The sequence below is a fragment of the Psychromonas sp. L1A2 genome (assembly GCF_009828855.1).
Lineage (GTDB): Bacteria > Pseudomonadota > Gammaproteobacteria > Enterobacterales > Psychromonadaceae > Psychromonas.
In genome coordinates this window covers 634,387-692,057 of record NZ_WUAG01000001.1, presented here as the reverse complement: position 1 = coordinate 692,057, position 57,671 = coordinate 634,387, and the positions used below count along the sequence as shown (strand labels likewise).

The 57,671-nt window shown below is 36.9% G+C and carries 49 protein-coding genes, 2 tRNA genes and 3 rRNA genes (2 of these 54 only partly in view); 22 read left to right on the top strand and 32 right to left on the bottom strand.

The genetic code is table 11. The annotated features are described in order from the left end of the window. On the bottom strand, window positions 1-387 hold the 5' portion of the coding sequence (arfB, locus tag GQR59_RS03025) for an alternative ribosome rescue aminoacyl-tRNA hydrolase ArfB (protein WP_025562521.1). Its footprint begins 30 nt before the window's first position; only the first 387 of its 417 coding nucleotides appear in the window; the start codon lies at window positions 385-387; its stop codon lies beyond the left edge, outside the window. After that, complete coding sequence (locus GQR59_RS03020; RefSeq protein WP_160060654.1) at window positions 387-1,004, bottom strand: tRNA-uridine aminocarboxypropyltransferase; 618 nt, start codon at window positions 1,002-1,004, stop codon at window positions 387-389. Before GQR59_RS03020 ends, arfB begins: the two co-directional genes overlap by 1 nt. 31 nt (window positions 1,005-1,035) lie before the next feature. Between GQR59_RS03020 and rrtA the strand changes: the two genes are divergently transcribed. Continuing rightward, entirely contained in the window at window positions 1,036-1,614 is a 579-nt protein-coding gene (rrtA, locus tag GQR59_RS03015) for a rhombosortase (RefSeq protein ID WP_160060653.1), read from the top strand. 199 nt (window positions 1,615-1,813) lie between these two features. On the opposite strand, the gene GQR59_RS18890 is transcribed toward rrtA, so the two are convergent. From GQR59_RS18890 to flgJ, 4 genes are all read right to left on the bottom strand, one after another. Next, window positions 1,814-3,475, bottom strand: a complete 1,662-nt coding sequence (locus GQR59_RS18890; protein ID WP_160060652.1) for a flagellin N-terminal helical domain-containing protein — start codon at window positions 3,473-3,475, stop codon at window positions 1,814-1,816. Between the two features lie 301 nt (window positions 3,476-3,776). Next, on the bottom strand, window positions 3,777-5,264 hold the full coding sequence (flgL, locus tag GQR59_RS03005; RefSeq protein WP_160060651.1) for a flagellar hook-associated protein FlgL: 1,488 nt from the start codon (window positions 5,262-5,264) through the stop codon (window positions 3,777-3,779). A gap of 93 nt (window positions 5,265-5,357) precedes the next feature. After that, window positions 5,358-7,367 carry a flagellar hook-associated protein FlgK gene (flgK, locus tag GQR59_RS03000; RefSeq protein WP_160060650.1) on the bottom strand — a complete coding sequence of 670 codons (2,010 nt, stop codon included), beginning with the start codon at window positions 7,365-7,367 and terminating at the stop codon, window positions 5,358-5,360. Next, window positions 7,360-8,385: a flagellar assembly peptidoglycan hydrolase FlgJ gene (flgJ, locus tag GQR59_RS02995; RefSeq protein ID WP_160060649.1), complete on the bottom strand. Its 1,026-nt coding sequence runs from the start codon at window positions 8,383-8,385 to the stop codon at window positions 7,360-7,362. The genes flgK and flgJ overlap by 8 nt, the downstream gene beginning before the upstream one ends. A gap of 198 nt (window positions 8,386-8,583) precedes the next feature. Between flgJ and GQR59_RS02990 the strand changes: the two genes are divergently transcribed. Further along, a complete protein-coding gene (locus GQR59_RS02990) occupies window positions 8,584-9,909 on the top strand; it encodes a Na+/H+ antiporter family protein (protein ID WP_160060648.1) in 1,326 nt (441 codons plus the stop codon). Between the two features lie 183 nt (window positions 9,910-10,092). Here the strand turns inward: GQR59_RS02990 and GQR59_RS02985 are convergent, their stop codons facing one another. The 10 genes from GQR59_RS02985 to GQR59_RS02940 form a co-directional block, all read right to left on the bottom strand. Further along, entirely contained in the window at window positions 10,093-11,217 is a 1,125-nt protein-coding gene (locus GQR59_RS02985) for a flagellar basal body P-ring protein FlgI (protein WP_160060647.1), read from the bottom strand. A gap of 44 nt (window positions 11,218-11,261) precedes the next feature. Further along, window positions 11,262-11,939, bottom strand: coding sequence for a flagellar basal body L-ring protein FlgH (locus GQR59_RS02980; RefSeq protein WP_160060646.1), 678 nt, complete (start codon window positions 11,937-11,939; stop codon window positions 11,262-11,264). Window positions 11,940-11,952: 13 nt separating this feature from the next. Next, window positions 11,953-12,741, bottom strand: a complete 789-nt coding sequence (gene flgG / locus GQR59_RS02975) for a flagellar basal-body rod protein FlgG (RefSeq protein WP_160060645.1) — start codon at window positions 12,739-12,741, stop codon at window positions 11,953-11,955. A 40-nt stretch (window positions 12,742-12,781) separates the two neighbouring features. After that, window positions 12,782-13,528, bottom strand: coding sequence for a flagellar basal body rod protein FlgF (locus tag GQR59_RS02970; RefSeq protein WP_160060644.1), 747 nt, complete (start codon window positions 13,526-13,528; stop codon window positions 12,782-12,784). A 370-nt stretch (window positions 13,529-13,898) separates the two neighbouring features. Beyond that, on the bottom strand, window positions 13,899-15,269 hold the full coding sequence (gene flgE / locus GQR59_RS02965; protein WP_160060643.1) for a flagellar hook protein FlgE: 1,371 nt from the start codon (window positions 15,267-15,269) through the stop codon (window positions 13,899-13,901). Window positions 15,270-15,284: 15 nt separating this feature from the next. Then, window positions 15,285-15,980, bottom strand: a complete 696-nt coding sequence (locus GQR59_RS02960; protein WP_160060642.1) for a flagellar hook assembly protein FlgD — start codon at window positions 15,978-15,980, stop codon at window positions 15,285-15,287. Between the two features lie 10 nt (window positions 15,981-15,990). Then, window positions 15,991-16,410, bottom strand: a complete 420-nt coding sequence (gene flgC / locus GQR59_RS02955; protein WP_025562506.1) for a flagellar basal body rod protein FlgC — start codon at window positions 16,408-16,410, stop codon at window positions 15,991-15,993. 21 nt (window positions 16,411-16,431) lie between these two features. Further along, window positions 16,432-16,833, bottom strand: a complete 402-nt coding sequence (flgB, locus tag GQR59_RS02950) for a flagellar basal body rod protein FlgB (protein ID WP_160060641.1) — start codon at window positions 16,831-16,833, stop codon at window positions 16,432-16,434. A 304-nt stretch (window positions 16,834-17,137) separates the two neighbouring features. Next, the gene (locus GQR59_RS02945) at window positions 17,138-17,971 is read right to left on the bottom strand and encodes a CheR family methyltransferase (RefSeq protein WP_160060640.1); all 834 of its coding nucleotides are present in this window, start codon (window positions 17,969-17,971) and stop codon (window positions 17,138-17,140) included. A gap of 121 nt (window positions 17,972-18,092) precedes the next feature. Then, window positions 18,093-19,007: a chemotaxis protein gene (locus GQR59_RS02940; RefSeq protein ID WP_160060639.1), complete on the bottom strand. Its 915-nt coding sequence runs from the start codon at window positions 19,005-19,007 to the stop codon at window positions 18,093-18,095. Between the two features lie 110 nt (window positions 19,008-19,117). On the opposite strand from GQR59_RS02940, the gene flgA reads away from it, so the two are divergent. From flgA to flgN, 3 genes are all read left to right on the top strand, one after another. Next, window positions 19,118-19,807: a flagellar basal body P-ring formation chaperone FlgA gene (gene flgA, locus GQR59_RS02935; protein WP_236546632.1), complete on the top strand. Its 690-nt coding sequence runs from the start codon at window positions 19,118-19,120 to the stop codon at window positions 19,805-19,807. A 75-nt stretch (window positions 19,808-19,882) separates the two neighbouring features. Next, the gene (flgM, locus tag GQR59_RS02930; RefSeq protein ID WP_160060637.1) at window positions 19,883-20,203 is read left to right on the top strand and encodes a flagellar biosynthesis anti-sigma factor FlgM; all 321 of its coding nucleotides are present in this window, start codon (window positions 19,883-19,885) and stop codon (window positions 20,201-20,203) included. Between the two features lie 24 nt (window positions 20,204-20,227). Continuing rightward, entirely contained in the window at window positions 20,228-20,647 is a 420-nt protein-coding gene (flgN, locus tag GQR59_RS02925) for a flagellar protein FlgN (protein ID WP_160060636.1), read from the top strand. 165 nt (window positions 20,648-20,812) lie between these two features. Here the strand turns inward: flgN and GQR59_RS02920 are convergent, their stop codons facing one another. Together GQR59_RS02920 and GQR59_RS02915 are read right to left on the bottom strand one after the other, a co-directional pair. After that, window positions 20,813-21,292: an LPP20 family lipoprotein gene (locus GQR59_RS02920; RefSeq protein ID WP_160060635.1), complete on the bottom strand. Its 480-nt coding sequence runs from the start codon at window positions 21,290-21,292 to the stop codon at window positions 20,813-20,815. A 238-nt stretch (window positions 21,293-21,530) separates the two neighbouring features. Next, window positions 21,531-22,289: a FlgO family outer membrane protein gene (locus GQR59_RS02915; RefSeq protein ID WP_160060634.1), complete on the bottom strand. Its 759-nt coding sequence runs from the start codon at window positions 22,287-22,289 to the stop codon at window positions 21,531-21,533. Between the two features lie 121 nt (window positions 22,290-22,410). On the opposite strand from GQR59_RS02915, the gene GQR59_RS02910 reads away from it, so the two are divergent. From GQR59_RS02910 to GQR59_RS02865, 10 genes are all read left to right on the top strand, one after another. After that, window positions 22,411-23,658 (top strand): flagellar assembly protein T N-terminal domain-containing protein, encoded by a 1,248-nt coding sequence (locus tag GQR59_RS02910; protein WP_160060633.1) that lies wholly within the window; start codon window positions 22,411-22,413, stop codon window positions 23,656-23,658. Window positions 23,659-23,721: 63 nt separating this feature from the next. After that, a tRNA-Arg gene (locus GQR59_RS02905) sits at window positions 23,722-23,797 on the top strand. A 226-nt stretch (window positions 23,798-24,023) separates the two neighbouring features. Then, complete coding sequence (sbmA, locus tag GQR59_RS02900; protein WP_160060632.1) at window positions 24,024-25,259, top strand: peptide antibiotic transporter SbmA; 1,236 nt, start codon at window positions 24,024-24,026, stop codon at window positions 25,257-25,259. Between the two features lie 538 nt (window positions 25,260-25,797). Then, window positions 25,798-25,935 (top strand): hypothetical protein, encoded by a 138-nt coding sequence (locus GQR59_RS02895; protein WP_160060631.1) that lies wholly within the window; start codon window positions 25,798-25,800, stop codon window positions 25,933-25,935. An 11-nt stretch (window positions 25,936-25,946) separates the two neighbouring features. Next, window positions 25,947-26,768 carry a metal ABC transporter ATP-binding protein gene (locus GQR59_RS02890; protein WP_160060630.1) on the top strand — a complete coding sequence of 274 codons (822 nt, stop codon included), beginning with the start codon at window positions 25,947-25,949 and terminating at the stop codon, window positions 26,766-26,768. Further along, entirely contained in the window at window positions 26,765-27,619 is an 855-nt protein-coding gene (locus GQR59_RS02885; RefSeq protein ID WP_160060629.1) for a metal ABC transporter permease, read from the top strand. Before GQR59_RS02890 ends, GQR59_RS02885 begins: the two co-directional genes overlap by 4 nt. A gap of 62 nt (window positions 27,620-27,681) precedes the next feature. Further along, on the top strand, window positions 27,682-28,632 hold the full coding sequence (locus GQR59_RS02880) for a metal ABC transporter solute-binding protein, Zn/Mn family (protein ID WP_160060628.1): 951 nt from the start codon (window positions 27,682-27,684) through the stop codon (window positions 28,630-28,632). Between the two features lie 100 nt (window positions 28,633-28,732). Further along, entirely contained in the window at window positions 28,733-29,380 is a 648-nt protein-coding gene (locus tag GQR59_RS02875; RefSeq protein WP_236546631.1) for a DUF1007 family protein, read from the top strand. A 9-nt stretch (window positions 29,381-29,389) separates the two neighbouring features. After that, window positions 29,390-30,466 carry a nickel/cobalt transporter gene (locus GQR59_RS02870; protein WP_201288006.1) on the top strand — a complete coding sequence of 359 codons (1,077 nt, stop codon included), beginning with the start codon at window positions 29,390-29,392 and terminating at the stop codon, window positions 30,464-30,466. Between the two features lie 198 nt (window positions 30,467-30,664). Then, the gene (locus GQR59_RS02865; RefSeq protein WP_160060627.1) at window positions 30,665-31,702 is read left to right on the top strand and encodes an IS110 family transposase; all 1,038 of its coding nucleotides are present in this window, start codon (window positions 30,665-30,667) and stop codon (window positions 31,700-31,702) included. A 620-nt stretch (window positions 31,703-32,322) separates the two neighbouring features. On the opposite strand, the gene GQR59_RS02860 is transcribed toward GQR59_RS02865, so the two are convergent. The 5 genes from GQR59_RS02860 to GQR59_RS02840 form a co-directional block, all read right to left on the bottom strand. Further along, complete coding sequence (locus GQR59_RS02860) at window positions 32,323-32,802, bottom strand: GNAT family N-acetyltransferase (RefSeq protein ID WP_160062346.1); 480 nt, start codon at window positions 32,800-32,802, stop codon at window positions 32,323-32,325. 674 nt (window positions 32,803-33,476) lie between these two features. Further along, window positions 33,477-33,592 (bottom strand): 5S ribosomal RNA (gene rrf, locus GQR59_RS02855). A 158-nt stretch (window positions 33,593-33,750) separates the two neighbouring features. Beyond that, window positions 33,751-36,636 (bottom strand): 23S ribosomal RNA (locus GQR59_RS02850). A gap of 420 nt (window positions 36,637-37,056) precedes the next feature. Further along, window positions 37,057-37,132, bottom strand: a tRNA-Glu gene (locus GQR59_RS02845). Window positions 37,133-37,248: 116 nt separating this feature from the next. Beyond that, window positions 37,249-38,791 (bottom strand): 16S ribosomal RNA (locus tag GQR59_RS02840). Together the 16S, 23S and 5S rRNA genes with 1 tRNA gene alongside form the textbook arrangement of a ribosomal RNA operon. Window positions 38,792-39,400: 609 nt before the next feature. Between GQR59_RS02840 and rapA the strand changes: the two genes are divergently transcribed. From rapA to pntB, 4 genes are all read left to right on the top strand, one after another. After that, a complete protein-coding gene (gene rapA, locus GQR59_RS02835) occupies window positions 39,401-42,313 on the top strand; it encodes an RNA polymerase-associated protein RapA (RefSeq protein WP_160060626.1) in 2,913 nt (970 codons plus the stop codon). Between the two features lie 78 nt (window positions 42,314-42,391). Then, window positions 42,392-43,054, top strand: coding sequence for an RluA family pseudouridine synthase (locus tag GQR59_RS02830; RefSeq protein ID WP_160060625.1), 663 nt, complete (start codon window positions 42,392-42,394; stop codon window positions 43,052-43,054). A 392-nt stretch (window positions 43,055-43,446) separates the two neighbouring features. Then, a complete protein-coding gene (locus tag GQR59_RS02825; RefSeq protein ID WP_160060624.1) occupies window positions 43,447-44,988 on the top strand; it encodes a Re/Si-specific NAD(P)(+) transhydrogenase subunit alpha in 1,542 nt (513 codons plus the stop codon). 2 nt (window positions 44,989-44,990) lie between these two features. After that, window positions 44,991-46,361 carry a Re/Si-specific NAD(P)(+) transhydrogenase subunit beta gene (gene pntB, locus GQR59_RS02820; protein ID WP_160060623.1) on the top strand — a complete coding sequence of 457 codons (1,371 nt, stop codon included), beginning with the start codon at window positions 44,991-44,993 and terminating at the stop codon, window positions 46,359-46,361. Window positions 46,362-46,562: 201 nt separating this feature from the next. Here pntB and GQR59_RS02815 read toward each other — a convergent pair whose 3' ends face one another. Then, a complete protein-coding gene (locus GQR59_RS02815) occupies window positions 46,563-47,021 on the bottom strand; it encodes an Lrp/AsnC family transcriptional regulator (protein WP_160060622.1) in 459 nt (152 codons plus the stop codon). Window positions 47,022-47,239: 218 nt separating this feature from the next. Here GQR59_RS02815 and GQR59_RS02810 point away from each other — a divergent pair, with 218 nt between their 5' ends. Then, window positions 47,240-48,205 carry a hypothetical protein gene (locus tag GQR59_RS02810; RefSeq protein WP_160060621.1) on the top strand — a complete coding sequence of 322 codons (966 nt, stop codon included), beginning with the start codon at window positions 47,240-47,242 and terminating at the stop codon, window positions 48,203-48,205. Between the two features lie 128 nt (window positions 48,206-48,333). Here the strand turns inward: GQR59_RS02810 and GQR59_RS02805 are convergent, their stop codons facing one another. Beyond that, window positions 48,334-49,122 carry a M48 family metallopeptidase gene (locus GQR59_RS02805; protein WP_160060620.1) on the bottom strand — a complete coding sequence of 263 codons (789 nt, stop codon included), beginning with the start codon at window positions 49,120-49,122 and terminating at the stop codon, window positions 48,334-48,336. Between the two features lie 90 nt (window positions 49,123-49,212). Further along, window positions 49,213-50,418, bottom strand: coding sequence for a multidrug effflux MFS transporter (locus tag GQR59_RS02800; RefSeq protein ID WP_160060619.1), 1,206 nt, complete (start codon window positions 50,416-50,418; stop codon window positions 49,213-49,215). A gap of 204 nt (window positions 50,419-50,622) precedes the next feature. Between GQR59_RS02800 and GQR59_RS02795 the strand changes: the two genes are divergently transcribed. After that, a complete protein-coding gene (locus GQR59_RS02795) occupies window positions 50,623-51,582 on the top strand; it encodes a LysR family transcriptional regulator (protein ID WP_160060618.1) in 960 nt (319 codons plus the stop codon). Window positions 51,583-51,671: 89 nt separating this feature from the next. Here GQR59_RS02795 and GQR59_RS02790 read toward each other — a convergent pair whose 3' ends face one another. Further along, window positions 51,672-52,739: a branched-chain amino acid aminotransferase gene (locus GQR59_RS02790; protein WP_160060617.1), complete on the bottom strand. Its 1,068-nt coding sequence runs from the start codon at window positions 52,737-52,739 to the stop codon at window positions 51,672-51,674. Between the two features lie 206 nt (window positions 52,740-52,945). Then, a complete protein-coding gene (locus GQR59_RS02785) occupies window positions 52,946-53,575 on the bottom strand; it encodes an alpha/beta family hydrolase (protein WP_160060616.1) in 630 nt (209 codons plus the stop codon). 134 nt (window positions 53,576-53,709) lie between these two features. On the opposite strand from GQR59_RS02785, the gene GQR59_RS02780 reads away from it, so the two are divergent. Next, entirely contained in the window at window positions 53,710-54,285 is a 576-nt protein-coding gene (locus GQR59_RS02780; protein WP_160060615.1) for a GNAT family N-acetyltransferase, read from the top strand. Window positions 54,286-54,328: 43 nt separating this feature from the next. Here the strand turns inward: GQR59_RS02780 and GQR59_RS02775 are convergent, their stop codons facing one another. The 4 genes from GQR59_RS02775 to GQR59_RS02760 form a co-directional block, all read right to left on the bottom strand. After that, window positions 54,329-54,691, bottom strand: a complete 363-nt coding sequence (locus GQR59_RS02775) for a 4a-hydroxytetrahydrobiopterin dehydratase (RefSeq protein ID WP_160060614.1) — start codon at window positions 54,689-54,691, stop codon at window positions 54,329-54,331. 68 nt (window positions 54,692-54,759) lie between these two features. Beyond that, entirely contained in the window at window positions 54,760-56,493 is a 1,734-nt protein-coding gene (locus GQR59_RS02770) for a SagB/ThcOx family dehydrogenase (RefSeq protein WP_160060613.1), read from the bottom strand. A gap of 171 nt (window positions 56,494-56,664) precedes the next feature. Next, window positions 56,665-57,099 carry a tellurite resistance TerB family protein gene (locus GQR59_RS02765; RefSeq protein ID WP_160060612.1) on the bottom strand — a complete coding sequence of 145 codons (435 nt, stop codon included), beginning with the start codon at window positions 57,097-57,099 and terminating at the stop codon, window positions 56,665-56,667. A 123-nt stretch (window positions 57,100-57,222) separates the two neighbouring features. Then, on the bottom strand, window positions 57,223-57,671 hold the final stretch of the coding sequence (locus tag GQR59_RS02760; protein WP_160060611.1) for a GGDEF domain-containing protein. It continues 649 nt past the right edge of the window; 449 of the gene's 1,098 nt are visible here — the last part of the coding sequence; its start codon lies off the right edge, out of view; its stop codon occupies window positions 57,223-57,225.

Sequence of the window (57,671 nt, the reverse complement as noted above, 5' to 3'; positions counted from 1 at the left end):
GTTATTACCATTACGTTTTTTATCATCCACACGGCGCTTTTTGGCATTACGAGAAGGTTGTGTTGCTTTTCGAGATTTTTGAATTTTCACTGCACTTAAAATGAGTTCTTTTAATCGACTTAATGCTTCATCGCGATTTTTTTCTTGAGTACGATGTACCTGTGCTTTAAGTACGATCACACCATCTTCAGTAATACGATGATCGGATAAAGCTAACAAACGTTGTTTATAAAACTCAGGTAACGTAGAGCTTTTAACGTCGAAACGTAAATGTATCGCTGAATTAACTTTATTAACGTTCTGTCCACCAGCCCCTTGAGCACGAATAGCGGTTAATTGTAACTGCCAATCGGCAATAATTACCCCTGCAGATATTTGTAATGGCATTAAGACTTATTCTCCTTGATCGGATCTAGGTAATGTTTTTGATAGATATCTGCTGGCATATTTGAAATTTGAAAATCAACCATCTTATTGAACACGGCTAGTAATGGAATATATTTATCTGTGTCATTAGAGAGCTCAGATAATAAATAATACCCAGCTTCAACGGTCGATAAACCATCTTCTCTTGGTGATTTACGAAGTCGATAATTACTTTTATTTTCAATGTTAATCATGACTTTAGGTAAACGCTGTAAAAACGGATTGGTCATTAACAATTTGTACGCTTTTTTCCAGCTACCATCGAGTAAAATGAACTGTGAATCTTTATTAATTTTTTGAGTTTGTTGTAACTCACTAATTGTACTGGCTTGCTCATCAGGAAAAACTAAGAATGTATTATTTAAATCAAACATAGAAGCGTCAAAAGAATGTCCAATAGTTAACTTCACCTTAGATAATGATAAATCGAGGATACGTGCTGTACCAATCGCTTTGTTTTGTTCACTCGGATCTTGCAAAATATGTAAAAAGTGTTGATTATCAAGCGAACAAATCGATGTACAAATACACGCAGATAATGCTTTGTTACACTGATTACAAAATGCTCTTTTACTCATGACTTGTTTCAACTTCTTTTAAGGTTTTTAAATGCGCGCTGTATTAACCCATACTGTTATTATTTTGACGCTCAGTACACTGCTCTTTGTTTTCCAACCAGACAGCCATCAATGGCTTGCATATTATCACAGCGCAGTTGAAAAGGGCCAATTGTGGCGATTAGTCACAGCTCATTTTTGCCATACTAACGGCTACCACCTGCTACTTAACGGTATCGGCTTAGTCGTTGTTGTTTCGTTATTTTTTGACACCTTCAAAAAACAACGTTTATTACCACTTCTATTATTCAGTGCTGTATTTATTAGTTTATGCTTATTTTTTATTGAGCCAACAACACAGGGCTATGTTGGTCTCTCTGGTGTATTACATAGTTTGTTTGCATTCGGTGTGTGTGATGAACTGAGAAAGAAAGATAAATGGGGAATCATCTTAGGTGTTGGGTTTATCGCAAAAATAGCTTTTGAGCAATTTAATGGGCCATCAGCGAGTACTGAATCATTAATTGGTGCAACGGTATTAATTAATGCACATTTATACGGTGCGATTGCAGGTGTACTTTATTACTTATGTGCTCAAGTTTGGCGTTTTAGTAAAGCTAAGTACTTATGATCTGAATCCAATTCATATAAAGAATAATTAAATAAAAATAAGTTAATCAATCCCAATGGATTACCAACAAACGACTAAAAATAAAAAAGGTAGCCGAAGCTACCTTTAAATGGCTGAACAAGGAGATCATGAGAGTAAAACCAAGAATACTCAGCCACCTAACTTATTCAATAAAAACTTATAAATCGTTAATACTAAATTATTGTTGTAACAACGATAGTACGTTTTGAGTACTTGCGTTTGCTTGCGACAATATTGATGTTCCAGCCTGCTGTAATATCTGCGCTTTACTCATATTCGATGTTTCAGCTGCAAAATCAGCATCTTGAATACGAGAGTTTGAAGCAGATAAATTTTGCGATACATTTTCTAAATTAGAAATGGTTGAATCTAAACGGTTTTGAATGGCACCTAAATTAGCACGTGATGCCGAGATGGTATCTAAGGCTGCATCAACTTTATTAATAGTATTTGATGCACTCTCAAACGTTGAGACATTAGTACCTAGTGAATCAATCACTTTACCGCCCATTTCTAATCCAGCAGTGAACCCCATTGCAGTCATTGCAGTAGTACGCTCGGCTTGAGTGCCTGCATTAGACGATATTTCAACACCTCTTCCTGGCTCTGCTGAGTAAGTACTGCCTGTTAGTTTTACGCCTGTTTGATCAGAGTAAGAGTTGATATAATCTTTAAAAACTGCTGTTGAAGGAGGAGTTGGGATATCAACGCCATTAATCGTTATAGCAGCCCCTGCGACAAAAGCAGTAGGATTCGCATTTGCTACAACAGAATCAGCACCATTAGCAGCGACAAATCCCATCGTCGCAATGTCGGTCCCAGTAACTGCGATAGGGCTATTATCTTCACTATCTAAAGCAAGGTAACCACCATAAATACCTGTAGCTATACCTGACTCACCTGTCGTTCCGTCGATAGTAATTGTTTGACCAGTATCATTGGTCATGATGAGTTCACCATCATCTCCTTTAGACGCAATAACGCCTTCGACATCACGGTTAATCGTCTCAACAAGATTATCCATAGAAGAGGTCGCAGGTAATGTTACTGCACCACTATCACCTACTTGCACAGTCATTAGACCCGTTGTAATACCAGTCACACTAGTACTTTCGTGATCTCCTTGTATAACGTTATATGCACTTGCTGTTACACCGGTTTCGGCTGATGTTAAATTGATTGCCTTAGCAATTTCCGGAGCGGTATCATCCGCAGGTTTAGGAATCGCGACACCATTAATTGCAGCAAGAGTGTCATCATCACCAGTAAGCGAAACCCCCGTATTAACACGCCCACCGTTTAAATCCGTTTTATTTAAACCTCCGTTTAACCCCAGGTCATTTGCGGTTACAGAAGCAATTTCAAATGTTAGTGTTTGACCTGAATTAGCACCAATTTGCAGCGTTGTTGACCCTGATGACCCATCTAATAATTTTTTACCATTAAATTCTGTTGTTTCTGCGATACGATCGAGTTCGCTATGTAATTGGTCGACTTCTTCTTGAATCGCGATTCTATTTTCAGAAGAGTTTGTATCATTTGCTGATTGCACCGATAGTTCACGCATACGTTGTAAGATATTTGTCATTTCATCCATCGCGCCTTCAGCTGTTTGCGCCATTGAAATACCGTCATTTGAATTACGTACCGCTTGGGTTAAGCCAGTAATTTGTGATTGCATTGAAGTTGAAATTGCAAGGCCTGCTGCATCATCTTTCGCACTGTTAATACGAAGACCCGATGATAAACGTTCCATTGCCTCATTTTGCATTGATTGCGATTTATTAAGCTGACGCTGTGCATTCAACGACATTATATTTGTATTAATAACTTGAGCCATGATGTGTTCCTTTTATCTCTTGGTAATCCTAGTTAGGAAAATGTGGCAATTGAACTAAACAGTTATTTATTGCCGTCAAATTTTACTCTCAACAATAATAATGCGATTAATGTGCCAACTTTAAAATTAAATTTAACACTTAATAATCAAAAGCTTAAAATCAAAAAAAGAGTCATAAAAATGCCTTTCTTTATTTTTTAAGGTTAATTTTTTATAAGCACAAAAAAAGAGGCAATAAATTGCCTCTTTTTTTGAGTCGATTAAACCTATTGATAAGTTATGGTGATAAATACAAATAAGCTTAAATTAAATTAAATAAACTTAACTGCTGTAACTGAACGAAGGTTTGTTGTGACACTTCCAACATGCTGTATTCCTGTTGGTATTCACTGATTGCGGCAGCCATATCTAAATCTTCTAAATTAGACAGCGTTCTTTGAATAGTTAAATTAAAATCTAAGGTTGATTCATACTGGTTATCAATGGTTCTTAAACGTGCGCCTACCGAGCTTTGTGTGCCAGTAACGTTATCTAATGCACCATCAATTTGTAATAAAGACATGCTAAAGGCTGTATTTCTTTGTGCTTCTGCCGTTTGATCTGTTCCGGGAATGCGTAATGCATCAATAGCACTTTGAATAGTAGCAAAGATGTCTTTTTCTTCACTCTGGCGTAACGTAAAAGCATCTCCATCTTCAACTTCACCTTTCACTTGTGTTTTAATACCATTAAATGAGATTGCTTGATCTTCTTCATAAGTTGTTGGTGCTACAAATTGAGTGAATTCAAAACTATCACCGTCTTTTGGTAGGCCATCAACTTCAATAGCAATACCATTAATAGTTAGTGTTTGAGCTTCTGCATTGTCTCCATCGTAAATTGAAGATGATAGCTGTCCATTTACTTCGATATAAAATTGATTGGTATCTGCTCCAGTTTCTATAAAGTTAATAGCAACAGGTCCATTGATTGCAGGGTTAACACTATCTATACCTGCGCCATCTAAATCAACACCACTAATACTAATATTGGCACTCCCTGATACAGCCGTTTCTTTTAAACCGTAAACAGAATATTCAGGGCCATCGCCCGTATCATTAATGGCAATAGTATAATCCTGGTCAAGAAAATCACGCGCTGCATTCTCATCGACAATATTACCCGCACTAATAACGCCCGCACCGGTATTGTTTGCGCTAAGCTCCGAAACAAAAGTGCCATTACCTTCAGCAACTTCCATAAATATTTTAGAACCAGAGTCATTGGCTTGAACTAAAACACCAGCGCCAATTCGATAATCTTTCTCACCACTATCACCATGATACTCTACCTCTCCAAATTCATTTTTTTGAAACGGCTGTGTATCAACTTCATAACCAGCATAAATAAATTGATTATTACCATCTTTGGTATTCGCGACTCCCATCAATTCATCACGCAAACTTTCTAATTCAATAGCAACGGCATTACGGTTTGATTCATTCAGGGTTCCATTACTACCACTGACCATTAATTCTCGTACACGTTGCAAAATATAAGTACTTTGAGTTAATGCAGTGTCAGACAATTCATTTGCTGATTGGGCTGTTTCACCATTACTTATATATTGTTCGCCAATCGATAAGTCTTGTTTTAAACGTTGAATAGTAGCAATAGCAACAGGGTCATCACTACCATTCATTACACGTATAGTGCTTGATAGGTGTAGATTTTTTTCACTCAATGAGGCTTGTTGCTCCATCATTGAGCTAGTATTACGCATAAAAAACGTTTGTGATGAAATTCGCATACTGTCTCTCTTATTTCTTTTGAGCTTACGCCCCTCTATGCTTATAAAAGCAAGAATCACACCAATAAATAGTCGCCAATAAAAATTAAAGGGTTAACGTGAGGCTTGTAATAAGCTTTCAAAAATTTCATTCGCTACCGTAATAACTCGCGCTGCTGCACTATAATATTGTTGGTACATTAATAAATTAGCCGCTTCTTCATCCATATTCACACCACTTAAACTTTGAATTCGCTCAAAAGACTGATCTTTTAAAATGGATGCTGATTGCATAGCAACATCTGCATTAGCTGTTTTCGCACCAATTTCAGATAACATATTGTTATAAATATCCTGAAAGCTTGATTTATTTCCGTTCATTATTTTAGCGCTTTGTAAATCAGTAATAGCTAACATATTACGGTTATCACCGTCTCCTGTTTCATTAAAGCTTAAAATAATTTCGTCATTTACAGCGGGAAATCCAGACTTCATTTCTACTTCAACACCACCAGCAATAAATGTGGCTTTACCAGTGAGCGGATCAACAGGAGTGGTGAGTTCCGTTGTATTAACTTGAATACCGTCTTTATCAAATAGGTTATAAGCGATCTCACTATCTGTGGTATTCGCTGATATTCTAATAGTGAGTGGATTCTCTTCATCCATATAATTGTTATCAGATTTATTACTGATTGTGCTGACACGAAACTCAGCTGTACCAGTATTATCTGAATTTAAAGACGCTTTAATTTCAGCATCGGCCGCAGCTATTTTTTCTGCGTCATTTTCTAAAACGACTGCTTCCTTCGCACCATTACGAGTTGGGCGTAGCGTAAATTCTTTACCTTCTTCTAAAGGTTGGGTTATCGAATCAATGCCAATACTTATTCCAGCACCAGGAATAGCGACACGCGCCTCAGTTGATAGGTCATCAATAGAAACCTCTTGAGACAACCCAGTTGTATTATTAGTCACAGTAAATGAAAGCGTGCTACCTGCTGTATATTCACTTACTTTTAATGTAAATTCATCGGCAGACAATTCACTTAAGTCGTCAATACGAACACTCAATGTAGCTTTACCTAATCCATCATCGTGACTTAAAACACGATTTTGCATTGATTCAGTACTATTAATATCATTAAAAATATCAGCACCGATTTCTCCGTTTAATGTTTGACCTTCTTTTTGTTGCTCGTTAATCGCGTGAGTCAAACCAATGACACTCTGCCCTAATTGATTCATTGCTACTTCAATATCATTATCCCGACTATTAAATAAAGCACCGACTCCCCCACCTAATTTATTGCCATTAATCGCGGTAGATTGCCCATTAAAATTTAAAGCTAATTCTTTACGCGTAAGATCTGGATCACCATCGACAGCAATAACCGATTGGGAAACAGTTCCCATGACTAACCCTTGTCCACTACCAATATAAATATTTACCATGTTATTATCAGCGGCAACGACTGACGTGTTTACATATTCACTTAACTCGGTAATAGCGAGGTTTCGCTTATCCAATAAATCATTTGCATCACCACCACTTGCAGAACCTGTCACAATAGATATTTGAGAATTCAAGCTAGCAATACTTTGTGCTAACTCCGTAATCACATCAGCTGAATTATCAATTTCAGCATTAACGCTTTCGTATTGTGTTTCTAAATGGCTATAAAGCGTATTGTATTGATTGACCATACTAGAAGCATCTTGTAGAAATACGTTCCGAGCTTCCAGTAAGCTTGGATTATCCGCAATGCTACTTAAAGAAGAAAACATATTTAAAACTGATGTTGTTGCTGACGTGTTATCACTCGATAATAATAAATCCATTTGATTTGCTTGCGTATAAGTTTGTTCATAATAGGCATAGCTTGATGTATTGATTACATTTTCAGTAAAAGCAAACTGATCGTAAGCTCGGTCAATACTCGTCACTACAGAACCACTTCCAATAAAGTTTGTACTTAATCGTTGTGCGCCAGCGGCAGAAGTATCAACAGTTTGACGAGAGTAGCCTTCTGTACTTACATTACTAATATTGTGACTGGTTGTAGTGAGGCTTGCTTGTGAGCTATAAATCCCCGAAAGTCCAATTTGTAATAGATCAGCCATTATTATCTCCCGCAACAACTGATTGGAAGCTATTGCTATTCATAATTTGTTTAATTTTTTCTGCATATTTAGGATCTGTTGCATAGCCCGCCTGCTGTAATTCCTCAACATAACGCTCCGCGTTATCACCTTGCTGTAAAGCTTGCTCATAACGTTTATTATTACTAATGAAATCAGTGTAATCTTTAAAGCTTTCTTGTAGACCTTGATAAACACGAAAGTTTGAACGTCGCTGTACTCCGACTCCGTCTTCAACTTCTAAACTACTTTTATTAACGCTCTCACCTTCCCAACCACCATGTGATTTGATATTAAAAAGATTAAAGCTACTTTCTTGGCCTGGAGTTTGTAAGATTTTCTTCCCCCACCCTGTCTCTAATGCTGATTGAGCAACCAAAACCTCTGGCGATACACCCAATGCTTTAGCTGCTTTTTTAGCATAAGGTAATAAAGTTTGAATAAATGAAGAGGGAGAACTAAAGTCGATTTTTTGTCCTTCTGCTGCAACATTTACAGCAGGGCTTTCGACTCTACCTTTAACTGTACTTTGATTTAATTGATATTGAGTTTGCGGTGAGCTTTGTACTTGATCAGGCGCTTTAAAATTATTATTAATAACTTCAGGCTGTAAACTTAACATCTGTTTATCTTCATGATTAGGCATAGTTAATTGGTTTTGATCAATCGACTTAGGACGTACCATTGAAGTAGGGTCTAATTGCCTAACTAATGCATCAGCTAAACCTAAGGTTCCATGACGACTAATATCTACCGCTAACTGCTTATCTTGCATATCCGTATAAAATTTTGTTTGCTGGTTATTAAAAGGGCTTTCTGTTTCAAATGCTTCATTCGCTTGTCGCATTGATTTAATCAACATACTCGCAAACATTGACTCAAATTGATTCGCAACTTCTCGAATCGTTTCTTTGTCATTTGTTTTAGTTTTTTGACGCAACTGCTCCAACCCTTGTAGATCAAAGTAGTTACTTGCCTGCGTTACTGTTTGATTGCTCATTAACAACCCCTATTATTACCATTACATAGATAAAGCAAAATAAGTGCCAGAAGTTAACAAAAGGAAGATAAGTTGTTATTTCCTGATTAATAATAAAGGAGTGGTAGTTTTTGCAGTAAAATGTGGGCGCATCAAGTAGAATGCCTGCGATTTTTGCCCTACACCTCTCATCTATCTATAAATTTATAAGGAATAAATATGCTTAACCCAGTTTTACTGGCGGTATGTCTGATGCTAATACTGTCAATGATGCGAATAAACGTAGTGATTGCACTAACCCTGAGTGCACTAGTAGGCGGTTTAACAGCTGGTTTATCATTACCTGATACGATTTCAGCTTTTGAAAGTGGTTTAGGTGGTGGTGCAACGATTGCTTTAAGTTATGCAATGTTAGGTGCTTTTGCAGTAGCGATTTCTAAGTCTGGTATCACTGATTTATTATCTCAAGCCATCATTAAGCGTCTAAACGGTAAACAAACACAGCAAACCTCTACCGCTATAAAATATACTGTTTTCACGGTTATTTTATTAATGACCATTTCATCACAGAATATTATTCCTGTTCATATTGCTTTTATCCCTATTTTAATTCCACCTTTACTCGGTGTATTTAATAAATTACGTGTTGATAGACGCTTAACTGCTTGTATTTTAACTTTTGGTTTAGTTACTCCTTATATGGTTTTACCGATTGGGTTTGGTGGTATTTTCTTAAATAATATTTTATTAAAGAATTTACATGACAATGGTTTAGACGTAACAGCAAACCAAGTAACAAGCGCAATGATTTTGCCTGCGTTAGGTATGGTTGTTGGTTTATTAATCGCGGTGCTAATTAGTTACCGTAAACCGCGTGTTTACCAAGAAAAGACTGAGAACACTGCGGCAGCTGAATTTAAAGCATTAAATAAACGTCATATAATTGTCGCCTTGATTTCTATTGTTGCAACGTTAACAGTTCAATTAATGACGGGGTCAATGATAGTAGGCGCATTAGCAGGCTTTATTGTCTTTACACTAGGCGGTGTCATTGCATGGAAAGAAACACATGATGTATTCACTAAAGGTGTACACATGATGGCGATGATTGGTTTTATTATGATTGCAGCAGCAGGATTTGCAGCTGTGATGAAAGCGACAGGTAGCGTCGATACATTAGTTCAAGCATTATCTTCAGGTATCGGTGAGAATAAATCATTAGCAGCCCTATTAATGCTGGTCATTGGTTTATTGGTTACGATGGGTATTGGTTCATCTTTTTCAACAATTCCAATTATTGCGACGATTTATGTACCGCTTGCTATCGCCTTTGGTTTCTCACCTATGGCAATTATTGCCTTAGTGGGTACCGCTGCCGCATTAGGTGATGCCGGTTCACCAGCATCAGATTCAACACTGGGTCCAACATCTGGGCTTAATGCAGATGGGGAGCATGATCATATTAGAGATACAGTGATTCCAACTTTCTTACATTACAATCTGCCATTGATTGCATTTGGTTGGATAGCTGCCATGTCGTTATAAAGAGAATTAATAACCTCTCTATTTTATATCAGATATATTCCATATATAGATCTAAAACATGTACTTTTTAGAGACTCTGTCTCTTAGTATAAAAAATAACAAAAAGGGAAAACCATCGGCTTTCCCTTTGTTACACTTATTAATTCAGCGATGGCTAAGCGAGCAGTAAAATCAACGATCTTATTAGATAATGATTAATTCACCTTGTAATGCACCCGCTTGTTTTAACGCTTCTAAAATTGCCATTAAATCCCCAGGTGCTAATCCTACTTCGTTAACTGCTCTCACGAGATCATTTAGGTTAATACCAGGATCGAACCGGAACATACGACTGTCTTCTTGAGTGATGTTAATAGTAGTGTTATCAACCACTTCTGTATCACCATTAGCAAACGCATTAGGTTGAGATACTTCTTTATTTTCACTAATAGTGACACTAATTCCACCATGTGTAATCGCCGTCGGTAACAAACGAACATCTTGTCCTATTACTATGGTGCCAGTACGAGAATTAACAATAATTTTTGCACTTGCTCTTGCAGGCTGAAACTCTAAATTTTCTAGTGTTGATAAATACGATACTCGTTGCGATATATTACGGGGAGCGAGTACACTGACAGAAGTAGCATCCAATAAACTTGCTGTATTTGGCCCCACTAAATTATTAATCGTATCTGCCATTATTTTTGCAGTAGTAAAGTCAGATTCATGCAAATTAAAGGTAATAGTATCACCTTGTGAGAAGGGTGAAATAACTTCACGCTCAACAATCGCACCGTTAGATATGCGCCCTACCGTAGGTGTATTAATAACCACTTTAGAACCATCAGCACCTTCTGCACCTAAGCCTCCAACAACTAAACTACCTTGCGCTAATGCATAAACTTTACCGTCGACTCCCTTTAAGAAAGTTTGTAATAATTCACCACCACGTAAGCTTTTAGCTTCACCAATAGCTGACACAGTAATGTCAATTTTCTGACCTCGTTTTGTAAATGCTTTTAGTTCTGCAGTAATAGCAACAGGCGCTACATTTTTAATATTTAAGCTTTGCCCTTGTGGAATGTTAATACCAAAGTTTCTTAACATAGTTGCAAATGCTTGCTCAGTAAATTTACTGCTTTTTTCTCCAGTACCGGGTAACCCCACCACTAAGCCATAACCTACTAATTGGTTACTACGAACACCTTGTACACTTGCAATGTCTTTAATACGTGCCGCCTCAGCAGCATTAACAAATAAAACAAACGCTAAAACAAGGCATATGGTGAAAAAGGGTTGTACTATTTTACTTAATGATAATGGCATACTGTTCTCCTGCTTATACGCGAGTGACTAATTCAATAAAGCGTTTAGAATGGCCAATAAGGACCGCTAAAGAATGAAGTCAACCACCCTTGTCGTTGTGTGTTTGCAAAGTCACCGGTACCACCATACTGGATACGAGCATTTGCTACATGAGTTGATGAAACAGAATTATCTGAGCTCACATCTTCTGAACGAATAACGCCTTTAATACGAACAAATTCTTCGCCGTTATTTAACATTAACCATTTTTCGCCACGGATTTCTAAATTACCATTACTTAAAACACGTGTAACGTTAACGGTAATACTGCCTTGTAAACTATTACTTTGATCTGTATCTGAATCGCCAGAAAAAGCACTATCTTGAGTAATGCCCCCACCGAAACCAAATGCAGGAATTGACCTTCCGCCTGGTAAAGTGACCGTGTCGACATTGACATTATAACTGTTACTTTTATCTAAACTGGTGCCTGCTTGTTTCTTCGCTGATGTCGACTCTTCTAAGTAGACAGTAATAATGTCGCCTATACGGTGTGCTTTAATGTCTGAATATAAATTATTCGCATAACTATGCTGAAATAAAGAACCGGTCGGTATTACATTTAAATCTGCTTCCCCCGGTTCTACAGGTGAATATTCGGGATCATTTTTTACTTGCTCGTTAGGTAATGAAGTACAACCTACTATGCTCAACAATGAGAATAAAATAAGAATGTTTTTCATATTAATCACCTATTTATAATTGTTGACTAATGTAAGATAACATTTCATCAACAGCTGAAATAACTTTTGAATTCATCTCATAAACTCGCTGACTTTCAATCAAATTAACCAATTCTTCAGTCACATTTACGTTAGAGGTTTCAAGCATCCCCTGTCGTACAAAACCTAAACCGTCACCACCAGGAACCCCTTCGATTGGAGCACCTGACGCACCAGTTTCAGAATATAAGTTCTCACCTAAAGGTTGTAGACCAGATGCATTAATAAATGCACTGACATTTATTTGCCCTACCACTTGGTTCTCTGCTTGACCTGCAATATTGACCGATACTTCCCCTTCTGAACCAATACTGATTGATTGCGCATTATCTGGGATTTGTATTTGGGGAACTAAAGGATACCCTGAACCGGGAGTTACAAGTGTCCCTTCTTCATTAAGCATAAACTCACCATTTCGAGTATATGCAGAACTTCCATCAGGCATCTCAATTTCAAAGAAACCACGACCATCTATCATTAAATCTAATGAGTTATTTGTTGTTAATGCATTACCCTGTTCAAAGTTTTTCTGAACAGCGACCACTTTTGCACCAGAACCAGTCATTAAACCAGATGGTAATTTTGTATCTTGTGTTGCATTAGCACCGGGCTGATTAACATTTTGATAAAGTAAATCTTCAAAAATAGCTCTACTTTTTTTAAAACCAACAGTACTGGCATTTGCTAAATTATTTGAAATTGTTGCAACGTTAGTTTGTTGTGCATCTAATCCTGTTTTACTGATCCATAAAGCGGAATGCATAACCTTCTCCTTAAATTCTTATTAATCTAGCTAGATAAACTTAAACAACTTTTAATAAAGTGTCTGAGCTTTCGTCAATCTCTTCCGCTTTTTTCATCATCTTTATTTGCATTTCAAAATTACGCTGTAAGTTAATTAGACTTGTTAATTCACTGCTTAAATTTACATTTGATGCTTCTAATGTACCGTTACTAACAACTACATCATTGGAAAACTCAGTTTCTTGTCCATCAATACGTCGAAATAAACCATCAGAACTACGCATTAAGTCTTGAATGTTAGGGTTGACTAACTTTAATTGAGCAATGTTCTCTAATCCTTCTGGTGGCGCACCTTCAGGACGAACTTCAATCACACCATCTTTTCTAATATTAAATTTTTCAATTGGCATCTGAATAAAGATATTATTTCCGGTATTATCCAAAACCTCTCTACCACTGGCATCAATTAAAAAACCATCTGCAGTTATATTAAAATCGCCACTACGAGTTAAACCTTGATCACCAGTATCAGATTTAACAACGAACCAACCTTGACCTTCAATAGCAACATCCAATTCACGCCCAGTTTGAAGCACGACGCCACTGTCAAAATTTTGTCCAGGTGATTCTGCCAATGCAAAAACTCGAGTAGGTAACCCATCGCCATGCACTTGCATGCTACGTGCTTGTTCAAAACTAGCTTTAAAGCCGGTTTTACTGGCATTAGCCAAGTTGTTACTGTGGATAGCCAACGCATTCATGTTCTCTTTAGCGCCAGACATTGATACATAAAGAAAATTATCCATTCTACTTCCTTAACTATTGACTGTTGAACTCATAACAGCGGCAAAGATGGTTACACATTTATTTTATAAACAGATAAATGCAATGCTTGTGCCAACAAATAAAATCAGAGAAAAGTTATAATACCGATTACATTAAATAAGTGATCTAAATTTTGCGCAGGAAAAATGACTTAGTTCAAGGCGAAAATTGAGCTAAATGGTTGTTCCCTTTACGAAATTTACAACGAAGAAATAAGTTATTTTAACAAGTAAAATAGATAACTTAATTAGTGTGGTTGGTATAATTAAATGAAGATAAAGAAAGATTTGCTAGAAAGAAAAATGCACCTGAACAGGTGCATTTATAAAATGAGATATAAAAGTCAATAAATTAACGTATTTGTAAAATGGTTTCTTGTAATGAAGAACTAATCTCTAATGAACGAGAATTCGCCTGAAAATTACGTTGAGCGGTAATTAAATCAACTAATTCAGTCGTTAAATCAACATTAGATTGCTCTAAAGCACCTGAGCTAATACTACCAAATGAACCAGATCCAGCTTCACCAGCAAGTGGCTCACCTGAATTTTGTGACTCATTCCAATTTGAACCATTTTGCGCCAAGCCTTGTTCATTTCTAAAACGAACCATAGCAACTCGTGCAAGTGGATCAGATGTTCCATTACTGTAAGTCGCTTCAATCAGCCCGTCACTACCGATTTCAATGCCAGTTAAACGCCCTACTGTCAAACCATCTTGCTCTAATGCAGTCACCTCAAATGCCGCTGAGAATTGAGTTGGATCCTGATAATTAATAGTAATTGCTTGCGTTCCATCTGCGCCAGCTGAAAGCACATTAGCACCACCAACACCTAATTCTTCAAAATCTAACACTGCTGGGTTGCTCCCCTCATAAACACCATTCTCATCAAAGTTAAGCACAACACCATAATGCTCTTCTCCATCTGCAGTATAACTTGCAGAGACACCCGTTGTATCATCAAAAGTACCATCCGCATTTGCATCTACTAAATAATTTACAGGTGTAGTACTTTCAACTGGTTTACCATCTACTGTAACAAAAGAAACCCATTGATTCGTTCCCTCAGCTGATGAGCTTTCAGGCTTTATATAATAAGTATTTAAAATATGTGCTTCACCTAATGAATCATAAATAGTCACTGAGGTTGCATTGTTGTAAGTATCTGGATCTGCAGGATCAAAATTAGCCAATACTTTTGAATCGTCACCAGCTGGTAAATTAAGACTAATGTCAACCGATTCAGTTTTAACAGGTGTTCCAGCAGTTTCTGGAAGTTGAATGGGTTCGGTCGTTGCTAAACTTAACGATGAAGAACTACCATCTAAGTTAACAGGGAAGGCTTGTAAATAATTACCGCTATTATCAACGATATAGTTATCAGCATTTAGCTTAAAAGTACCTGCTCGTGTATAGCTGAGATTATTATCATCAACACCTGGTGACGTTGCAAAAAAACCGCTACCAGTGATTGCTAAATCCAATGGGTTATCAGTAAATTTTAGACTACCTTGGTGAAACTGTTGTGCAACTGCTGAAACCGAAGCACCATCACCTACTTTAGTTTTACTATTAGAAAATAAAGAATTAGCATAAACGCTATCAAACTCAGCTCGAGACTCTTTAAAACCTACTGTTGCTACGTTTGCAATATTATTTGACGTTGTATCTAAATCTGTCTGTGCAGCCGAAATTCCGCTTAGTGCAATATTAAATGACATAGTTATTTCCTCTGATTATATGTTTTCTGAAACTTCAATTGCATCAGCAAGTTCAATACCACCTAAACCTTTTAGATTTAAATACACGCTAGCTGAACCACCACCGAGACTGACACTTTCAACATGTGCATAACTTGCTGTTGTCAATTCTTCGCCATTACCGTTTACTGATCCATAAGCATTAAAAGTATACTTGCCTTCTGGAGCAGGCTGACCTTGTGAATCTAAACCATCCCAATCAAAACGTTGATTGCCGGCACCAACATCACCAATATCAATAGTTCGAATGACACTACCTGTACTATCTTCAACTGAAACTAGAGTACTATAGGCGCCTGTTGTGGTTGTTAGTGAACCAGAAGCTGTTCCACCTTCTGATAAATAAGTTTCATTACTTGGAATCAATACTTTTTTGCCCACTAATGACGATGCTTCTAAAGCTTGACTTGAATTTAATACTTCTTTAATACCTGCAAATTCAGTCCCTAACGTTGCAATTCCTTCCGCAGTAGTAAACGAAGACATTTGAGATATCATTTCTGCATTTTCTACTGGTGAAAATGGGTCTTGATAAGCAAGTTGTTGAGATAGTAAAGAGAAAAAATCTTCCTGGTCCAGTTGTTGTTCAGAATCGATCTCTGCATTAGCTTTAACTTGTGAATCCGTTAATGGCGCAGTTAAGCTTATTCCTGATGAAGTTATAGTAGCCATCTAATTATCCTTATCCTTTACCAAGCTGTAAGGTGCTGCTTAACATTTGTTTCGCGGCATCAGCAATTTGTACATTCGTTTGATATGAGCGAGAAGCACTGATCATATTTGCCATCTCTTCCATTACATTCACATTAGAATGATAAATAAAACCATTTTCATCAGCTTTAGGATGATTTGGTGAATATTCTTGATTTAGCTCTGCAGTGCTTTCAACAATACCTTGTACTTTTACGCCGACACTACTATCTAAACCACCCATTGCACGATTTAGCTCTGCAGCAAATACAGGGTGTCGAGCTTTATAGGTTTCATCAATATTGCTACTAACACTGTTTGCATTAGCCAAATTACTGGCAGTTGTATTTAAACGCACGGATTGTGCACTCATGCCACTTCCAGCCACATCTAATACTTTTAATAAACTCATAATAATTCTCCTGACACGCTATTATTGGCCTTTTATCGCTTTGCGAAGCCCTGATATACTACCGTTTAAAAAATCTAAAGTAGCTTGATACTCTAAGCTATTCTTCATAAATAAATTACGTTCAACTTCCAAGTCAACAGAATTACCATCACCAGTATCCGGTTGATTCGAAGCACGATATAACAAACCACTTTGTGCCATTGAACTTGAGAAACCTGCATTATGGGAACTGTTAGTACGGCTTAGAGAAATACCCGTACCTGACTTTGCTGCATTCAAGGCATCTTTAAAGTTAATGTCTTTAGCCTTGTAATTAGGTGTATCAGCATTTGAGATATTAGAGGCTAAAATTTCAGTACGTCGAGCTCTAACTCCTAATGAGTACTGGTAAATGCCTAATGCTTTATCAAAGTTAATTGCCATAATTTTCTCCTTTGTTTATGTAAATGCAAAGCATGTGCCAAAAACAAAAAAACAAGTATGAAAATCATAAAAATACAATAACGGGCTTTATGTCAGCTTAAAACAGGCTATTTATGGTAGTTAGCGTCAAATATAGAGTGGGGTACAAAATTAAAATGGATTTTAAAAGAGAAGAAAAAATAATTAGTGGCAAACATAAAGTAACTAAAAAGTTCAAACTATTGAATATCAATAATAATCACTAAAGAGGCAATTATTGCCTCTTTAGTGATTATTAATTAAAATAACCAAAAAACTAAGTAGATTATTTAGATTTTAGTTTATATATAATACCTGGATTACAACGTACCATCTCAAATCTATCAGTTAAGCCATTCAACGACTCAGAAGCACCAAGTATCAAGTAGCCATCAGGATTTAAAGCATTAGCAAACTGATTCAATATTTGAGATTTAACCTCATTTGAAAAATAAATCAGTACATTGCGGCAAAAAATCAAATCAAACTTACCAAGAGATGCATAACTATCTAATAAGTTAAGACGCTTAAATGAAGTCAATTTTTTGACCTCAGGTTTAACTTGCAATTTACTACCAAGCCCATCAACAGGAATAAAAAACTGACGCTTTCGAGCGTCTGATAAACCTCGAGATAAAGCTAATGAATCATATTGACCAAGGTTACATTGATTAAGCATTGAATCAGAAATATCTGTACCAGTAATTTTAATATTTAAATTAGTCATTGGTTTTGATTTTTCAAATTCGATTGCAGACATTGCAATTGAATAAGCTTCTTGTCCTGAAGAGCTCGCAGCTGACCATACTTTTATATTTCTTTTCGTTTTGATCAGTTCAGGAAAAAGCTTAGACGTCAATAATTCAAAAGGATAAATATCACGAAACCATAACGTTTCATTGGTTGTCATCGCATCAACAACTAGATTACGTAGTTGAAGGTTTTGACCAGTAATTACCTTCTCTATAAGATCCGATAAACTCGGAAAATCAAATTGAGCAATTAATGGTGTTAAACGACTCTTAACAAGATATTGTTTATTTTCACCCAGTACGATACCACACTGTTTTTCTAAAAAACCAGCAAACTTCTTGTAAAGATCATCAGAAAAAATTCTCACTAATTATTATCCATATTTCATTGTTACTTTAAACAAACAGACTTCATTTTATCAGTTTAAATACCAGATAAAACGGTAAAAGGGTAACAATGTCACCAATTATTCTATAGTATTTCAGCGTTTATTCAGCATCGACATTAACCACTTTTTGGACCGCTATTGCTAACTCGTCTGGGTTAAATTTTGCAATAAAATCGTTAGCTCCCACTTTTTCAACCATAGCTTGATTGAAAATCCCGCTTAAAGAGGTATGTAAAATGATATACAAATCTTTCATATCGGCATTTGATTTTATTGCAGATGTTAAGGTATAGCCATCCATTTCAGGCATTTCCACATCAGAGATCATCAGAGCATATTTTTCAAATACTGGTTGGGTTTTAGCAACCTCATTCAATAGATCTAATGCTTCTTTACCATTTTTAGCTAAATCACACTCAAGACCTAAGGCGGTGAGTGTACGTTGTATTTGCTTTCGAGCAACAGAAGAATCATCAGCAACTAAAATACGTTTATTTCTTATATTTTTGATAGTAATTTGTGTCGTTACTTCGGTATTAACCGGCGCAATTTCATCAAGTACTTTTTCAACATCTAATACTTCAACTAAACGATTATCAACTTCCGTTACTGCTGTTAAATAACTATATCGGCTGCTACCTGTTGGAGGCGGTAAGATATCTTCCCAGTTAATATTAATAATACGCTCAACCGATCCAACTAAGAAACCTTGAACAGAACGATTATACTCTGTGACGATAATAAATCGATTTTCAATATCATCTATTGCCCGTCCTCCGGTTGCTAAGTTCAAATCAATAATTGAAATTGCTTGCCCACGTACATAAGCAACGCCACGAATAGCGCCATTTAATTTAGGTAAAACAGTAAGAGGAGGACATTGTAAAACCTCTCTTACTTTGAATACGTTTATACCATAACGTTGGATTCCACCTAACTTGAAAAGTAATAGCTCAAGTCTGTTTTGCCCTACCAACTGAGTTCGTTGATTTACTGAGTCTAAAACTCCTGCCATATTCGATCCCTTTTTGTTATGGTTATTTTTTAAAAAATAGTTTTATAATCGTTTACTACATAAAATGTAAAATGTGCATAAAATAAGTTAACTTAAATAAGGTAACTAAATTGTTTCGATTTACTTTAATGATACTAAGTCTAGTCTGTTCTTACAGTTTAGCAGATAATAACTACTCTAAAGAGATAGAAAAGTTTGCTGAAAGCCTCGTTTTTGACAAATATCAAGAAACCTTCGAGATAACAGGTGAACAAAAGTTATATATAAAGGCAATGCCTATCACCGATCGCGTTACTTTCTCTAAATGTTTAGTGCCGTTACAAGGTCATATTGTAGGCGATAAAATAAAAAGCAAAACCGCTGTTAAAGTATCTTGTCTGGATGCGACACCTTGGGATCTTTATATTCGAGTAAAAGCACAAACCTTAATCCCACTAATTATTAGTAGCCGCCCAATTAGTAAAGGTGAAATATTAAGTAATAAAAACATAGAACTTATTTATAAAGATAAATCCCGCGTTAGAGGTAGCACCTTCACAAATGCTCAAGCATTAAGAGGCGTTCGCTTAAAAAGAAATATATCTTCTAAAAAAAGCATTCGTCATAAGGATATCTGTTACGTTTGCGAAGGAGATAAAGTCACTATTACAGCGAACAAATCTGGATTAATAATAAAAGCCTCGGGTATTGCCTTAAGCGATGGTAATATAGGAAGCACTGTCAGAGTTGAAAACTCTCGAACACAACGTATTGTCGTTGGTACGGTTTACGCTCTAAAAGAAGTACAAGTAACTTTTTAAAAATAATCATTTTCAGCTAAAGTTATTAACATTTCTGCCGATACATTAATTATGTAGACTAATTGGAATACGATTATGAGTATAAATATCAACCGCCAAGCACCACAAAGCAACCTTGCTATTGATCAAAATAAAACCCAAAAACAAGGCAATGCAAGTGCAACTGACAATACTAGTAACGCAAGTTCAAATAAAGACTCAGTGCAGTTAACATCACAAGCAGTGAGTTTAAATAATATGCAAAAACAAACCTCTAGTGAACCACAAGTCGACATGAAACGTGTTGAGACACTCAAAGCAGCAATATTAAATGGCGATTATAAAATTAATTCAGAGCAATTGGCGAAGAATATTGGTAACTTTGAAACTGACTTTAATAAGGCATATTCAAGTTAATGCCATAACTTAAAAGAATATAAGATGCTGACACAACAACTTTCTCAATTATTAGAATCGATTCAAGTATTACAGAAATTACTTGAAGAAGAAAAACAGTGCTTAAAAGAAAAATCATTCGAAAACCTAAATACACTTCTCTTTAATAAACAAAAATTATTACAAAAAATTAATAGTGATAATAAAACTATCAGTACAAAAGATAACTTAACAATTATCGAACAAGATCAGATTTTATCGACTTTAAAACAAAATATTGTAAATGATTTAACAGAGTGTCAAAAAAATAACGAAATTAATGGGCGCTTAATCGAAATGAGCATGAAAAGTAATAAGCATTTGGTGCAATTACTTACCCAAGCTAAAGGAAAAAACAGCATTACTTACGATCAAAAAGGACTGTTAAATAGTGGGAGTTTGTTAGGTAAGAACATCGAAGCTTAATCGCTATTAAACAGTAAGGTATTCGAACAGTTAGATATTCGAGACAGAAAAAATGCGAGCGACTTAGCTCGTATTTTGCATTTCATTTTGTTGTATTAAATAAACCTAAAACTCGTATCAAACAAATTTAATCTCAATTAAAATGAATAAGTTAATAATGAGACTTTAATAGTAAACTTGGCTTTGCACTTTTATTACATCATCTGGATTTGCAAACTCAGCATCTTTTAAGAACGGTAATGTTGTCATGTTTAAACCTAACTCAGTGATATACAAATCGCTTTCATGGTAAGTACGTATTACTTTCGCTCCTCTTACAAGACCTTTTACTTTTGATTTAAGCCTTCCACTTTGCAATTGATAATCCTGCACACTATTCTCTGAAGTAAGCATCACACCATAAACCTGTTCAGCCAACTCTTTATAAGCTTCTAACTTAGAAGCTTTAATTGCGTTCAACATTTTAATATCATCAGTTGCCCCATTTTGAGCAGACATAGTCGCATAACCTACCGAAACGAACTCATATTCATCAACCTCTTCAACAGGCTCCTTATGAAAAACACAGCCAGAAAGAATCAATAATACGCCAGACAATATGCTCAAAGTAAATGTTCTCTGACCATATTGATTTAATTTAAGCATGAATAACTCCTTAATAGTTTTTAACTGGCAATAATTGCCTATCGATGAATATTTTTACATTCAAAAATAAAGCAATAAACATACCTAAATTTAATCTAATAAAATAAAAACCTAAGAGTATCGATATAATAGGTTAAAACTGATTAATAAAGCACTCTGGTAAGAGGTAAAGAATAAAGATTAAAAAGCAAAAAACAGGCCTAAGCCTGTTTTATTAATAAAGTATTTATATTAAGTTTTATTCAACTAAACGAACAAGTGACTGGCTACTATCACGTTCACTATTACGTAATATATAACGTTTTGGAGTATAATCATAACGACCACCAACAAAAATTCGATGAGGAATAAAAGCACTACTTGTTGATTCAACTACATTATTAAGAGCATTGACGATACGAATATTAACAATAACACCTTCCTCGTTACGAGATAAAGTGCCTGTTAAGATTCGGCTTACATCGACATTTTTTTTAAGCTTTTTCCAATCCCTTGTCATACCAAACTCACCATCATTGGTGACTTGAATATTGCCCATTAATTTATAATCAATTACACGTAACTTTCTAATATGTAACTCATGAAAAAATTGCTCAGAAATAGTCTGTCCTAACCAACTTGTATTATCATGATCATTTAAATCCACCAATGATGTTAGTGCAATTGATTCACGGCTAAAAGGAGCCTCATAATTAAAAAGTAATTGGTCTGCCATTTTACTGACGACCTCTGACAATATAAGTGACTTTTTTCCATTAAATGTATAAAGATGACCGTAACCACTAGAATCAGTCTGAACATCTGCTTGGTCACTATCCTCATTATTAATATCACCTCCACTAAAAGAATGGGCTATATAATAATAAAGGTAATTCTCATTCGTCCTCGCTTCCTCTATAGCGAAAATAGCGGCAGACTCTTGATGCAATGAAGAATGAGATGATGTACAACCTTGTAATATCATAATCAATGTAGAAATAACCAATAATTTTTTCATTAAAGTCCGCCTTGGTAATAAATTTTTTATCCTAAAATATTATCGGCAATAACATTCAAAACTTTAGATAATTAATCATAAAGGGGTAAAAATATAGTTAGTGAAAAAGTTGGTTTAGATTTTGCTTCTTCTCATCACAGCAACAATTTTAAATAATAAGAAAACTTTAATTCACAGTATTAAAAAAGCGGTTAAGCAAATGAGAGTTCCGATGAAAAAAATCATATTTATTACATTACTTTTATTATCCAGTAATACTTTTGCCCAATGGTTTCAAGCTAGCGCAAATGCAGTCATTATAAATAAGAATATTGAGGAAGCTCGAGAACAAGCGATTAAAAAAGCAGTAAAAGATGCACTTCTTTTCTCAGGAGGGACGATATCTAGTTTGCAACAAGTGAACCAAGGAGTACTAGTTGAAAATCAATTAATACTCAATTCAGGTGGGGAGATTAAAGCCTTAAAAATAATTGAAGAAAGCCAAAAAAATAATTTATTAACAGTAAACTTAAAAGTTAATATTATTACACAATCAGATCTGTGTTTTGGCGGGCAATTCCCTAAATCCATGGTAATTAGTCGCTTTGCAATGAATGTTCCTCAGCAAACAGTTGACGGTCAAATTTATGACCTACACAGAAAAGTAAGTAATACATTCTTTAACCAATTATCACTTAGTCCAAATTTATTTAATATACGCCGTTATATCGATAAACCCTTACAGCTTGGTGAAAAGTATAATAATAAAAACTTAGCTGATACCTTAGCAAGCCTATCCTCTCAAACAGATAGTCAATTTATTGTATTTGGTGAGATTAATGATTTATCCGTTAAATTTGAAAGTAAAACATCACTAAATTATTGGATAACAAATCCAGACCGCCATTTTTATATGACCGTTTATTTATATGATGCACTTCAAGGTAAGCTTATTTTTAGCAAACAATACCGTCAAAAAACGACTTGGCAGTATGGAAAAGAACAGCAGGCAGATTTAAATAGTAAGCAATTTTGGGAGTACCAATATGGGCAAGCTATATTAAGCAGTTTAGCTCAGGCAAATATTGATATTTCACAAAGAATACAATGTATTATTCCTCGTGCACGCATAGTCACAGTGAATAGTAATAACATAAGAATCAATCTAGGAAAGAACAATGGGTTACAAAAAGATATGCTCGTTGAATTATCTTATTCAAGTAATTTTAAAGACCAATTTGGCATACAGAGACAATCTTCAACTATTGCTAAACAAGCAATGAAAATAATAGAAGTACATGGAGATAGCGCAGAGTTAACGACTATAGATGATTACCCTTTAAGTAATATTCAAATCAATGATATTGCGACTATTAAATCAATACAATAATTATGTATAATATCCTCGATATTAATGATGTAACGAACTAATTTAATATTATTTATTATAAGTCTCTCTATAGCTCAACAGGATAGAGCACCCGCCTCCTAAGCGGATGATCGGGGTTCGAGTCCCTGTGGAGAGACCAAATTAAAACACCATCAGCTTCTCTACCTTCAATAAACCCACTATATATAAGCCTCAGAGTAAATATTATTGTCTGATACATTCAATAACCACATAGAAATCCAATAAATAAACTAGTGCTACTTCTTTATGAAATGAATGGTGCTAGTTACAAGCCGATTAATTACAACTAGAAAATATTAAAAATAATGTACAATCATTGAAAAACTATAAGGGCTTACTCACCTATGTTTAAATCGTTCTTCCCCAATCCTAAGATTTTTTTCATCTCGGCACTGATCTTTACCGGACTTACTTGTGCTATTTGGTATGGATACAATACGCAAATAGCAACTTTACTTGGTCTTGATATTTCTGAGGCGGAGCCAGCCATCGGCTTGAAGCATTTTGTCACCGATTCATTTTTACTGTTTTACGGTTATTATTTTATCTGCACAGCGTTGTTTGCATTTGCTTGGTTCAAGATATCTCCGCATAAGTGGCAATGGTGGTCAATTATTGGCTCATCAACCATTTTGTTTTCGACTTACTTCTCAGTACAAGTGTCGGTTGCAATAAATAATTGGCGTCGTCCATTCTTTGATTTAATTCAATCGTTATTAAAACCGATTGGTAGTGATGTACCGACAGAAGCTATTGATGTGCAAGCTGCTAGCACGGCTACTGAACAATTATTTGATCTGTTAATTGTATTTGGTGAAATCGCTTTCTTAGCTATTTTCATCTATGTTGTGACACGTTTCTTGGTCAGCCATTTTATCTTTCGCTGGCGTACGGCCATGAATGATTATTACACTGAGCATTGGCTTAAGTTAAGACATGTTGAAGGTGCATCACAACGTATCCAAGAAGATACAATGCGCTTTGCCTCTATTATGGAAAACCTTGGAGTCGCATTAGTTGAAGCGATAATGACCTTATTTGCTTTCTTGCCTGTACTATGGAGTCTATCTGAATATGTCTCTGAGTTACCAATCGTTGGTAAAATTGCGCACCCTCTCTTCTATGCAGCGTTATTTTGGTCAATCTTTGGGACGGGGTTATTGGCATTAATTGGCATTAAATTACCAGGATTAGAGTTTAATAATCAAAAGGTTGAAGCGGCATTTCGTAAAGAGTTAGTGTATGGAGAGGATAATGTAGAGCGTGCGACACCCATTACATTAAACGAATTATTTTCAAATGTGCGCAAGAATTACTTCCGTTTATACTTCCATTACATGTACTTCAATGTGGCACGTATGCTGTATTTACAAGCGGATAATATTTTTGTGTTTATTTTATTAGTGCCTACGATTGTTGTCGGTGCAATCACCTTCGGTATTCTTCAGCAGATCCTAACGGCCTTTGGTCAAGTCAGTAATTCATTCCAATATTTAGTGAATTCTTGGACCACCATCGTTGAGTTATTGTCAGTACGAAAACGTCTTACAGCCTTTGAATCCACATTAGATCAGAACTAACAATCCTTATAGTCTCTTACGAAATTTTATTGATGTTATGACAACAATCTAAATTTTGTTTGGGGCTTTTCTTTGCGATACCTAGTCACTTAAAATCGCTATTTTCACTGTCTTCGTTACATTAACGCCACCTACAGAGTACTCACTCATATTCACTTTCATTATTGATAATCCTACCCTTTTTTGGATTTATCATTACTTTTAATGATACCGGTTACATTAAATAAGCGATCTAAATTTTGCCTAGAGGAAATGGCTTAATTTAAGGCATAACTTAAGGTATTTCGAAGATTAACTTCGTTAATTAGTGTGATTGTTATTAAACGTCTGCAAGCTTTATTGATCTTTAAGATTACTTCCTTGTATCTATGATTCATGACGATGACGATTACCTCCCTTCATCTTTTTCATAAGTAATTCTATCAATATATTAAATTAATATTTTGATTTAAATTGTCCTCTGTTTCTTTATTTGTTATGTTATAACATAACAAATAAAGAAACATTTAAATCTGTTAGACATAATAAGAATTATAAAATGAAAAAGAATTCTCATAATACCAACGAAACTGATACTTCTATCAAGTCTTTATTATTACTCAGCGTTAGCTTCCGTTTAATGATTGGCTCCGCAATCGTCCTGATCCTTTGGTCTGTATTATTCCAATTACTTTAGTGAGTTGAACCGTGATTAATATTGTTAATTTGAGTGTCAATTATAAAGACTCTCTGGCGTTAGATAATATATCTACAAAGATAAAACAAGGACAACTTGTAGCTATTGTTGGCGCTAACGGGTCAGGAAAATCAACCTTGCTTAAAGCGATCATGAGACAATTAACACCAAGTTCAGGTACTATTGAACTTGGCACCCTCTCGCCTAAAGATATAGCTTACCTGCCACAGAGCCACAAAATTGACAGAAAATTCCCTATTACAGTGAAAGACTTTATATCAGCCGGATCTTGGCAAAGAATTGGCTTCTGGCAGAAATTCAATCCATCAGAAAATCAATTACTCAAACAAGCATTAAATAAAGTTAATCTCCAAGGTTTTGAGAAAAGACAAATAAGCGCTTTGTCTGGTGGACAATTTCAACGCATGTTGTTTGCACGAATGTTAATGCAAGATGCCGATATTTTATTACTCGATGAACCTTTTGCAGCTATTGATACGCAAACAACGATGGATTTAATGCATGTAATTAATGATTGTCAGCAACAAGGTAAAACCATCATAACGGTGATCCATGACTTATCTCTCGTGACACAATTTTTTCCCAATGTAATTTTACTGGCTAAAACTCTAATTGCTTCTGGGAACGTAAGAGCAGTAATGACTGGCAATAATTTATCGAAAGCTGGATACCAACATATCGCCTATATGCAACATAACTTTAAAAGCTCAGCTTCATCAGCAACTGATGCTCTAGCAGATACATTAGACAAGGATGATTCAACACAAATTCATTGTGCTAACCCAGCTCATTATGAAGAAAAACTATCATGATCAGCGATATTTATAGTTTGTTTATTGAACCCTTTAATGATTTTTCATTTATGCAAAGAGCATTATGGGGGTGTGTTATTTTGAGCATTAGTGCAACGCCCATTGGAGTCTTTCTAACATTGAGAAGGATGAGCTTAACCGGAGATGCGATGGCGCATGCCATACTACCAGGTGCGGCGATTGGTTTTCTTATATCGGGCGTTTCTATTATAGCGATGACCATTGGTGGCATTGTTGCTGGTTGTATTGTCGCTATTTTGGCAGGTATTGTAGCTCGCTATTCAAACGCTGAAGAGGATTCAAGCTTAGCTGCATTTTATCTGTTATCACTTGCTACTGGTGTACTTATTATTTCAGCAAAAGGCAGTAATGTTGATCTCTTACATGTGCTATTCGGATCTGTTCTTGCGTTAAATAATGACGCTCTGATATTACTTACAGCTATTGCTACAATTTCAGTCCTTTCATTAGCTGTCCTTTATCGACCATTAGTTTTTGAATGTGTTGACCCTGACTTTTTTAAATCAGTAAGCAAGTTAAGTGCTGTTGCTCATTACGCCTTTTTATTATTGGTCGTATTGAATTTAGTCGCTGGCTTTCATGCTTTAGGCACACTCATGTCTGTAGGGCTAATGATATTACCAGCCGCTATTTCCCGATTTTGGAGTGATAAGTTAGGTGCTATGTTATTTATCGCATTATTAACATCCATTATCAGTAGCTACTTAGGCCTTTTTCTTTCATTCCACGTCAGTTTTGCAACCAGTCCAGCCATCGTACTTGTAATGGGTATTTTCTATATCGTATCGCTGCTATTTGGACAACATGGAGGGTTACTTTCAAGAAAATAATAATACTTTTGCGTGTACTCATTTTAAACCCAACTATTTTATACTAACTAAAGGAACAAACAATGGCATTAACCTTATTTAAAAAAGCACATTTATTGGCTTCAATGGCGCTAATATTAGGCGTTAATTCAAATGTAGTCGCATCTGAAAAAGTAGATGTAGTAGCAAGCTTTTCAATTCTAGGTGATTTGATTTCAGAAGTCGGCGGCGACCATATTAAATTAACTACCTTAGTAAAAGCTAACGGTGATGCGCATGTTTACAATCCTACGCCACAAGATGCACAGGCAGTTAAACATGCACAATTACTAGTCGTTAACGGCCTTAGTTTTGAAGGTTGGATGCCACGTTTACTTGAGTCTGCTCAATTTAAAGGAAAAAAAGTAACCGCATCAAACGGTATCAATGTTCTACGAATAGGTGAACATGAAGAAGAACACGAAGAAAATACTGATGAAAAAGAGGAAGTTGGGCATCATCATGAAGGGCCAGATCCACATGCATGGAACAGTATTGCCAATGTAAAAATCTACGTGAATAATATTCAAAGTGGTTTAAGTCAAGTTGACCCTGATAATAGCCAAGAATATAAACAAAACGCAGATATTTATATCGTGAAACTCAATACATTAGAAAATAAACTGCGTAAAAAAATGGAGATGGTGCCATTAACACAACGTAAAGTGATTACGCCTCACGATGCGTTTGGCTATCTTGCTCACGACTTTGATCTTGAGTTTATGGCTCCTCAAGGTATTAGTACCGAATCTGAAGCCAGTGCATCTGATGTTGCTGCCATCATTAAACAAATTCGTCGAGATAATATCAATGCGGTATTCATAGAAAATATTGCTGATAACCGTATGGTTGAACAAATTGTTCGTGAAACAAACACCAAGGTTGGCGGTAAATTGTATTCTGATGCACTTTCTGGATCTAATGAGCCCGCATCAACTTATTTAAAAATGATTGAACATAATGTAACAACGATTGCCAATGCATTAACGCCTTAATAAAATAATTTTAGAGGTATAAAGCAATCAAATATATTTGGTTGCTTTATTAACATTTTAACCTTCATATCTCGATATTTTCACATAATAAGAATAATGAATGACTATGAAAATAAACCTTAACTACTTATGTTTCATCATCATCATGAACCTAATTATTCCAATAAAAGTACAAGCGCATCCTCACTCTTGGATCAGCTTAAAAACAAAAATTGAAGGAAAAGGAAGACAAATATTAGGTTTCACTATGTCTTGGACTTTTGACTCAATCACCTCAGCTTACATGCTGGATGGGGAAGATTTGTCTGCGGCTAACAAATCAAAAACGTTAACAAAAATAAAAGACTCCGTCATGGAGAATATCAATTTAGAGCATTACTTCACCTATTTTTATGATGGGGATGCCCCTATTAAATATGCTTTTTCAAACCAAGGTACCTTAACGCAGCATGGATCAAAATTAACACTCGACTTTTATATTCCTCTTTCTAAACCTAAAGTAATATCAAACCGTCCTTTCAAGCTGGCTATTTTTGAACCAAGCTATTATGTCGATATGAGTTGGGAAAGCAAAAATGATATTGAATTATCTTCTGAATTAAAAAAATTTTGCGCCTTCGAACTTCTTCCCCCAAATCCAACGCCAGAGCAAGTTGCCTATGCGATGTCCTTAGGTGTAGATGAAGATCCCGATGATGCTCTCGGACAACTTTTTACTCAAACAATAATCATTAATTGTCTCAAATAAGGAGTTAGCGTGACCTATAAAATAATTTTCAATAAAACTGCATCTAATAACCCGACCAGAAAAACTAACTCTAATAATGAATCCAATAAAATGATATCTAACAAAGTATGGTTATATTTTGCAAGCTTGCTATTTTTAAGTACAGGGTATGTTATCTGGCAAGCTTGGCCTTCATTAATCATGGCCAGTATGCACTGGCAAAAAAGCATCAATGAACAAATCATTGAATTATTATATTCTGCTAAAACTGAACTTGTTGCATCAGGTTTTTCATTGGTTTCTTTAGCTTTTATATATGGCGTATTGCATTCTCTTGGCCCGGGACATGGAAAGTTGATCGTTACAACGTATCTTGCAACGCATCCAACTAAGATTAAAATAAGTTTAATACTCACGGTTTTGTCTGCTTTATTACAAGCACTAGTCGCGATCATTGCTGTATCTGTGTTACTGCTGGTGTTTAATTCAACTATGCGAGAAGTTAATAATGAGGCGAATAATTTAATTAGTTTAAGTTTTTATTCAGTGGTTATATTAGGTTCGATTGTGATTTGGCGTAATGCTAAGGCACTTTTTAAAGGAGCATATTCTCGCCCTATTCCAATTAAAATAACGGCTATAAAACCTATTATAAATAGCGTTAATCCAAGAAACCATAGCAACGACCTTAACACTAATAATATATGTGGTTGTGGTCATGTACATTTTGCAAGTGCTGAATATATTAACAAAGCGTCTTCATTAAAAGAGTATTTAGCCATAATTTTCAGCGTAGGGCTTCGCCCATGTACAGGTGCAATAATGGTATTACTTTTTTCTAATATGTTGGGATTATATTGGCTTGGGATTGTTAGCGCCTTTTTAATGTCTGTTGGTACTGCATTAACCACCTCTATCATTGCGATTATGACAATATTAAGTACCAAGCTCGTACAGGGATACTTGAGTAGTGGTAATAATCAATATAAAAGTAAAAAAAGAACGAGCATGAAGATAGTCGTTAAGCTAACTGGCGGTATATTATTGGTATTAATGGGTATTATATTATTAAAATCTCAACCTATTGGTATGTCGCCAATACTTTAATAGTACCCATTACACTAAATAAGAGGCCTAAATTTTGTTCAGGATAAATGACTTAACTTAAGACGTAAATTGAGCCTGTCGAAGAATTAACCAAAAGAGGTTAATTCTTTAATAGATAATTGGACTCCCCTACACCATTACCAACGTGTAGGCTAATATCATTGTTACCACACAAAAATATTAAATGGAGTCCAATAGATGAATAATACTAGAATTGGTGTTGATTTAGCAAAAGATGTTATCCAAGTTTGTATTTATGCAAGAAATAAAGTGCTTTCTAATACTGAAATGACATATCAGGCGTTTGCTCTTTGGTTAATCAATACCAAACCTACCACTATTATCTTTGAGGTTTGCAGTACATCGAACTACTGGAACCAGGTCGCATTATCATTAGGCTACGATGCAAAATTAATTTGTCCGAAGTTTGTGTCTTCAATTAGAAAGAAACAAAAAACAGATGCTAATGATGCGCTTGCAATCGTACAAGCATCATTTGTAACCGATATAACTTTTATTTCTGGAAAAAGTATTGAGCAGCAACAATTACAATCAATTATGCGATTACGCGACTTAGCAACAAAGCAGAAAACAGCCTTGAGCAATCAGTTAGGAGCGCTACTACTGGAATTTAGTATTCGCTGCTCCCCAAAGTTAGGTGGATTAAGAGGCGCTATTGAAAGCGTATTAGAAAATGCTGAGAATGAATTTTCATGGGCACTTCGTGCTTCACTGAAAGCAGCATGGGATCACTACTTAATGATATGCCAGTCTGTTGCAACCTATGACGAATCACTCATAAAGGCGATTAATGAGCATCCTGAATGTAAGAAACTTTTAAAATTAGAAGGTGTTGGTGTCATTAATGCAGTTAATTTATACATCGCATTAGGCTGTAGTGAGATAGGTGTTTTTGCTAAGGGCAAAGATGCAGCGGCGTGTATAGGGTTAACACCAATACAGCATTCTTCCGGAGGAAAAACTAAGCTGGGCTCAGTTGGGAAGTATGTAAAAAACAGCATACTCAGAAGTCAATTGGTAGTTGGGTCTATGGCTGCGATTAGAATGATAGTTAAAAGAGACGCAAAAACAAAAAAAGAACGTTGGATACAAGAGTTAGTATCTCGACGTGGTATACGTTGTGCTGCAGTTGCACTTGCCAACAAAAATGTACGTACGGCGTATGCGATGATGACTAAAGGAACTGATTACAAAGCGGAATTACTTGCCGTGTAAAAACGTTCAAACAATAAAAGAATAACTAAGATAAAAGCCAGTAAGAAAATATGCGATGTTCACAAAGGAATTGACGAAATAGTAGAATTATTTTTCTGCGTAAAGAAGTTCAAACAATAAAAGCAATAACTAAGAAAAATCAGCAAGTAAAATCAGTGAACAACCAAGAGACTTTGATCTCGCTTAATAGATGTGATTACTTGTGCGCGTAAATATCAGAGAGCCTGAGTTAGCTACTCAATGAGAGCTCGTACATAAGTGAGTGCTTTATTCTTAGTTACTAATTTTGTTGTTGACACAGGGGAGTCCACATAAGGTTGTTCGCTTTACCAAACTTACAACAAAGAAATAAATTATTTTAACAAGTAAAATAGATCTCTTAATTAGTGTTATTGATATTAGTATTAAGAATGTAACGAATAAATTTAATACAATTAATGCTTATTCTCTCTATACTCAACAGGATAGAGCACCCGCCTCCTAACCCGATGTTCGGGCTTCGATCTCTTGTAGAGATACAAACCAAACCTTATTAGAGATAAATATTTTAAAGATTTACGTTTAATAATTAAATTTAAAACTGGCTTAGTTCACTTGTAAAATAACGAATGAACCTTCATTTAAAAAATTAACAACATATTGTTCCAACTAACACCACCATGAGTAGAATCAGACTTCCCTTGATGATTGAATCCATGTTTTTGATAGAAGCTAACTAAATGATCTTTACAGGTTAAAACGATCCCAAGCTGTCCTCTTGATTTACTAGTTTCGATAAGATGTTTAGTTAATAAACTTGCATAACCTTTTTTCTGATATTTTGGTGCGACGACTAACCCAAATACCGTTTGATACTTTCCATTAGGGCAATGTAATGAAGAGTTTGAATACAATTCATCTGGTAGTTCAGGGCTATCATTGATGCATCCATTTATATGGCCAACAATTTCTTCATTTATTTCTAAAACAAAGAAGCATTCAGGAAAGGCTCGAAATCGTTCTTTAAACATAGTCAAAGTAGCAGCCTCAGCTTCAGGAAACCCTAGGTTTTCAATTTCAGCAATACGAATAATATCTTCTCTAGTTGCTTGACGTAACATTTTCACAGACACTCCATAGTTAACCTCAGCTCTGGATAAGCAAAGCGATACAACACAGCTATTTCCGCTGATTTCTGCATTAAATTATTTCTCAATAACCCGTTATTGCTTTAATAATTCGCCTTGAACTACGCAAAACTAACAGCACTGCATAGTAAAAAATAGTACCTTCTGATTTTAAATATAATTCCGCTTTCATTAACCAGAATTGAAGTTAGTTAAACATATCAAATATAATGTTTAACTTTAATTCTAAGATAAAGTCATTATAAGAGAAGGAATTGTAATCACAAATAAAGTACCAAACTAAAAATTTATGTCTACACTTGATAATAAAAAATGTATCGCGAGTTATACCACTCAGCCTAATTGTGTGATCTAACGTATTTAATCATTAACTGATTATATTCTCTTGGTCACGTATGAAAAAACATGATTTATCAATAATGCACCTTCCACCCTATTCACCAGAGCTAAATCCTATAATTAAATATGATCAAGTAAACACACTAAACCCCCCGAGGCTAAAGCAAGCGCCCCAAAGTCAAAAACAAGGCTTCCCTCCAATCAATAGAACTTCCTGTAAGGGATATAGTTCAACTCATTAATTTTAAAATCATTAAAACGAAAAAGTCCCTGCTGACGTTAGTCAACAGGGATTGTTCGTATTAGGCGCTTGGCAATGACCTACTTTCACATGAGGAGACCTCACACTATCATCGGCGCAGCTGCGTTTCACTTCTGAGTTCGGCATGGGATCAGGTGGTACCACAGCGCTATTATCGCCAAGCATAAAAAATAAATTAGAAAAGCTAATAGTCGATATGTTCTAATTCTGAAATTGTTTTATCTTACAAATTTAACTATGTAAATATACTTCACAAGCGCTAGTTTAAAGAGATTCCACTCTATGTGTCTTGGTAAACACCAACACCACTTAGGTGTTGTATGGTTAAGCCTCACGGGTAATTAGTACAAGTTAGCTCAATACATTACTGCACTTACACACCTTGCCTATCAACGTTGTAGTCTCCAACGGCCCTTTAGGGAACTTAAAGTTCCAGTGAGAACTCATCTTGAGGCTCGCTTCCCGCTTAGATGCTTTCAGCGGTTATCGATTCCGAACGTAGCTACCGGGCAATGCATCTGGCGATACAACCCGAACACCAGCGGTTCGTCCACTCCGGTCCTCTCGTACTAGGAGCAGCCCCTCTCAATTCTCAAACGCCCACGGCAGATAGGGACCGAACTGTCTCACGACGTTCTAAACCCAGCTCGCGTACCACTTTAAATGGCGAACAGCCATACCCTTGGGACCGACTTCAGCCCCAGGATGTGATGAGCCGACATCGAGGTGCCAAACACCGCCGTCGATATGAACTCTTGGGCGGTATCAGCCTGTTATCCCCGGAGTACCTTTTATCCGTTGAGCGATGGCCCTTCCATTCAGAACCACCGGATCACTATGACCTACTTTCGTACCTGCTCGACGTGTCTGTCTCGCAGTTAAGCTGGCTTATACCATTGTACTAACCTCACGATGTCCGACCGTGATTAGCCAACCTTCGTACTCCTCCGTTACTCTTTAGGAGGAGACCGCCCCAGTCAAACTACCCACCAAACAGTGTCCCAAACCCCGATTCAGGGGCCATGGTTAGAACTCAAAACATACAAGGGTGGTATTTCAAGATTGGCTCCACGTCATCTGCGACAACGCTTCAAAGCCTCCCACCTATCCTACACATGTAGGCTCTAAGTTCACTGCTAAGCTATAGTAAAGGTTCACGGGGTCTTTCCGTCTAGCCGCGGGTACACAGCATCTTCACTGCGATTTCAACTTCACTGAGTCTCGGGTAGAGACAGCATGGCCATCATTACGCCATTCGTGCAGGTCGGAACTTACCCGACAAGGAATTTCGCTACCTTAGGACCGTTATAGTTACGGCCGCCGTTTACCGGGGCTTCGATCAAAAGCTTCGACCTAAGTCTAACCTCATCAATTAACCTTCCGGCACCGGGCAGGCGTCACACCCTATACGTCATCTTACGATTTAGCAGAGTGCTGTGTTTTTAATAAACAGTTGCAGCCATCTGGTATCTTCGGCCTCTAGCAGCTTAGAGAGCAAGTCTCATCACCGCCAAAGGCGTACCTTCTCCCGAAGTTACGGTACCATTTTGCCTAGTTCCTTTACCCGAGTTCTCTCAAGCGCCTTGGTATTCTCTACCTGACCACCTGTGTCGGTTTGGGGTACGATCCTTTATTATCTGAAGCTTAGAGACTTTTCCTGGAAGCATGGCATCAATGACTTCAGTACCTTAGTACCTCGACATCGTATCTCAGTGTTAGTAGAAACCCGGATTTACCTAAGTCTCCCACCTACATACTTGAACCTGGACAACCATCGCCAGGCCCACCTAGCCTTCTCCGTCCTCCCATCGCAATAATAAAGGGTACGGGAATATTAACCCGTTTCCCATCGACTACGCCTTTCGGCCTCGCCTTAGGGGTCGACTCACCCTGCCCCGATTAACGTTGGACAGGAACCCTTGGTCTTCCGGCGGGGAGGTTTTTCACCCCCCTTATCGTTACTCATGTCAACATTCGCACTTCTGATACCTCCAGGATGCCTTACAGCTTTCCCTTCGACGGCTTACAGAACGCTCCTCTACCACGCATATAAATATGCGTCCGCAGCTTCGGTGATATGTTTAGCCCCGTTAAATCTTCCGCGCAGGCCGACTCGACTAGTGAGCTATTACGCTTTCTTTAAAAGATGGCTGCTTCTAAGCCAACTTCCTAGCTGTCTAAGCCTTCCCACATCGTTTCCCACTTAACATATACTTTGGGACCTTAGCTGGCGGTCTGGGTTGTTTCCCTTTCCACGACGGACGTTAGCACCCGCCGTGTGTCTCCCATGATTGCACTTGTTGGTATTCGGAGTTTGCAAAGGGTTGGTAAGTCGGGATGACCCCCTAGCCTTAACAGTGCTCTACCCCCAACAGTGATACATGAGGCGCTACCTAAATAGCTTTCGAGGAGAACCAGCTATCTCTTGGTTTGATTGGCCTTTCACCCCCAGCCACAAGTCATCCCCTAATTTTTCAACATTAGTGGGTTCGGTCCTCCAGTTGATGTTACTCAACCTTCAACCTGCTCATGGCTAGATCACCAAGTTTCGGGTCTAATCCCAGCAACTATTCGCCCAGTTAAGACTCGGTTTCCCTACGGCTCCCCTAAACGGTTAACCTTGCTACTGAAATTAAGTCGTTGACCCATTATACAAAAGGTACGCAGTCACGGAATAAATCCGCTCCTACTGCTTGTACGTACACGGTTTCAGGTTCTATTTCACTCCCCTCACAGGGGTTCTTTTCGCCTTTCCCTCACGGTACTGGTTCACTATCGGTCAATTAGGAGTATTTAGCCTTGGAGGATGGTCCCCCCATATTCAAACAGGATTTCTCGTGTCCCGTCTTACTCGTTTTCACTGTAAAGAAGTTTTTGTGTACGGGACTATCACCCTGTACCGTGGCACTTTCCAGAGCCTTCCACTAACTTTTAAACAGCTTAAGGGCTGTTCCGATTTCGCTCGCCGCTACTTTCGGAATCTCGGTTGATTTCTTTTCCTAAGGGTACTTAGATGTTTCAGTTCCCCTCGTTTGCTTCGACTAGCTATGTATTCACTAGCCGATGACACTAAGTGCCGGGTTGCCCCATTCGGATTCCAGGATATAACGCTTGTTATCAACTCCCCTGGACTTATCGCAGATTACCACGTCCTTCATCGCCTCTAATTGCCTAGGCATCCACCGTGCACGCTTATTCACTTAACCATACAACACCTAAAAAGTGTCTAATCACGTTAGATATCGTATGTTGTTTCCAAGACGCTTGTGACTCATATTTTACATATGAAAAACAATCGTTTTTCGTGCACCTATTAGTTAGTAAACTAACTAAGTAGATACGTACTCACATTGCAATAACGAATTATCATAATGTGTGCTTTTTATTTTGCTTGATTACAATATCAAAACCGAAGTTTCAATATTGAGAACTCGTTTAATTCATCGTAATGAATTAAACATTTCGTTTTACTTATCACACCAATCAACACCGAAGTGTCATTGTTATTGTGCGATAAGTAAGAACATTTATCAGCTTTCCTAATTGTTAAAGAGCAGTGTCAAAAACACTTAATAATCATTCTTAGCAGAACAGTTATTAAGTAACTTTATATTCTAGAATAGTGTTGGTATCCCCAAGGGGATTTGAACCCCTGTTACCGCCGTGAAAGGGCGGTGTCCTAGGCCTCTAGACGATGGGGACCCGGAACTATTTTTGCGCTTTATCATTCTAATCAAACAATCTGTGTGGGCACTCGCATCACTTCTACAAGTAGAAATAAAGACTTCATAAGAAGCTTGCTGATGTGTTTCTTTACGTAAGGAGGTGATCCAGCCCCAGGTTCCCCTAGGGCTACCTTGTTACGACTTCACCCCAGTCATGAACCACACCGTGGTCATCGCCATCCCGAAGGTTAAGCTAATGACTTCTGGTGCAGCCCACTCCCATGGTGTGACGGGCGGTGTGTACAAGGCCCGGGAACGTATTCACCGTGGCATTCTGATCCACGATTACTAGCGATTCCAACTTCACGGAGTCGAGTTGCAGACTCCGATCCGGACTACGACAAACTTTAGGAGATTCGCATACCATCGCTGGTTAGCAGCCCTTTGTATTTGCCATTGTAGCACGTGTGTAGCCCATCCCGTAAGGGCCATGATGACTTGACGTCGTCCCCACCTTCCTCCGGTTTATCACCGGCAGTGTCCCTAGAGTTCCCGGCATAACCCGCTGGCAAATAAGGATAAGGGTTGCGCTCGTTGCGGGACTTAACCCAACATTTCACAACACGAGCTGACGACAGCCATGCAGCACCTGTCTCAGAGTTCCCGAAGGCACTCATCAATCTCTTGGTGATTCTCTGGATGTCAAGGGATGGTAAGGTTCTTCGCGTTGCATCGAATTAAACCACATGCTCCACCGCTTGTGCGGGCCCCCGTCAATTCATTTGAGTTTTAACCTTGCGGCCGTACTCCCCAGGCGGTCTATTTAATGCGTTAGCTTTGAATCCCACGGCATATAGCCACAAAATTCTAATAGACATCGTTTACTGCGTGGACTACCGGGGTATCTAATCCCGTTTGCTCCCCACGCCTTCGCGCCTCAGCGTCAGTCTTTGTCCAGGTGGCCGCCTTCGCCACTGGTATTCCTTCAGATCTCTACGCATTTCACCGCTACACCTGAAATTCTACCACCCTCTACAAAACTCTAGTTAACCAGTTTCAAATGCAGTTCCAAGGTTGAGCCCTGGGATTTCACATCTGACTTAATTAACCGCCTACGCGCGCTTTACGCCCAGTAATTCCGATTAACGCTCGCACCCTCCGTATTACCGCGGCTGCTGGCACGGAGTTAGCCGGTGCTTCTTCTGCGAGTAACGTCACAGATAAACCCTATTAAGATTTACCCTTTCCTCCTCGCTGAAAGTGCTTTACAACCCGAAAGCCTTCTTCACACACGCGGCATGGCTGCATCAGGCTTGCGCCCATTGTGCAATATTCCCCACTGCTGCCTCCCGTAGGAGTCTGGACCGTGTCTCAGTTCCAGTGTGGCTGGTCATCCTCTAAGACCAACTAGGGATCGTCGCCTTGGTAAGCCATTACCTTACCAACTAGCTAATCCCACTTGGGCTACTCTTATGGCGTGAGGCCCGAAGGTCCCCCACTTTGATCCGGAGATGTTATGCGGTATTAGCAGTCGTTTCCAACTGTTGTCCCCCACCATAAGGCATATTCCCAAGCATTACTCACCCGTCCGCCACTCGTCAGCAAAGTAGCAAGCTACTTTCTGTTACCGTTCGACTTGCATGTGTTAAGCCTGCCGCCAGCGTTCAATCTGAGCCATGATCAAACTCTTCAATTTAAAGTTTAATTTGCACTTAATTAAAAGTGCGACTCAATACTACTGACTAAAACTTACTGCTAATCACTTATATAAATATAAGAAACTCACAATTTATTATTCTGAAATAATGAATTATTTCGTGTGTCACTATTATTGATGTTGCCTTTACAAGAAAGGACTTTGATTTTTTTTGAAATCACATCAACAACAAGTGCTCACACAGATTGTTTGATTAAATTGTTAAAGAGCGTGCCTTTCGGCTAGGCGGCGTATATTACGCGCCTTTCGAACATTGTCAACGTTTTAATTTAACTTAATTTCGAAGCGAACTACGAAGCGTTAATACGTTAAAAACTATTCTCAAACTCGCTGGGTAACTTGCGTTCCGTCCCGTGTCTGTGGATGCGCATTATAGGGATAGCGAAACTATTCGCAAGCCTTTTATGACGATTAATTATCGTTTGCTTAAATAACAAACAACCTCGCATTTTCTTTCATTTATATGCTATTTTTATTTTCCCCGCATTTATTCTATTTAACGCTAGTATGTTTGATTAGGATTTAGGTAACATACGCGGCTTTTCTGCTATTAAGTTTTGTTTAGTTACAATTGATGAGTGAGTTTTTATGACATTTTCGTTAGGCCAGCGTTGGATTAGTGACGCGGAATCAGAGTTAGGTTTAGGTACTATTGTTGCAATTGAAGGACGTATGTTAACACTGTTATTTCCAGCTTCAGGCGAACAACGCCTTTATTCTATCCAAGAAGCTCCCGTTACACGTGTTCGTTTTAATATAGGTGATGAAATATTAAGTCACGACGATTGGACTTTGTTAGTGACAGATATAGAAGAAAATGACGATATTATCACTTACATTGGTACACGTATTGATACTGGTGAAGAAGCTAGATTAAAAGAAACATTTCTTAACAACTTTATAAAATTCAATAAACCTCAAGATAAACTGTTTGCTGGCCAAATAGATAAATTCGACCGTTTTGTTTTACGTTATAAATCATTACTTAATCAACATGAGCAACAACGCTCTCACTTGCGTGGTTTATTAGGGGCAAGAGTTGATCTTATTCCACACCAATTTTATATTGCTGAAGAAGTTGGTCAACGTCATGCGCCGCGTATCTTATTAGCTGATGAAGTTGGTTTAGGTAAAACAATTGAAGCTGGTTTGATTATCCACCAGCAATTAATTACTGGTCGTGCGAAACGTGTCTTGATCGTTTTACCTGAAAATCTACAACATCAATGGTTAGTAGAAATGCTGCGCCGCTTTAATTTACATTTTAGTATTTTTGACGAATCACGCTGTGAAGAAGCTTATCTCGATGCAGTTAATCCATTTGATACAGAACAATTAGTGTTGTGTAGTATTGATTTAATTCGTAAACAGAAACATTTAAAAAATGCATTACTAGCGACTTGGGACTTATTAATTGTAGATGAAGCTCACCACCTTATTTGGGATAAAGAAAAACCAAGCGTTCAATATAATGCAATAGAAAAACTAGCTAACGCTATTCCTGGCGTCTTGTTATTAACAGCAACACCTGATCAACTTGGTCATGAAAGTCACTTTGCTCGATTACGTTTACTTGACCCTAACCGTTTTTATGATTACCAAGCATTTGTTAATGAAGAAGCAGGATACAAGCCTGTTGTAGACGCTGTGAATCAATTGTTAGATGGCAAATTTTTAAGCGACGATGCCAAAAATAGTATTACTGAACTGTTATCTGAGCAAGATGTTGAACCTTTATTAAATGTGATCTCTGATATTACTATTGATGAAACTGAGCAACAATCTGCACAACAAGAGTTAATCCGCGGTTTACTAGATAGGCATGGCACTGGTCGCTTATTATTCAGAAACACACGATCTGCAATTAAAGGTTTTCCAAAACGCTTATTAAAATCAGTTGCCTTACCGTTACCTGAACAATATAAAACAGCAATCAAAGTTTCTAAAATGATGCCAGTTGGTGATATTGCACAGCAAGCTTTTACTGCGCTATATCCAGAACAGATTTATCAAGCATTTGAAGCTTCAACTGATAACTCGTGGTGTGCATTTGATCCTCGTATTAGTTGGCTGATCGATCTAATCCTGCAAAATAAAAATGAAAAGATCTTAATTATTGCAGCACAAGCACAAACTGCTTTAGCTATTGAAGAAGCTTTACGTACTAGAGAGGCGATTAAAGCGGCTGTATTCCATGAAGGTTTATCATTAATTGAACGAGATAAGTCTGCTGCTTATTTTGCGCAAGTTGAAGATGGCGCACAAGTGATGGTGTGTTCTGAAATTGGTTCTGAAGGACGTAACTTCCAATTTGCTCATCACTTGGTTCTATTTGATCTTCCGATTAACCCTGATTTATTAGAACAACGTATTGGTCGTTTAGATCGTATTGGACAACGTTGTGATATACAAATTTACACACCATACTTGAAAGATACGTCACAGGGATTTCTGCAACAATGGTACGAACAAGGCTTATCTGCGTTTACACAGACGACACCGACAGGGCATACCGTTTACGAAGCAGTTAAAGATGAATTAGTTAACTTATTAGCCACTGGTGATAACAGTGACAACCAGTTAGATAAATTAATCCAACGTACATCGACACTGAATAACGAATTAAAGGCTAATTTAGAGCAAGGTCGCGATAAATTATTAGAAATCAATTCAAGTGGCGTATTACAAAACAGTAACTTGCTTGATGACATCACCGAGATGGATCAGCTTCCTCACTTTACTGGTTTTGCATTACAGATGTTTGATGTACTAGGCGTACAACAAGATGATAGCAGTGAACATTGCTTAATTCTAAAACCAACAGAGCATATGTTGGCTTCTGATTACGCTGGTTTACCAGAAGATGGTGTCACGGTTACTTTTAACCGTAAGACAGCATTAAGTCGTGATGATGTATCTTATTTAACATGGGAGCATCCAATCATTACTAATGGGTTAGATATTGTATTAAGTTCAGAGATCGGCACTACGTCGGTTGCAATCTTAAAGAATAACTCACTACCAGCTGCATCAACTTTTTTAGAGTTAATCTATGTTGTTGAAGCTATCAATACTGATAATGCGCAATTAAGTCGCTTTTTACCAACGACGCCAATTCGTTTGTTATTAGATAAGAATGCTAAGAACTTAGGTGAAAATGTTACTTTTGATAGCTTTAACCGTCAGTTGACGCCAATCAATCGTCATATTAGCCGTAAAGTAGCGACCGCTTCACAAACATTGATAGATCAATTGATTAAACAGTCATTGCCTACAGCACAGACTCTAATGGCTGACATTATTGATGAAGCGAAAGGAAACATGCAACATACTTTACAACAAGAAAAGTCTCGTTTATTAGCTTTAAAAGCAGTCAATCCAAATATTCGAGAAGATGAGATCCAATACTTAAGTGATCAACAAGCGAGCTTTGAAAAAATATTAGATAATACGCAACTAAAATTAGATGCAATTCGTTTTATTGTTTCAACTCACTCGTAACACATCATCATAAAGCATAGGCGATGAAAGCTTTCTTCGTCGCCTTCTCTCTTTTAGATTTAATACAGATAATTAACTATGCCAAATTTTGTTTATAACCCACCAATGCACCCGTACTTAGATATTATCCATCAAGATGAAGATATCGTTGTATTAAATAAACCTTCGGGTTTATTAAGTGTACCTGGTCGAGATACTTGGCATAAAGATAGTTTGGCTTTACGTGTTCTTCGCGTTTGGCCCAATGCTTGTGTTGTACATCGATTAGACATGGCCACCTCTGGGATTATCGTTTTAGCATTACGAAAATCTGCACAAAGCCATATGGGTCGACAATTTCAACAGAAAGTGATTGATAAGACCTATTTTGCACGCGTAGAAAGAATAATAAAGGAAGACGCAGGATTAATTGATTTACCATTACGTTGTGATTGGGAAAATAGACCTAGACAAATGGTCGATTTTGAACAAGGTAAAAGCTCACAAACAGAATGGCAAGTAGTCAAAAGAGAAAGCAATACAACGTTAGTTAAACTCACCCCCCTTACAGGTCGAACGCACCAGTTACGAGTACATATGCAACAATTAGGTCATCCGATTGTAGGTGATGAATTTTACGCAACCGAGTTTGGTAAACAAATATCACCTCAACGCTTAGCTTTACATGCTGCGAGTATTACATTAACTCACCCAACAACTGAATTACGTGTTAGCTTTGAATGTCCTCCTCCTTTTATATAAAAAATCCTAAATAGCTAACTTAGTAAAATTTAACATAATTGTAGCAAATTAAGCACATAAGCCCTTTCTATTAACATTACATTAACAAGCAAAGCTTCTTATTATTAATGGTTATATTAAGTAACCTTAATGTTGCATAAAAAGCCTTTAAAGTACCTTAAAATGGTGGCGTAAGCGTTGTTTTTTCACTAAGCTTTAGCATGGTGAAATTTTTTGTCATAAATAACAACCCAGAAAACTTTACAAAAACAATCATATAAATTGTCCTTTGTATGTAAGTGTTAAGCATCAATAAAGGCAAAAGATGTTCTCAATCTAGTTGACCTTTTTTAATGACACGTAAGATACACTTTTTATAACCATCTATAACAATAAGCGATCATGGAATTACTATGCAGATAGGTATACCTAAAGAGATCCAAGAAAATGAAAACCGCGTAGCCGCAACACCAAATACTGTTGCTCTATTGATTAAACAAGGTTTCACTTTTCTTGTAGAACAAAATGCGGGATCAGCGGCTAGCTTTTCTGATTTAACTTACCAAGAAGCAGGTGCTGAAATTAGCGCTGATGCAACGACGGTTTTACAATCAGACATTATTTTTAAAGTAAATGCACCTACCCAAGCTGAAATTGAACTAATCAAAGAAGGCGCAACACTTGTTAGCTTTATTTGGCCAGCTCAAAACCCTGAATTATTAAAACAACTAGAAGCTAAAAATATTAGCGTGATTGCGATGGACAGCGTTCCTCGTACTTCTCGAGCACAAGCTTTAGATGCACTTAGTTCAATGGCAAATATTGCCGGTTACCGTGCAGTTATTGAAGCAGCAAACCAATTTGGTCGTTTCTTTACAGGTCAAATTACGGCTGCTGGTAAAGTGCCACCAGCAAAAGTACTGATTGTTGGGGCTGGTGTTGCTGGTCTTGCCGCTTTGGGTGCTGCTGGTAGCTTAGGTGCAATCGTTCGTGCATTTGATACTCGCCCTGAAGTAAAAGAGCAAATCGAAAGTATGGGTGCTGAGTTCCTTGAAGTGAACTACGTTGAAGAAACCGAAGTAAGCACCACTGGTTACGCAAAAACCATGAGTGAAGGTTACCAACAAGCACAAGCAGAAATGATGGCTGAACAAGCTAAAGATGTTGATATCATCATTACTACTGCGCTTATCCCAGGTAAACCAGCACCTAAGATCATCACTGAAGCGATGATCAAGTCAATGAAATCTGGCAGTGTCATTGTCGATTTAGCAGCAGCCGCTGGCGGTAATGCAGCATTGACAGTAAAAGATGAAGTATTTACTACTGAAAATGGCGTAAAAATAATTGGTTACACTGACTTACCAAGTCGTTTACCAACACAATCAAGCCAATTATACGCAACTAACTTAGTTAACTTAATGAAACTACTTTGTAAAAACAAAGATGGTCAAATTAATATCGACTTTGAAGACGAAGTGATTCGTGGCGCAACGGTTGTTAAAGAAGGTGAAATTTCTTGGCCGCCACCAGCTATCAACGTAAGTGCAGCACCACAAGCAAAAGTTGAAGAAAAAGTTGAAGTGGTTGTTGAAGAAAAAGAACCAAACAAATGGATCAAACCTGCTGTAGCGATTGTTGCTGCTGGTTTATTCGGTTGGTTAGCAAGCGTAGCACCTTCAGACTTCTTAGCACATTTTACTGTATTTATGCTGGCATGTATTGTTGGTTATGGCGTAGTTTGGAATGTTGCACATTCTCTACATACTCCATTAATGAGTGTGACAAATGCAATCAGTGGCATCATCATTATTGGTGCATTGCTACAAGTCGGTAGTGATAATAACGCTGTTACTGCTCTATCTACGATTGCGATATTAATTGCAACCATCAACATCGTGGGCGGTTTTACCGTGACACACCGTATGTTGAAAATGTTCCAAAAGGATAAATAAATATGTCTCAAGGATTAATTACAGCTGCTTATATCATTGCAGCCATCCTATTTATTGCCAGCCTTAATGGTTTAAGCAGTCAAGAAAGTGCAAAGCGCGGTAACTACTTCGGTATTATCGGTATGATAATCGCAGTCATTGCAACGATTGCAAGCTCGCAAGTATCTGGTTTAGGTTACATTACTATTGCAATGGCAGTCGGTGCTGGTATTGGTGTTCGTTTAGCATTAAAAGTTGAAATGACTTCAATGCCTGAACTTATTGCAATCTTGCATAGCTTTGTAGGCTTAGCGGCAACCTTTATCGGTTTCAACTCATACTTAGATCATGCTGTTTTAGCACCAGCGGCTCAAACAATTCATGACGTTGAAGTATTTTTAGGCATATTCATTGGTGCAGTGACATTCACTGGTTCAATCGTTGCTTATTGTAAACTGAGTGGAAAAATAAACAGTGCTGCGTTATCACTACCAGGTAAAAACTGGATCAATATTGCAGCAGTTACTTCAGCAGCATTATTATTGGTTGCCTTTGTCAGTGGAGATTTAGGTCTTACTGCATTAATCATTATGACAGTAATTGCATTAGCATTCGGTTGGCATTTAGTGGCTTCTATTGGTGGTGCAGATATGCCAGTAGTTGTTTCAATGCTTAACTCTTACTCAGGTTGGGCTGCGGCGGCAACTGGTTTCATGCTAGCAAATGACTTACTAATCATCACTGGTGCATTAGTAGGTTCAAGTGGTGCAATTCTGTCTTACATTATGTGTAAAGCAATGAATCGTTCATTTGTAAGCGTAATCTTAGGTGGTTTCGGTACAGAAACATTTGCCCAAGGCGACCAAGAGTACGGCGAGCATCATGAAACAACAGCGCAAGAAGTAGCAGCATCACTAAATGCAGCGAAAAACATCATTATCGTACCTGGTTACGGTATGGCTGTTGCACAAGCTCAATACCCAGTAGCAGAAATTACTAAGCGCTTACGTGCTAAAGGTAAAAATGTACGCTTCGGTATTCACCCTGTTGCAGGGCGTCTACCAGGTCACATGAACGTACTATTAGCTGAGTCTAAAGTACCTTACGATATCGTATTAGAAATGGATGAAATCAACGAAGATTTCCCTAACACTGATGTGGTATTGGTTATTGGTGCAAACGATACAGTTAACCCAGCAGCAAACGAGCCAGGTACACCGATTTCAGGTATGCCAGTACTAAGTGTTTGGGAAGCAGAAAAAGTAGTTGTGTTTAAACGTTCAATGGGTGCTGGTTATGCTGGCGTACAAAACCCACTGTTCTTTAAAGAGAACTCTGAAATGTTATTAGGTGATGCAAAAGCATCTGTCGATGCGATTTTAGCTAGCCTATAATTTATAAACTTATAAATAATTAGTAAGCTTATAAATAGTTAAATAAGTAATAACATTGACCTAAAAAGCCGAATCAATTTGATTCGGCTTTTTTATTTGCATGTCTGTTTTGTTCTTATTTTTATTTGTACAGCGCTTTTATTTATTAATACAGCCCTATCAATTATTAACACTAACTTACCAAGACTAATTATTAACTTACTACAGTTCGATAGCAGTACTGTGCTTTACTGTGCGCAATGACACTGATGTATGAAACTTTCTAATATTCAAATCCGTATGTAATACGCGATCTACAAATGCTTCATAGGCCTGAATATCTTGAACACAAACAATCAGCACAAAATCGTATGCGCCTGATATTTGATAGCATTGCATGACTTCGTTAGCTTGAATAATTGAGTGTTTAAATTTCTGATAAATATCTGCTCTATCTCGTTCCATCTCTATAGAGACAATCAAGGTCATTTTATTACCCGCTAACTGTGCATCAATGATTGAAACATCACTGATAATCACTCCACCTTCCCGCAAACGTTTAACTCGCTTTAAACAAGCTGGTGCGGACAACCCCACTTTTGCTGCAAGCTCAATATTAGGTAAACGGTTATTTTTTTGTAGCGACATTAATATCGCACGATCAATTCTATCTATATCCATTAGATTACCTCACGCCATGATTTACTTAAAAGCTCACTCACTCTCATTACTTTCCAAAACACATTATTTCTTTAAAACTACATTATTACAGACCATATTTCCTTTTCTCAAGCCAAAAGGAAATATTAAAAACAAGATCAGTCATATTTGAAATTTTCATTCAGTCTTATTATGTATCATATAACCTATTAAAATTTTAAAAAATAAAGGTTAGTCTTATGCAATCCATTAAACATTTTTTCATTGAATTAGGCAGAGACATTTTTAATGTCACATTTACTCTGTTTAAAGTGATGATCCCAATCTTAATTGCCATAAAGATTATTGAAGAATTAGGCGGTATTGTTTTGTTAAGCCAATTACTTGGCCCCTTAATGCAAACAGTCGGTTTACCAGACAGTATGAGCTTAGTATGGGCAACCACGCTACTCACTAATATTTATGGTGGTTTAATTGTATTAATAAGCATCGACAATACTCTGACCGTTGCCCAAGCATCTATTCTTGGCAGCATGATGTTACTTGCGCACTCTTTACCAATTGAAGCGACTATCGCAAAAAAGGCAGGTGTTAGCTTATGGGTAACCTTGGTCTTTCGTATTGGTGGTAGCTTATTGCTCGCGTGGATATTACATCAGACCTATCAGTTAACAGGTAGCCTTAATCAACCAGCCAAAATGCTTTGGTCTCCAGAGGTCAGTATCGAGAATGGTTATCTTGGTTGGGCAACTAGCCAACTACAAAATTTAGCGATGGTGTTCCTTGTTATTTCGACGTTGCTATTCACCTTAAAGGTTTTAAAAATACTCGGTATTGAAAAGTTAATGGCGATCATCTTAAAGCCTTTTTTAAGGTTATTAGGCATTAGCCAAGAAGCAACGAACATTACAATTATTGGTGCCACATTAGGGCTTTCATTTGGTGGTGGGTTATTGATACATGAGGCACAAAAAGGACATGTAGCAGCTCGAGATGTTTTCACTTCCATTATGTTATTAAATTTATTACACAGTTTGATTGAGGATACGTTATTGATTTTATTAATTGGCGCAGATTTTAATACAATTTTCTGGGGTAGGTTATTGTTTTCATTCATTATTATTGCAGCATTAGCAGCGACGATTAGAAAGCTATCGCCAGTATTTTGTGAACGTTATTTATATCGAAGTGTTGCACTCAGCTAAACAGCGACAAATGCGGAACTAAATAAAGCAGGAAGGAAACAGCAAAGGAAAAATCCCCCTTAGGTTAACGTTAACCTAAGGGGGATTTTTAAAGAAGTACTAACAAAATGTCATTTCTAAAGAGATAATTACAATGTGCAACTAGGTGTAGTTCTAGTGCTTTTTGTTAAGTTCTTTAACTCGTCTTGTAGGTTACTAATACGCGTTGTATTTGATGGATGAGTAGACAAAAACTCCATTGGCTCACTGCCGCCAGAAGCGACTGCCATGTTTTTCCATAACTCAACACTCTGTTGTGGATCAAAGCCTGCGTCATTCATTAGCTGTAAACCAACGATATCTGCTTCAGACTCTTGAGCTCGCCCATAAGGCATCGTAATACCATATTGTACGCCTAAACCTAATGCAGCCATTCCCACTTCAGAATATTGAGTAGTGCCAATAACCGTTTGAACAGCAGAGGTACCATAGCCTGTTATTTCACTAGAAGATAAACGCTCATTAGAATGATTTGCTTGTACGTGAGCAATTTCATGTCCAATCACAGTTGCAAGTTGATCTTGGTTTTTAGCGACTGCTAATAAACCAGTATAAACACCAATTTTACCACCAGGTAATGCAAAAGCATTCACTTGATCGCTTTCAAAAACAACCACTTCCCATTCATCAAAATCAGGCTGTTTGCCCAACGTATCAGTGATCTGTTTACTCACACATTGCACATAAGTATTTACTGTTGGATCTTGATTAATCGTCTCTTGCTTTTTTAACTCCGCAAATGAGTTCGCACCTAACTCAGCCATTTCAGAACCATCAAATAACAAAACTTGATTACGCCCTGTTGGTGATGATGTTACACATGCGGTCAACAAAATAGAGCTGCTTAATAATGATAACTTTAAGATTGAATTTTTCATCATGAGTCCAATTTATAAAAGAATAATAAAACTATTATCTCAGGCTAAAAGTAATAATGCGAATGTATTTTAAATCACTAAAAACAAGTTTTAATGACAACTTACTTGCTCTTGATGCCAGTGTTTGTATGCGGGTAATGACATAGTTAATAACAAAATAACACCACCTGTACCTATCATAACCACACTCGCGTAAGGAGCAGAAAAGTGAGTTTGTTGTAATAAGCCTGTCAATAAAGCTGCTCCACTCATTTGAATGCAACCTAGTAATGCACTAGCCGTTCCAGCTCTTTCACCAAAGGAACTTAACGCCATTGATGTCGCTGGGCCCAATAACAAAGCGAAACCAACGCACAGTAACAGCATAGGTAACATAAAATATATCCCTGCTAATAATGCACTTTCAACGGGTATTTGTTGCATAACCACTTGCGTCGCCGCTGACAATATAAACAGCCATAATGCAACTACCACTGTTTGATGATTACCTAATTGTTTAATTACTTTAGGTGCAATAAAACATGCTGCGATATTAATCAGAGCATTAAAACCAAACAAATAACTAAAGGTTAATTCACTAAGCTGTAAATGTTTAATTATCCAACTTGGTGCATAAGAAACATAGGTTAAAATGCTGGCCATTCCAATCATGCAAGTCAATGCATAAAACACGAATTGGCTGTTAGCTAAAATAGGTTGATAACGAGCCCAGCGATATAACGCGGCATGATTATTTTTATGATCTGGACGGGTTTCAGGCAACCTAAAAGCAACAATAAACAAAACTAAAATAGCAAATAAGGTCATGAAAATAAACGTAGAGCGCCAGCCAAAATGCAAAGCAAGAAAACCACCTAGTGTCGGTGCTAACGCAGGAATAACACAAATAACGCCGTTCAAATAGCTATAATAGTGAGCACTTTGCTGTGCGTTAAAACGATCTCGTACTGCACTAAAAACAACAATTGACGTTGCACATGCAGCAATTCCCTGTAGCACACGCGCTAATTGTAAATATTCAAACTCCACCACCGATGCTGCAAATAAACTACTCGCAATATATAAACAAATCCCTAATAAGGCGATAGGTCGACGCCCAAAGCGATCAGCTAATGGGCCGATAAGAATCTGACCAATCCCCATGGCTAAAATAAATAACACTAATGTTGATTGAACTTGCGTGTCAGAAACAGAAAACTCTAACGCCATTTCGGGCATTGATGGCAAATAAATATCGATGGCCAATGGGCTTAACACCACCATCATCATTAAAATAGGTAACAACTTACGGGTCATAACAATCTCTTTTTTTGAAAGAACAGGTTTGGCTGAATTACGATAATAAAGTGACGTTAGTTGAGTCATGTTTTATAGAATAAGACTCAATGATAGTCAGTAAATAACAACGCGAGTTTAAATCAGCTATGATATGAACAGAAGTGACATTAATTCAGATCTTAGTTTCCCCGTGGGAATATCTAGCAATATCTAGGAATATCTATGAACATCGATAAACTAATGCGTATCGACTTAAATTTATTAGTCGTTTTACAAGTTTTATTAGAAGAAGAAAGCGTTACACGCGCAGCAGTTCGTTTAAACCTAAGTCAATCAGCATTAAGTAAAAGCCTCACCCGTTTAAGAACAAGCTTACAAGACCCATTATTTACACGTACCGCACATGGTTTAAAACCAACTACACATGCTTTACAACTACAACAAACACTACCGAATCTATTACAGGGCTTATATCAGTTAACACAAGCACCAAGCTTTGACCCTGCTAGCAGTGACAGACATTTTTCCATCAGTATGTTAGAAAGTGCCTATGCAACATTATTACCATCATTTATCGCTCCTTTATTCCAACAAGCTAGCAACCTTCATTTAGATTTTTTAAATTGGGGCGACAATTCATTACAAGGTTTACAGCAAGGAAAAGTAGACTTTGCTATTACTGGAATTGATTTTTATGACGACCAACGTTTAAAAACACAAAATTTACCGAATGATATTTCACACAACATCTTGTTTCACGATCAACAAACTTGCTTAGTCAATGAACACCATCCAGCGTTAGCTTTACTAGAAAAGGGACAATGGGATCTTAACCATTATTTGCAATTTGACCATCTACAAGCTTGCTGTGAGGGTAATAATTTATGGGCTTTAGATTATTTTTTAGAAAAGCAAAGTAAACAACGAAACATTATATGTACCTTACCTGACTTTTATGGGGCAGCGAGTGTCTGCGCACACAGTAATTTAATTTTCACTTTACCGTCAAGTTTTGTGAACCACGCTCAAAAGCTTTATTCCTTAAAGCAAATACCTTTACCTTTTGAGTTTTATGACATGGCCTATGCATTATTATGGCATCAACGAAATACAGATGAACCAGGACATAAATGGGTAAGAGAAATGATTTGTGGTAGCGTCGCAAATGCCTTTAAAAAATAAGGTTAAACTAATAGCAGATTTATTAAATTAAAAGTAATAAAAAAGCGCTTCAATGAAGCGCCTCTTTTATTCGTGAGATTAAATAAAAATTAATAATTAACTTTTTCAATCCAACCAAATTTATCTTCACGTAAACCGTACTGAATACCCGTTAATTCATCGTATAAGTTACGAGAAACAGTCCCTGCTTTATTATCATTAATAAAGTAATCTTCATCTTTCCAACATAGTTGGCCAACAGGAGAAATAACGGCTGCAGTCCCACAACCAAACGCTTCAGTAATTTTGCCGCTTTTAATGTCAGCTAAAATATCTTCAATAGCAATTTGCTCTTCCGATACTGTGTAACCTAATGTTGGAGCAAGTTGTAAAATTGAGTCACGAGTAATACCAGGTAAAATACTACCGCTTAGTTTAGGTGTCACAATATGATCACCATAAACAAAACAGATATTCATCGCGCCAACTTCTTCTATATATTTACCGTTGATCGCATCTAACCAAAGTACTTGAGAATACCCTCTTGCAGCGACATCTTCAGACATATATAGACTAGCAGCATAGTTACCACCAGTTTTAGCTTCGCCTACACCGCCAACCACAGCACGACGGTATTTATCAGCAACATAAACAGAGACTGGTGAAAAACCATCTTTAAAGTAAGCGCCAGCAGGACCGGTAATGATAAAGTGTAAATACTTATCACTTGCGCCTAACCCTAATTTAGCGCCTGTTGCGATCATAGTCGGGCGAATATACAACGCAGTACCATTTTTTTCAGGTACCCATTGGTTATCTATTTTTAGTAATTCCATTAATGCTTTAAGGTGAAACTCAACATCAACTTCAGGCATTACCATACGAGCTGCAGAACGGTTAAAACGTTTAAAGTTTTCACGAGGACGGAATAAGTTAATTTCGCCGCTTTCTGTACGGTACGCTTTTAAACCTTCAAAAATTTCTTGCCCATAATGTAAAACTGAAGCAGATGGGTCTAATTGCAGCATTTGATAAGGTTTAACTTCAGCATTTGTCCACTTTTGAGTCGGCTCATATGTTTGTGTAAACATATGGTCGGCAAATACTTCACCAAAACTAAATTCTGCAGGGCAAGCATTGCGGTCAGCAACTGCTAGCGGTTTGATATCAATTGACATGTAAATCCCTTATGTATCTGAATGCTTTAACAAGCACAAATATTCTGCGTGTGTATGGGCGAGCAATAGATTTTAAAAAATAATCTACAATACATCCACAATTCTTTTACAAAAAAACCACAATTAATCCAGATTATTGAATAAACAGTGACCATATTCGATTTTAATTCATGAAAAATAAGCTCGTTTTATTTTTCAGTTTTATTTTAAACAAGACAACTTTTAATATAAGCAGCTAAATACGTAATACTTGATTCAATATGCTGCTGATGTGTAAAGCCACTTTTGACTCTAGGTTTAAAGTCATGATCGCCATCTTCTAACCAACACCATTGAAATGTTACAGGTAAAGAATAACTGATGACTTCATTTTGGTCGCCAAGTTTATCACGTGAACCTTGAATAATAGCAATAGGTTGTTTAATTACAGCTAAATGTTCTGTACGTAATTTTTCAGGTTTTCCCTGTGGGTGAAAAGGATAACCTAAACAAGCAATTCCTTTAACCTGTTTTAGCTGTTCAGGAGAATATTCAGTGGCTAAGAGAGTAGCCATACGTCCTCCCATTGACTTTCCTCCTATCACCATTGGCTGATCAAGTGTTTGTACAACCTCTAAAAATTGTTTAATTAACTGAGGCGCTCGCTCAGGAGGTCGGCGACTTCCTGTGTCTACGCGCTGCTGCATATAGTTAAAATTAAAGCGGGCAACTCGAATACCTTGTTCAGCCAAGCCAACACTTACCTTTTCCATAAAGTCTGACGTTAGTGGTGCGCCTGCGCCATGGGAAAAAACAAATAAAGGACCGTTTTCAGGTCCATTAAAAATAAGCTTCATATTACTCTCAAGCTAATATATAAAGAGTCATAATGCGATTATGTCGATAAATCGTCAAGTGAAGAAGCCGATGAATTAAGATAACTTATTAGTTACAATCAAATTAAATAAATGAAGATAGGGATTGAGGAACAATGTTTAAAAAATCAACTTCAACAATAGAGCCATCTCATTTATCCCAGGTTACATTATTACAAGATGTAGCGATAAGAACCTACCAAGAAACTTTTTCTGATACTAATAGTGAGGCTTTACTGCAGCAGTATTATAAAGAGTCGCTCAATATAGAGAAATTATCTGCACAACTTCAAAATACAAACAGTGAATTTTATTTTCTTTATGTCACTTCTAATACATCAGAAAGCATATCTGAAAGTGAAGCTAAAAATACAGACGCTAAGCTAGCTGGTTTTTTGAAATTAAACGTCGATGATGCACAAACAGATATATTTGATGCAAAGGCATTGGAGGTCGAAAAAATTTATATACTTAAAGACTTTTTATCACAAGGTTTAGGTAAAAAATTAATCTCATTCGCTATTGAGCGAGCAATTGAACAGAACAAAAAATACTTATGGCTAGGTGTTTGGGAACATAACTTCCCTGCATTAAATTTTTACTACAAAATGGGCTTTGAACAATTTGGTGAGCATGATTTTAATATGGGTGGAGATATCCAAACAGATTTATTGTTAAAAAGGCACCTGTAAAGCACCTGTTTAAACCAATAAATTGCTTAGTTTAAATAATGGGTTATAACGCTAAGAATAACGCACTGGTTTTAGCGGCCATAATAAAATCATTTTGATGTAACCCTTTAATATTATGACTCCACCATTGAACAGTTACCATCCCGTATTCAACAACGATCAGCGGATGGTGATTGACTGATTCTGCTAGCTCAGCAACTTGATTAGTAAACTTTAATGAGTTTTTATAACGCTTAGTTACAAATGCACAGGATAGTTTTTCTACCCCTTTATCTTTTACCAAAGACCAATCATTAAATTGCGTTTTTAACTGCACAAGTAACTCTGAAATATCACCTTCTGCTAATGGTTGTTTTGCTGCACTCGCATCGCATGCACTACATGTTTGTTCAGTTAACAATATCATTATAATTACCTATTTTTATATTTTGGATTTATGATCATCGATCTACTCTGGTTATTTACAAAAAATAATCACTCTGCTGATGCTTGTAAATGGAAGTATGCCGGCTTGGTTGAAATACGCATATCATCAATGTGCTTACCTACAGTAAAATGATATAGACTCTGCCACTCTTGATCTTTTAATCCTAATAAATCATGAACAAGATCGTCAAAGAAACACCCAATACCAGTGCCTCGATAACCATCACTTTCAGCGGCTAAATATAATGCTTGCCCAATCATACCTGTTTCCCAAAATAACAAAGGATATTGGCTTGCCGAACGGGTTAGGTTATCTTCAAATTTAGTTAACATCCCTAAGCTATAGGTACTGTCTGCTGCTATATCTTGCTCACAACTTACTGCCTTAGCTATTTTTCTATAATCACCTTTTTTTAATAAATATAAAGGCTGATTTTCTATTGTTTGTGACCATTCAAAATCACTATGCATTGCTGACTTTAATGCATTTAAATGAGATGGATTACGCAACCAAAGATATAACCCCGAGTTTATCCCTTCAACATGATGAACAAATAGCATTAAATGAGTTTGGGCTGGTTGTGGCAGGAGAGAAAATAGAATATTTTTCTCTGGTAATGTTTTTTGTAATTGAGAGACAAAAGTATCAATAGACATCGTACTCGCGATCGCATCAAAACTCTGCGCACTTCGACGTTGATGAATAAGTGCTTGTGCGTTTTGTTCAATTAAAGAGGAATCAGTTTGCTCACCATGATTTTTTACAGAAAGAGATTTTTCAGAAAGATCTGATGAAGAAGGTGTTGTCTCAGCGGTTAAAAAAGTAAGATCCTGTTGATGAGTCGCATTAAAAACATCATCAATAATCGACCAATCTTGATGTGACTGGCTTAATTGATTAGCAGGATCAACATACATTATCTCCGGCAAGTCGTTTAACCAGACTTTAACTTCTTCTAGGCTTTTGACTTTTTCTGGGTTTTTAACCTCTTCTATACGAGCGTTGCCACAACTCACCCAACAAACACAATCAACATATTCAACTTCTTCTGCTATGGAGCCTAATTGATTAAGTCCTAATATTGATTGAAGTTTTGTATTCGAAACATTATCAAGCACTTCAACTTGCCAGTTATTTAAGTTTGCAGCAATATTTAAGGCAGCAAGAGCATGACCTAAATCATGTTGGCAATAGCGGTAGGCGCGCTCTCCATACTTCCACGCTTCACGCCAAGCAATACTGGTTAATACCAGTGCAAAACCTTGTTTTTTAATAAATAATTCACTAGAGGATTCTGGCAGTAAAGCGCGATTCTCTAATGAATTAATATACGGATTATAATGAACGCTATACGCCTTTTTATTCTCTGAACTTAAGTTACTTTCGGTCTCAATCTCAAGATCAGGCAACAGTAAATAGCACTCTGTCGGATGTAAATTGCCACTCGATGGATTAACACGTAATGCCCATTCTGTGCCGTTATAATATTTCCATGCAGATAACCCTAAACTGTTCTGTAATAATGCAGCAATACTTTCAAGACAAATAGCTTTTGCAGGTTTAGTAGATCGTTCAGTTAGATAACCAGCAGAGGAGTTATCTAACTCATCCTTTAATAGTGACGGTAATGGTAAACGAATTTTTTCAGCACCTTGATATAAACGATAAGGTAGCGGCTGATTCGCCCAATCCATATAACCAGCAGATCGTGCATATGCGCCTGGTCTATGCTTAGTTTGTTGATGATAGTTTTTAATGATGTTTAATGCAGAAGCAGACATAGCAATATCACTTTTATGATGAGTTAATAACGGAGTAGTTAGTTGATGGTAAGGATGTCATTAACTAACTGTCATTAACAGAAAATCAATAATTGGTTTTATTGTACGCAACTAAGGTTTATTAAATGAAACATTAACAAACCTTAAAGCTCATAACATGTTGATTAATGACTATTCTGGATTAACAGAAAGTTTCGTTCTAATAAAATCACTATGATTAACATAAATTAATGCTGCAACTTTACGTATTAATGCTTCTTCCATTTTATCTAAGTGCCCATCCGCATAAGCGATTTCCCACATTGCTTTAATTAGGTCAATACGAGCTTCACTGTCTAAATCACCTAATTGAGAAGTAAAATCAAAGACTGAATTACTGATAGTTATTTCTTGCATCCCTACTTTCAACAACTCAGCTGCTTTTTCTTTATCAATATCAACCAACTTTTCTAACGTATTAATAATTGCAATTTCTTCTTCTTTAGAAGCGTTTTCATCTGCAACACAGACTTCGCAAAGTAAACAAACAATCGCTAATGTACTATCAAACTTAGGGCTTTCTTCGGGAATTAACGTATTCAATAATCGCTTAATTTTTGTAATCATGTCGTGACCTACCTAAATAAAAAATGTTTAAAAATAAATGTAGTGAAAATAACACTATCATAAAGTTTAGTTGTAACTAAAAGGGAAGGAATATATTTGTTAAAAAAATGATATTAATATGCATTAAGAATGAGTAAGTTGATGGTATGAAACGACTTGATTTCGGCCATTATCTTTAGCTTTATATAAAGCGACATCAGCCTGCTCAAGTAATTCTTTTAGGGTTTCATTTTTAGCCATATTATGACTAATACCAATACTTCCAGAGCACTCGACAAAGTCTCCTTGTGAAGTGGTCAAAGTAACCCTTTCAATAGTACTTCTAACATGTTCAGCGATGACTTCTGCAGATTTAGGGCCACAACGAGGTAATATAATAGCAAACTCCTCTCCACCAATACGTGCACAAAGCTTATTTTCAGGCCCCACATTTTGTAAAGCATTGCTAACAATGATCAAGCATTCATCACCTACAGCATGCCCATATTTATCATTAATATTTTTAAAATAATCTAAATCGATGAGCAGCAAACTATAGGATTTATTTTCTTTATTCTTTTTTGTTAATAACT

Excerpts from the sequence above, each read along its gene's own strand:
- GQR59_RS03020 (WP_160060654.1), bottom strand. The coding sequence starts at position 1,004 with ATGAGTAAAAGAGCATTTTGTAATCAGTGTAACAAAGCATTATCTGCG.
- rrtA (WP_160060653.1), top strand. The coding sequence starts at position 1,036 with ATGCGCGCTGTATTAACCCATACTGTTATTATTTTGACGCTCAGTACA.
- GQR59_RS18890 (WP_160060652.1), bottom strand. The coding sequence starts at position 3,475 with ATGGCTCAAGTTATTAATACAAATATAATGTCGTTGAATGCACAGCGT.
- flgL (WP_160060651.1), bottom strand. The coding sequence starts at position 5,264 with ATGCGAATTTCATCACAAACGTTTTTTATGCGTAATACTAGCTCAATG.
- flgK (WP_160060650.1), bottom strand. The coding sequence starts at position 7,367 with ATGGCTGATCTATTACAAATTGGACTTTCGGGGATTTATAGCTCACAA.
- flgJ (WP_160060649.1), bottom strand. The coding sequence starts at position 8,385 with ATGAGCAATCAAACAGTAACGCAGGCAAGTAACTACTTTGATCTACAA.
- GQR59_RS02990 (WP_160060648.1), top strand. The coding sequence starts at position 8,584 with ATGCTTAACCCAGTTTTACTGGCGGTATGTCTGATGCTAATACTGTCA.
- GQR59_RS02985 (WP_160060647.1), bottom strand. The coding sequence starts at position 11,217 with ATGCCATTATCATTAAGTAAAATAGTACAACCCTTTTTCACCATATGC.
- GQR59_RS02980 (WP_160060646.1), bottom strand. The coding sequence starts at position 11,939 with ATGAAAAACATTCTTATTTTATTCTCATTGTTGAGCATAGTAGGTTGT.
- flgG (WP_160060645.1), bottom strand. The coding sequence starts at position 12,741 with ATGCATTCCGCTTTATGGATCAGTAAAACAGGATTAGATGCACAACAA.
- GQR59_RS02970 (WP_160060644.1), bottom strand. The coding sequence starts at position 13,528 with ATGGATAATTTTCTTTATGTATCAATGTCTGGCGCTAAAGAGAACATG.
- flgE (WP_160060643.1), bottom strand. The coding sequence starts at position 15,269 with ATGTCATTTAATATTGCACTAAGCGGAATTTCGGCTGCACAGACAGAT.
- GQR59_RS02960 (WP_160060642.1), bottom strand. The coding sequence starts at position 15,980 with ATGGCTACTATAACTTCATCAGGAATAAGCTTAACTGCGCCATTAACG.
- flgC (WP_025562506.1), bottom strand. The coding sequence starts at position 16,410 with ATGAGTTTATTAAAAGTATTAGATGTGGCTGGAAGTGGCATGAGTGCA.
- flgB (WP_160060641.1), bottom strand. The coding sequence starts at position 16,833 with ATGGCAATTAACTTTGATAAAGCATTAGGCATTTACCAGTACTCATTA.
- GQR59_RS02940 (WP_160060639.1), bottom strand. The coding sequence starts at position 19,007 with ATGGCAGGAGTTTTAGACTCAGTAAATCAACGAACTCAGTTGGTAGGG.
- flgM (WP_160060637.1), top strand. The coding sequence starts at position 19,883 with ATGAGTATAAATATCAACCGCCAAGCACCACAAAGCAACCTTGCTATT.
- flgN (WP_160060636.1), top strand. The coding sequence starts at position 20,228 with ATGCTGACACAACAACTTTCTCAATTATTAGAATCGATTCAAGTATTA.
- GQR59_RS02920 (WP_160060635.1), bottom strand. The coding sequence starts at position 21,292 with ATGCTTAAATTAAATCAATATGGTCAGAGAACATTTACTTTGAGCATA.
- GQR59_RS02915 (WP_160060634.1), bottom strand. The coding sequence starts at position 22,289 with ATGAAAAAATTATTGGTTATTTCTACATTGATTATGATATTACAAGGT.
- sbmA (WP_160060632.1), top strand. The coding sequence starts at position 24,024 with ATGTTTAAATCGTTCTTCCCCAATCCTAAGATTTTTTTCATCTCGGCA.
- GQR59_RS02895 (WP_160060631.1), top strand. The coding sequence starts at position 25,798 with ATGAAAAAGAATTCTCATAATACCAACGAAACTGATACTTCTATCAAG.
- GQR59_RS02885 (WP_160060629.1), top strand. The coding sequence starts at position 26,765 with ATGATCAGCGATATTTATAGTTTGTTTATTGAACCCTTTAATGATTTT.
- GQR59_RS02880 (WP_160060628.1), top strand. The coding sequence starts at position 27,682 with ATGGCATTAACCTTATTTAAAAAAGCACATTTATTGGCTTCAATGGCG.
- GQR59_RS02875 (WP_236546631.1), top strand. The coding sequence starts at position 28,733 with ATGACTATGAAAATAAACCTTAACTACTTATGTTTCATCATCATCATG.
- GQR59_RS02865 (WP_160060627.1), top strand. The coding sequence starts at position 30,665 with ATGAATAATACTAGAATTGGTGTTGATTTAGCAAAAGATGTTATCCAA.
- GQR59_RS02860 (WP_160062346.1), bottom strand. The coding sequence starts at position 32,802 with ATGTTACGTCAAGCAACTAGAGAAGATATTATTCGTATTGCTGAAATT.
- rapA (WP_160060626.1), top strand. The coding sequence starts at position 39,401 with ATGACATTTTCGTTAGGCCAGCGTTGGATTAGTGACGCGGAATCAGAG.
- GQR59_RS02830 (WP_160060625.1), top strand. The coding sequence starts at position 42,392 with ATGCCAAATTTTGTTTATAACCCACCAATGCACCCGTACTTAGATATT.
- GQR59_RS02825 (WP_160060624.1), top strand. The coding sequence starts at position 43,447 with ATGCAGATAGGTATACCTAAAGAGATCCAAGAAAATGAAAACCGCGTA.
- pntB (WP_160060623.1), top strand. The coding sequence starts at position 44,991 with ATGTCTCAAGGATTAATTACAGCTGCTTATATCATTGCAGCCATCCTA.
- GQR59_RS02815 (WP_160060622.1), bottom strand. The coding sequence starts at position 47,021 with ATGGATATAGATAGAATTGATCGTGCGATATTAATGTCGCTACAAAAA.
- GQR59_RS02810 (WP_160060621.1), top strand. The coding sequence starts at position 47,240 with ATGCAATCCATTAAACATTTTTTCATTGAATTAGGCAGAGACATTTTT.
- GQR59_RS02805 (WP_160060620.1), bottom strand. The coding sequence starts at position 49,122 with ATGAAAAATTCAATCTTAAAGTTATCATTATTAAGCAGCTCTATTTTG.
- GQR59_RS02800 (WP_160060619.1), bottom strand. The coding sequence starts at position 50,418 with ATGACCCGTAAGTTGTTACCTATTTTAATGATGATGGTGGTGTTAAGC.
- GQR59_RS02795 (WP_160060618.1), top strand. The coding sequence starts at position 50,623 with ATGAACATCGATAAACTAATGCGTATCGACTTAAATTTATTAGTCGTT.
- GQR59_RS02790 (WP_160060617.1), bottom strand. The coding sequence starts at position 52,739 with ATGTCAATTGATATCAAACCGCTAGCAGTTGCTGACCGCAATGCTTGC.
- GQR59_RS02785 (WP_160060616.1), bottom strand. The coding sequence starts at position 53,575 with ATGAAGCTTATTTTTAATGGACCTGAAAACGGTCCTTTATTTGTTTTT.
- GQR59_RS02780 (WP_160060615.1), top strand. The coding sequence starts at position 53,710 with ATGTTTAAAAAATCAACTTCAACAATAGAGCCATCTCATTTATCCCAG.
- GQR59_RS02775 (WP_160060614.1), bottom strand. The coding sequence starts at position 54,691 with ATGATATTGTTAACTGAACAAACATGTAGTGCATGCGATGCGAGTGCA.
- GQR59_RS02770 (WP_160060613.1), bottom strand. The coding sequence starts at position 56,493 with ATGTCTGCTTCTGCATTAAACATCATTAAAAACTATCATCAACAAACT.
- GQR59_RS02765 (WP_160060612.1), bottom strand. The coding sequence starts at position 57,099 with ATGATTACAAAAATTAAGCGATTATTGAATACGTTAATTCCCGAAGAA.